Consider the following 50206-nt stretch of genomic DNA (forward strand, 5'->3'; position numbering starts at 1 on the left):
ATCATTATTGCGGTCAACAAAATGGATAAGCCAAGCGCAAACCCTGATCGCGTGATGCAAGAATTGACTGAGCATGGACTTGTACCTGAAGCATGGGGCGGCGAAACGATTTTCGTTCCGATTTCTGCCCTTAAAGGCGAAGGCATCGATGCATTGCTTGAAATGATCCTGCTTGTTTCTGAAGTCGGTGAATTGAAAGCGAATCCTGCCCGCCGTGCAATCGGTACTGTAATCGAAGCAGAGCTTGATAAAGGCCGCGGTTCAGTTGCTACGTTGCTTGTGCAGGACGGAACACTCAATGTTGGAGATCCAATCGTTGTCGGCAACACATACGGACGCGTCCGTGCAATGGTCAATGACCTTGGTCGCCGTGTTAAAGATGCAGGCCCATCGACGCCAGTTGAAATCACAGGCTTGAATGACGTACCGCAAGCGGGCGACCGTTTCGTCGTCTTCGAAGACGAAAAAACTGCACGCCAAGTCGGCGAAACTCGTGCAACTTCAGCGCTTCAAGTTCAGCGTTCTGAGAAAACACGCGTCACGCTCGATAACTTATTCGACCAGTTGAAGCAAGGCGAAATGAAAGAATTGAACTTGATCGTCAAAGCTGACGTACAAGGTTCGGTTGAAGCGATGGCTGCTTCATTGATGAAAATCGATGTTGAAGGCGTCAATGTTAAAATCATCCACACGGGCGCAGGCGCCATTACGGAATCAGACGTTGCTCTTGCAGCAGCATCAAATGCAATTGTCATCGGCTTTAACGTACGCCCTGACATCAACGCAAAACGTGCTGCAGAAGCAGAAGGCGTAGATATCCGCCTGCACCGCATCATTTATAAAGTAATCGAAGAAATCGAATTTGCGATGAAAGGGTTATTGGACCCTGAATTCGAAGAGAAAATCATCGGCCAAGCCGAAGTGCGCAGCACATTCAAAGTCTCTAAAGTCGGGACAATTGCCGGAAGCTATGTAATCGAAGGCAAAATCACCCGCGACAGCGGCGTCCGCGTCATCCGTGAAGGCATCGTCGTATTCGAAGGCGAGATCGACACGTTGAAACGATTCAAAGACGATGCAAAAGAAGTTGCAAAAGGCTACGAATGCGGTATCACGATTAAAAACTTCAATGATGTCAAAGAACTTGATATCATCGAAGCTTACATCATGGAAGAAATCGAACGTAAATGATTCTCTACATGGAATGTGAATTCTTCATTCCAGTAGCCCATTCGTTAAAAGAAAAACGGGCAGTGGTCAAAAGCATGCTGACCCGTTCAAGACAGAAATTCAATGTTTCCGGTGCGGAAATTGATCACCAGAACGTCTGGCAGCGAACGCGCCTTGCATTTGTCACTGTGTCTTCTTCGAAAGATGCAGCGGACAAAGAAATCGAGCGCGTCCTGCACTTTCTGGAAAGCAATCCAGCATGGGAATGCCTTGAAATCCATAAAGAATATTTGTAAGAACGAGGTGAAGTAAAAATGACTATGCGCTCTAATCGTGTAGGCGAGCAAATGAAAAAAGAGCTTAGCGACATTATCAGCCGTAAGCTGAAAGATCCGCGCATCGGTTTCGTAACCGTGACGGATGTGGAAGTTACAGGTGATCTTCAGCAAGCGACTGTTTATATCAGCGTGCTTGGTGATGATAAAGCGAAAGAACAAACTTTGCTCGGCTTGTCTAAGTCAAAAGGTTTTATCCGTTCTGAAATCGGACAGCGGATCCGGCTGCGCAAAACGCCGGAATTGTCGTTTGAAATTGACTCCTCTGTAGCATACGGGAACCGGATCGATTCACTATTGCGTGACATCAAAGAACCGAACGAAGAACAATGATCCCACCCGAAGCCTGCTGTCTAATTTTCTTAGATCAGCAGGCTTTTTTTGTGGAAGATGCATTAACCGCCAAATAGCGGCGTCAGAAAATATGGCTGGGAGCTGAGATAAGATGGAATTGAACGGCGTTCTCCCTTTATGGAAAGAAAAAGGCATGACTTCGCATGATTGTGTATTTAAATTAAGAAAAATCTTGAAAACCAAAAAAGTGGGGCATACCGGCACTTTGGATCCGGATGTGGACGGTGTTCTGCCGATTTGCATCGGACGCGCGACAAAAGTGGCGGAATACATCACAGACCAAGGCAAAGCGTACGAAGCGGAAGTGACAATCGGCTATTCGACTGAAACGGAAGATGCGAGCGGTGCGGTTGTCGAAAGGGACGACAGCGATAAAAAGGTGACACGTGAACAGCTGCAGGCTGTGCTGCAAAGTTTAACGGGTGTAATTACGCAAATCCCTCCGATGTATTCAGCAGTGAAAGTCAATGGCAAAAAGCTTTATGAGTATGCGCGCCAAGGAATTCCTGTAGAACGTCCAGAACGCAAAGTGCGCATCGCCTCGATCGAATTGCTCGATGATGCACAGGAATGGAGCGGCCAGGAATTGAAATTCTCCATTTTCATCCGCTGCGGCAAAGGCACATATATCCGGACCTTGGCGGTTCAAATCGGCGAAGCGCTTGGCTTTCCAGCGCACATGTCGAATTTGAGGCGGACGGAATCGGGGAAATTCAAAGCGGAGGATTGCTTTACACTTGCTCAAGTGGCTGAAATTGCCCAAAATGGAGATATCGGCACGATTCTGAAACCGTTAAGCTACGGCTTAGGGGATTTTCCGGAAACTGAGATTGAAGCAGATTTGCTGTTCGGCATAAAGAACGGACAAGTGCTGGACCGCCACCCGATGATGAGTGAACATGAATTTCTTGTGTTTACGGTCAATGGCCAACCGGTCGCGCTGTATAAGCGCCATCCAGAAAAAGCGGATAAGATGAAGCCTGAAAAAATGTTCGGATTTCCCGAAATCGACGAGGTGTAAGATGAAAATAATCCATTTAAGCTACCCGAACCACGTTAAACCTTCAGAAAACCTTGGCGCTGTTTCACTGGCGCTCGGTTTTTTTGACGGCGTACATAAGGGACATCAAAAAGTCATCAGCGAAGCGATCCAGGTTGCTGGCAAGCTTCATGCCAAATCCGCTGTCATGACGTTCGATCCACATCCTTCGCTCGTGCTCGGCGGCAGAAAAGAAGAAGTCTTCTATATTACGCCGATGCAGGAAAAGATGGAGATCCTGAGTGAAATGGGCGTCGACATCTGTTTTATCGTCCGCTTCACTTCCGACTTTGCACAGCTGACTCCCGCACAATTCGTTCAGCACTTTATCAAAGATCTGGGCGTCGTTCATGTGACAGCCGGATTCGATTATTCATTTGGCTGCAAAGGCCAAGGCAATATGGAATTGATGCAGGAAATGGCGGATGGTGCGTTTGGTGTCACTATTATCAAGAAGCAGGAAGACAGCGAAGAGAAAATCAGTTCGACGCGGATCCGCAGCTTGTTGAAGTCCGGTGAAGTCGGGGAAGTTTGCCGGCTTCTCGGGCGGCCGTTCCGCATTTCCGGGACGGTAGTCAATGGCGATAAGCGCGGACGCACGATCGGTTTCCCGACGGCCAACGTTGAACAGGAAATCGGCACATTCGTGCCCGGCCGCGGCGTCTATGCTGTCCGGATCTGGGTGCAAGGTGCGGTTTACGACGGAGTCTGCAATGTCGGCTTCAAACCGACATTCAACAACCCCGATGAGAAAAGGCTCAGCGTCGAAGTCCACATCTTGGATTTTGATAAGAACATCTACGGAGAAATGGTCCTTGTTGACTGGTATGCACGCATCCGCGACGAGCAGAAGTTTTCGGGCATCGAAGAACTGAAGAGCCAGATCCAGCGCGACAAGGAAACAGCAATTGAATTTTTTAAATCCCAAGGCTGACCGACGGTGTTGATTTTGCACGGGGCATATGCTATGATTTGTTAGTACTGAAACAGTACAAACCATTGCTTGGCAAATCGAATCACCAACGTTTGCTCAGTAATTGGGGATATCAGAAATTAGGAGGTGGACACAGTATGGCAATCACTCAAGAGCGTAAAAATGAATTGATCAGTGAATACAAAGTGCACGATACAGATACTGGATCTGCACATATTCAAATCGCCATTCTTACAGAAGACATCAACAACTTGAACGAACATTTGCGTACCCACAAGAAAGATCACCACTCACGCCGTGGACTTTTCAAAATGGTAGGACGCCGTCGTAACTTGCTTAAATACTTGCGCGAGAACGATGTACAAGGTTACCGTGACTTGATCGCGAAACTTGGCTTACGCCGATAATAACAACCAGAAAAAAGCGGGATTCGTCCCGCTTTTTCTTTATGCGTAAAAAATTCAACATTCAATCGCATGATGAATGCTTTTTTGATACACTACTATATAAGTTGAACTAATAAATTTTTACTTGCAGCTACTCCGTAAAACTGCCTCGCTTGCCGCGGGCGAGCACTGAGCCGCTTCGTCGCTGCGCTCCTGCAGGGTCTCAGCTTTCTCGCTTTCCCGCAGGCGTCTCGGCAGTTTTACTCCGTATCTACAAATAGCAGAAGCACATAAGCTATTTATTTTTCATAGTGCTTATCCAGCGAAGGCGCGGCAAGGGGCTAGGCGAAGCAGAAAGACAGGCGTTCTTTGCCTGGCTTTTTGCGGGAGCCATGCCCAAAGCGACCGAAGCGATATTCAGAAGCTTTCTTCTTTAGTTCAACTTATATAGAAGATACATAAAGAGGAATTTCACTCAGAAAGCACGTTTACCACGGCTTGACTGGGGATGAAACATTGTAAGAGAGAGGAGCTCGATTATGGAGCAAACTAAAAAAGTCTATACATTCGATTGGGCTGGCCGCACATTGCAGGTCGAAGTCGGTCAATTAGCAAAACAAGCAAACGGAGCAGCATTAATCCGCTACGGCGATACAGCAGTGCTTTCCACTGCAACTGCTTCAAAAACGCCGAAGACATTGGATTTCTTCCCGCTCACAGTTAACTATGAAGAGCGTTTATACGCTGTCGGCAAAATCCCTGGCGGTTTCATCAAACGCGAAGGGCGTCCATCTGAAAAAGCGACGCTTATCAGCCGTTTAATCGACCGTCCAATCCGTCCGTTATTCCCAGACGGCTTCCGCAACGAAGTCCAAGTCATTTCTATGGTAATGTCTGTTGACCAGGATTGCCCGTCAGAAATGGCCGCAATGTTCGGTTCTTCATTGGCATTGATGATTTCGGATATTCCTTTTGGCGGACCGATTGCTGGCGTTATCGTTGGAATGGTTGACGGAGAATACATCATCAACCCGACCAATGACCAATTGGCACAAAGCTCGATCAACTTGACTGTTGCCGGAACAAAAGATGCGATCAACATGGTGGAAGCGGGAGCGAAAGAAGTTTCTGAAGAAGTCATTTTGGAAGCAATCATGTTCGGCCACGAAGAAATCAAGAAATTGATCGCATTCCAGGAAGAGATTGCTGCTGAAGTTGCCAAAGAGAAAACAGCGATTCAATTGTATGAATTGGACCCGATCTTGATGGAAGAAATCAAATCGGCTGTTGAAACTGATTTGGTCAATGCTGTCCAAGTAAGTGAAAAACAGGAGCGCAATGACGCGATTGCTGCAGTCAAAGAACGCGTTTTGGAAACTTATGCAGATTCTGATGATGCAGTGAAGAAACAAGCCGGCCAAATTTTAGATAAAATGGTCAAAGATGAAGTTCGCCGCTTAATCACGGATGAAAAAATCCGTCCAGATGGCCGTGCGCCTTCTGAAATCCGTGCATTATCTTCTGAAATCGGGCTATTGAAACGCACACACGGTTCAGGTTTGTTCACACGCGGGCAGACGCAAGCGATGAGCATCTGTACACTTGGTGCACTTGGCGACGTCCAGATCATCGACGGCCTTGGCCTCGATGAATCGAAGCGTTTCATGCATCATTATAATTTCCCGTTGTTCTCAGTCGGTGAGACTGGATTCCTGCGCGGCCCTGGCCGCCGTGAAATCGGACACGGGGCTCTTGGAGAACGTGCACTTGAAGCTGTTCTTCCAAGCGAAAAAGACTTCCCGTACACAATCCGCTTAGTTGCGGAAGTATTGGAATCGAACGGCTCTACTTCACAGGCAAGCATCTGTGCTTCTACATTGGCGATGATGGATGCAGGCGTGCCAATTACTGCACCTGTAGCCGGAATTGCGATGGGACTTGTGAAAAAAGGCGAAAACTATACAGTATTATCCGATATTCAAGGGATGGAAGATTACCTTGGAGATATGGACTTTAAAGTTGCAGGAACTGCTAAAGGCATCACTGCACTTCAAATGGACATTAAAATCGATGGCCTTTCACGCGAAATTCTCGAAGAAGCTTTATCTCAGGCGCAAGTCGGCAGAATCCACATTTTGGAATCTATGCTGGCGACAATTTCTGAGCCGAAAACCCATCTTTCTGAATTTGCACCGAAAATTATCATGGTCAAAATCAATCCGGATAAAATCCGCGATGTAATCGGACCTGGCGGTAAAGTCATCAACAAAATCATCGAAGAAACAGGCGTTAAGATTGATACAGAGCAGGACGGCACAATCTTCGTTTCATCGGTAAATGAAGAAATGAACGCAAAAGCGAAAGCGATGATTGAAAACATCGTCCGCGAAGCGAAAGTCGGGGAATATTACGAAGGCAAAGTGAAGCGAATTGAAAAATTCGGTGCATTTGTTGAATTGTTCCCAGGCAAAGACGGACTACTCCACATTTCTGAAATCCAGGAAGCACGGACGAAAGAAGTGGAAGATGTCTTGAAAATGGATGACGTCATCAAAGTGAAAGTTGTCGAAATCGACCGCCAAGGCCGTGTGAACTTATCTCGCAAGATTGTCTTGAAGGAAGAAAAAGAAGCGGCTGAAAAAGCAGCTGAATAAGAAAAAATAGTGAAATTGCCAGCTCCGGTTGGCAATTTTTTCGCATTAGGAGGAATTTTTCCATGGTTACTATCCATACTTGCGGAAACGGCCTTCGCATTGTTTCCGAATCAATCCCGCATTTCCACTCAGTGGCAGTCGGTGTATTTGTCAAAGCCGGCTCACGCGATGAATCCCCTGAAGAAAACGGCATTACGCATTTTATTGAGCATATGCTCTTTAAAGGGACAGAAACGCGCTCAGCTAAAGACATCGCAAAAGAGTTTGATCGCATAGGCGGAGATATCAACGCTTATACATCAAAAGAATATACATGCTATTACGCGAAAATCCTGGACCACCATGCAGAGCATGCGGTCTCGGTGCTTGCGGATATGTTCTTCAATTCCAAAATGGACGTGGTGGAAATCGAGAAAGAGCGGCAAGTCGTGCTCGAAGAAATCAGCATGACTGAAGACATGCCGGATGACGATGTCCAGGAACAATTATGGCGCGTCATGTACCCGCACCATTCGATGGGTGCGCCGATCCTCGGAACAGGCACAACGCTGAAAAGTTTTACGAAAGACAAAATCCAGCATTTTATGGATCGCCATTATACACCGGATAACACCGTTATCTCGGTCGCAGGAAAAATCACGCCGGAATTGATCCGCTTGATCGAAAAGCTTTTCGGTTCGTTCCGCCGGCTGGAAACTGAAAAAAACTACCGTTTCCCGATTTTCACGCCAGGCCATTCGTTCAAAACGAAAGAAACCGAGCAAGGCCATCTGAGCTTGGGCTATCCCGGCTTGTCGATCACAGATAAAGATATTTTTAATTTTACGGTACTGAATAATATTGTCGGCGGCTCGATGTCGTCGCGCCTGTTTCAGGAAATACGGGAAGAACGCGGCCTTGCCTATTCCGTCTATTCCTACCATTCCGCATACTCTGACCACGGCACGCTTGCAATCTACGGCGGCACGTTAAACGAGCAAATGGATGCGCTGCAGGAAGTCATCATTACAGAGCTCCAGGAAATCCGCAAACACGGCCCGACAGCTGAAGAAGTAACGGATTCCAAAGAGCAGCTGAAAGGCAATGTGATGCTTGGGCTTGAAAGCACCAGCGCACGCATGAACCGCAACGGCAAAAATGAATTGCTGTTGAGAAAACATCCGAGCTATGATGAAATCCTGGCCCGCATCGAAGCCGTTTCACCAGAGCGCGTCACTTCGCTGCTGGAAGTATTCGATGGAGATCCAGCCATCTCAATTATCCGCTCCAAGATGGACGAAGCTTAATCACAAGCTAGTTTTATAGAAGGACCTTCTTTTGAGTCCAATAATAAATGGATGCATTTCGCTAATGGCGAAATGCATTTTTTCAATTAAAGGAGCCGTTCGCAGAAGCGAGCGGCTTTTCATAATGGGTTCTTCAACTTGGGTCGAAGCGAGACGCTTATTGGCTAGTGCCGGATAAAAGCCGAATAAGCCGTGTTAACAGCCGTTGAATGCATGTTGATGATCTGCCAACGCATGTTAACTTCGATTTAATACATGTTAAACCCGATTTAACACGGGTTAACGGAAAAGGCGACTCTATGAAACCGTTGAAGATTATCAAGAAACTGGATATACTTCTTTTTTCTTTTATTGCAAAGAAATATTTTATTATTAATCCCTTTTGAATGGAGCGCAGGGCTTCGAACAAGTTGAAGCGAAATGAAAAGTTTATGAAAAGTGCTTTATGAGCAATAGTGAGTGGAATATTCAATGATCTATTTCTCTAGCGTAGTGAATTGTGGTACAATTACGCCAATAATCTTTGAAGGAGCGAGTTGTTTGAAAACATATAATGTAGCAATTATGGGCGCCACGGGTGCAGTTGGACAACAGATGAAAGAGCAATTGGAAAAACGCGATTTTCCAGTGAATACGATAAAATTCCTGGCATCAAGCCGTTCAGCCGGTCAGCAAATTGAATTTAAAGGCAATACCTATACCATCGAAGAAGCAAAACCGGAATCATTTGAAGGGATCGACATTGCGTTGTTCAGCGCAGGCGGCAGCATCTCCGAGCAATTTGCGCCGGAAGCCGTCAAACGTGGGGCAGTGGTCATCGACAACACCAGCGCTTTCCGCATGGACGCCGAAGTGCCGCTCGTCGTGCCGGAAGTAAACCCGGAAGATATCGCACAGCATAAAGGCATCATAGCGAATCCGAACTGCTCGACCATTCAAATGGTCTGTGCCTTGCAGCCGCTTAAAGAACAATACGGCTTGCGGAAAATCGTCGTCTCCACATACCAAGCCGTATCAGGCGCCGGCATAGGGGCTATCAATGAACTGAAAAGCCAGTCGGCTGATTTTGACAATGCGAAAGATGCCGAAGCGAAAATGCTGCCGGTGAAATCCGCAGAGCACCATTATCCGATTGCGTTCAATGCCATTCCGCAAATCGATAAGTTTACCGACAATGGCTACACATACGAAGAAATGAAAATGATCAACGAAACAAAAAAAATCATGCACGATGACCGTTTAGCCGTTGCCGCGACATGTGTCCGCCTGCCGGTCGTCACAGGCCACTCGGAATCGGTTTATGTGGAACTTGAAGGAGCGCCGACAGTCGATGAAGTAAAACAGGCAATCGCTGACGCACCTGGTGTCGTGCTGATGGACGATCCCGCAAACCAGGTTTACCCGATGCCGTTGATGGCAGCTGGGCTCGACGAAGTGTTTGTCGGTCGCATTCGCCAAGACCTCGACAATCCGCAAGGCTTCCACCTATGGGTCGTATCAGACAATCTGGTCAAAGGCGCGGCACTCAATTCAGTTCAAATCGCCGAGTCGATGATTGAGCAAAACATCATTTAAAGGCTCGCAAGCCATCATAAATGCAAACCAAACAAACCGGGCGAAACGCCGGTTTGTTTTTTCTTTGGACTGTTACCTGAAATTCCCGTATAATAAAGTCTATGGATATGTACGGGTAAAATTTAGGAGGAAATAAATTGAGTAAAATTAAAAATGAAGTAATTAGAGTTATCCCGCTTGGCGGGGTCAGTGAAATCGGTAAGGCCATGTACGTGATTGAAATTGATGAGGACCTGTTCGTAGTGGACAGCGGCCTGATGTTCCCGGAAGATGAAATGCTTGGAATCGATATCGTTATTCCGGACATGACGTTCCTGGAAGAAAACAAAGACCGCGTCAAAGGGATTTTCCTGACTCACGGCCACGAAGATGCAATCGGTTCAATTGCCTATTTAGTGAAAAAGATCCAGGCGCCTGTCTACGGATCGAAATTGACGATTGCGCTTGCCAAAGAGCATATCAAAGAACAAGGTTCTCTGAAGCATGTCAAATTCTTTGAAGTGACAAACAAAAGCCGCATGAATTTCGATAAAACGCACGTGACATTCTTCCATACGACACATAGTATTCCAGACGCTTTGGGCATCGCTTTCCATACATCCGAAGGCGCGATTGTCCATACAGGCGAATTTAAATTCGACCAATCCGTAAGAGGCAGCTACCGTCCGGACATTTCGAAAATGGCGAAATTGGGCGACGACGGCGTATTGTTCCTATTGTCCGATTCAACTGAAGCGGAACGCCCTGGCTATACGACTTCTGAAACAGTTGTTTACGATCATTTATATACAGCGTTTCTTGGAGCGGAAGGCCGGATTTTGGTTTCATTGTATTCATCGAACTTTATCCGCATCCAGCAGGTTTTCGACCTTGCCCAAAAAACAGGCAAAAAAGTGGCAGTTGCCGGCAAAAGCCTGGAAAGCAGCTACGAAGTGGGATTGCGCCTCGGCTATTTGACCGTCGCAGAAGATACAGTCATCTCTTTGAAAGACCTTGAGCAATACCGTGACGAAGAAGTGGTCATCATTGTTACAGGCAACCAAGGAGAGCCGCTTGAAGCATTGGACAAAATGGTTCGCAAGCAGCATAAGGATGTCAAGATCAAAGACACGGATACGGTATTGATCACATTCACTCCGTCGCCTGGCATGGAAGTCCCTATGTTCCAGACAATGAACAAATTGGCGAAAGCCGGCGCGAAAGTGTTGACTTCTGATAAAAAAGTCCACGTTTCCGGACACGGCAGCCAAGAAGATTTGAAACTGATGCTGAACATGATGAAGCCGAAGTATTTCATTCCGATCCAGGGAGAATACAAAATGCTGATTGCCCATTCGAAATTGGCACAGCAAGTCGGCATCCAGAAGTCGGATATCTTTATCGCTGACAAAGGCGATATTGTTGAATACAAAGCAGGCAAAGTACGCATGAGCGGCCGTGTCACTGCAGGCAATGTCCTGATTGACGGCATCGGCATCGGCGACGTCGGGAACATCGTTTTGCGCGACCGCAAACTATTGTCCCAAGACGGAATTTTCATCGTCGTTGTAACCTTGAACCGCAAAGAGAAGAAAATCGCATCAGGCCCGGAAATGATCTCACGCGGATTCGTCTACGTGCGTGAATCCGAGCAGCTGATGGAAGAGTCCACTCAATTGGTCCGTAAAGTAGTAGACAAATATGTCGTAAAAGATGCTTTTGAATGGAATAACATCAAACAGGAAATTCGCGACACATTGAATTCTTATTTATTCCAGCAAACGAAGCGCCGTCCGATGATCATTCCGATTATTATGGAGTACTAAGAGAGAAAGAGGTGAAAGGATTTCCGAACCGATCTTATCGGAGGAAATCCTTTTTCAATTTTGAGGAAATGAGGGATCGTAATGCCACGGGCTCAGGTGAAAAGAAAAACACCCGCAAAGAAAAAGCCGGTTTCTAAAAAGAAACAGCCAATGGCGATGATCTGGTATGAAGTCATCGGGCTATTGCTTATCGGCGTCGCCGTATTGATGGCTTTCCAGCTTGGCATCATCGGCAAAATGCTGTTGAATACAGCCGAATTATTGACAGGGTATTTGGCTATTTTTGTGCCAATCGTGCTGGTGGCAATAGCCATACACGTCATGGTGAAGCGCACTTGGCCGAAACCGCGCCTGAAACTATTAGCAAGCGGCTTGTTCGTATTGACAGGTACCCTACTGATCTGCCATTTGATTTGGGCATCCGGTTCGATTTTGCCAATCACAACGAGCAATGTATTATCCGAAACGATCAAGTCGACGCAGCTTACAGGTTCTGTATGGCAAACCTATACTGCAAGCGGCGGCGGAATAATGGGCGCATTATTGTATGCCATGTTCCATGTGTTATTCGATACAGCAGGAACGTGGATCATAGCATTGATCCTGCTGTCAATCGGCGCAATCATTTTGACTGGCAAAACGGCAGCGCCTTACCTGGCGGAAAAAGTGCCCAGCATGCGGCCAGTACTCGATGGGGTGATGAACCGGTTCAAGCAAGGTAAACCGAAGCGCATATCCTCGCCGCGACGCAAAGCACAGCTGGAACAGCCGTTCGAAGCCGATGAAGTGCTGGCTTATGATGAAATCGATGAAATTCCTGAAGTGAAAAGCTTTGATATGCAAACAGAAGAGCCCATCATTTCAGCGTTTACAGAAAATGTCAAACCGAGAAAACCTGAAACGCCTCCAGCAGTACAAGACGAAATAGAGGCAACGCCAGAACTTGGCGATGTGAACTTGATGACGACTGCAGAAGAATTGGAAAACGAAGAATACCAGCTGCCGCCGATCGATTTATTGAATTTGCCGCCGCAAAGCGACCAAAGCGGCGAATACGCTGGCATCCAAAAAAAACGCGAAAAAGCTCGAGAAGACGTTCCAAAGTTTCGGCGTCCGCGCAAAAGTGACGCAAGTCCATTTGGGACCAGCGGTAACAAAATACGAAGTGCTGCCGGATACGGGCGTGAAAGTCAGCAAGATTGTCAGCCTGCACGATGATTTGGCGCTGGCGCTGGCGGCACGGGATATTCGGATCGAAGCACCGATTCCAGGCAAATCCGCTATCGGCATCGAAGTGCCGAACTCGGAAGTGGCGATTGTGTCGCTTCGCGAGGTATTGGAGTCGGAAGAAAACAACAAGCCTGATGCCAAGTTATTGTTTGGCTTAGGACGCGATGTCACCGGCCAAGCCGTGATGACCGAATTGAACAAAATGCCGCATTTGCTCGTAGCCGGTTCGACGGGAAGCGGGAAATCGGTGTGCATCAACGGCATTATCACGAGCATTATCATGCGCGCGAAGCCGCATGAAGTGAAAATGATGATGATCGATCCAAAAATGGTCGAATTGAATGTCTATAACGGCATTCCACATTTGCTGGCGCCTGTCGTCACCGATCCGCGGAAAGCGGCCCAGGCATTGAAGAAAATCGTTTCCGAGATGGAACGGCGCTATGAGCTGTTTTCCCATACCGGAACGCGCAATATTGAAGGCTATAATGAATACGTCCGCATTTTCAATGAAGAAAATGAAGACAAACATCCGAAATTGCCATTCATCGTCGTCATCGTTGATGAGCTTGCTGATTTGATGATGGTCGCTTCGAACGAAGTGGAAGATGCCATCACGCGTTTGGCACAGATGGCCCGCGCCGCGGGAATCCATTTGATCATCGCGACACAGCGTCCGAGCGTCAACGTCATCACGGGCGTCATCAAAGCGAATATCCCTTCCCGGATCGCATTTGCGGTATCGTCCGCAATCGATTCGCGGACCATTTTGGATATGGGCGGCGCTGAGAAATTGCTGGGCCGCGGCGATATGCTGTTCCTCGGTGCCGGCCAATCCAAACCGGTCCGCGTGCAAGGGGCGTTCCTGTCAGATTCCGAAGTTGAGAAAATCGTCGATTTCGCCATCGAACAGCAAAAAGCGCAGTATCAGGAAGATATGATACCGACCGAAGTCGATGAATCAGCGATTGACGAAGAAACAGATGAAATATACGACGAAGCCGTGCAATTGGTTTCCGAAATGCAGACAGCATCGGTATCGATGCTGCAAAGAAGGTTCCGCGTCGGCTATTCACGAGCGGCCCGCATCATAGACCAAATGGAGCAGCGCGGCGTTGTCGGCCCGTACGAAGGCAGCAAACCAAGGACTGTATTAGTGCCAAAGCAGGAAGATTATTAAATCTTCCTGCTTTTTTTTGTGACAAAATGATTAGAGTTTTTGAAATCTTTGAAATGAAAATCGCAAAATTCGACAAAAGACTATTTATTTCATTTTAAATTAATGTTATAGTAATTTTGATTAGTAGGAATGTTTTACATCAGATGTCTGATCTCTGTCATTGGTGGTGAATCGTATGACAATAAAATCGGATCATCGCGCTTTGTATCTTCAAGTTATTGACCGCATGAAGCAGGATATTGCTGCCGGATTGTACAAAGAGAAAGAGAAGCTGCCATCCGAATTTGAACTGGCCAAGACACTTGGAGTCAGCCGCGCCACTCTTAGAGAAGCGCTGCGGCTGCTGGAAGAAGACAATATCATCGTTAGGCGCCATGGAGTTGGCACTTTCGTCAATGCGAAACCGGTTTTTTCATCGGGCATCGAACAATTGACGAGTGTTTCCGACATGATCCGCCAAGCAGGCATGGAGCCCGGTGCTATTTACTTAAGTACCCACGAGGCTCCTTGTTCTGAAGAGGATATAAAACGCTTTCATTGCGAAGACGATGACTCAATTATTACTATTGAACGCGTCCGAACGGCAAACGGGGAACCCGTCGTGTATTGCATCGACAAAGTTCCTTCACGGTATTTGCCTGGAGATTTTCTCGGACGCACAGAAAGTTCCATCTTCTCAGCAATTGAGGAGTCCGGTGACATCCATATTGCGTATGCCGTCACGTTCATCGATCCAATCGGCTATCATGACCAGGCTTCACCGATATTGGAATGCGACCCGGAAACAGCATTACTCGAGTTAAAACAGTTCCACTATGATGAGGACGATCGTATGGTGCTTTATTCAAAGAACTACTTCAGAGCTGATAAATTCAGTTTCCATGTAGTTCGCAAACGTGTGTAAAACGGCAAATTCCTGCTATTATCAAAAATTACCTTGGGGGTTATCACATTGATTAAACGTAAATTTGCTCTAGGCCTTTCAGTTATGCTTGCAGCGAGCACAATGCTTGCAGCATGCGGCAGCGAAGAAGAAGCGACATCTGGCGGTTCTGGCGGCGGTGAAGGCGCTGAAGAAACAAGCGACTTTTCTGTTGCTATGGTAACTGATGTCGGGGGCGTAGATGATAAATCATTTAACCAATCGGCTTGGGAAGGTTTGCAGAAGTTCGGTGAAGAAAACGGCCTTAAAAAGGGCGATGGCGGCATCGACTACCTTCAGTCAGGGTCTGACGCTGATTACAACACCAACTTGAACAACTTGATCCGCCGCGACTTTGATGTCGTTTTCGGAATTGGTTTCTTGATGGAAGGCGCGGTTAAAGAAATTGCTGCTCAGCAGCTGATGCTCAAATCGGTATCATCGATGCGGTTGTTGATGCTCCAAACGTTGCCAGCGTCTTGTTCAAAGAGCAAGAAGGCGCATACCTTGCAGGTGTTGCTGCTGCTTTGATGACGGAAACGAAAAAAATCGGTTTTGTCGGCGGCATGGACATTCCTGTAATCGAACGCTTTGAAGCTGGATTCAAAGAAGGCGTTAAAGCTGTAGACGAATCAATCGTTGTTGATGCTCAGTACACAGGTGCTTTTGATAAAGCGGAATTGGGTAAATCCACTGCTGCTCTTATGTATGATTCTGGCGCGGATATCGTATTCCACGCAGCTGGCGGAACAGGAAACGGTGTATTCACTGAAGCCAAGGAACGCAAAGAAGCTAACCCGGATGAAAATGTATGGGTTATCGGCGTAGATGCTGACCAATACGATGAAGGACAAGTTGGCGATGCGAACGTAACATTGACTTCAGTTCTTAAACGAGTTGACCAAGCAGTTCTTGATATCTCTAACAAAGCTAAAGAAGGAAACTTCCCAGGCGGCGAAACAACTACTTACGGTTTAGCTGACGATGGCGTTGGCCTTGCGGATTCACGCGGCGCGATTCCTGACGATGTTATGGCTAAAATCGATGAGTACAAAGAGAAAATCGCTAGCGGCGAAGTAACAGTACCAGAAACTTTGTCTGAATAAGTTCTTTTGATACGGTCATCATAAAGACCGGTTTAACCGGTCTTTATGATTTTTTTTGCTCAAAAATGGATTGATAGATGAAAGGTTTTTAAATGAAAACTCGCTGAACGCGCATAAATTCTGCAAAACAGCTGTGAAGGCACTGCCTAAAGAATTGAGGCATTAATATTTGCGCTGTCCAAAGCGATTAACCTATACAACACGCCAATAGAAACCTTTCATGTGTCAATTTCTATACGATGCAACGGTAATTCTAAAAAATAAGTCACCAGTTTTCGGGGGAGTGAGAACAATGGAATATGTTATTGAAATGCTTAATATACGAAAAGAATTCGGAACATTTGTCGCCAATGATGATATTACGCTTCAATTGAAAAAGGGCGAAATTCATGCATTATTAGGTGAAAATGGAGCGGGGAAATCGACATTGATGAACGTGCTTTTCGGCTTGTACCAGCCAGAAGGCGGGGAAATTCGTGTGCGCGGCAAAAAGGTTGATATCTCAAACCCGAACATCGCCAATGATCTCGGTATCGGAATGGTCCATCAGCATTTTATGCTCGTTGAGAACTTCACCGTTACGGAAAACATCATTTTGGGCAACGAACCGACGAAATTCGGCGTCACCAATAAAAAAGATGCAGCGAAGCGCGTGCAGGAAGTTTCTGAACAATATGGCCTGAATGTGGATCCGCATGCATTGATCGAAGATATCTCCGTTGGCATGCAGCAGCGAGTGGAAATCCTGAAAACGCTTTATCGCGGAGCGGAAATCCTCATATTCGATGAACCGACCGCGTCGCTGACACCGCAGGAAATCGTCGAATTGATCCAAATCATGAAACGTTTGATTGCTGAAGGAAAATCAATCATTTTGATCACCCATAAATTGAAAGAAATCATGGATGTATCCGATCGTGTAACAGTCATCCGCAAAGGACAAGGCATCGGCACCGTCATCACAGCGGAAACCAATCCGGCTGACCTGGCATCGTTGATGGTCGGACGCCAAGTGGAATTCAAAACAGTAAAAGGGCAAGCTAATCCAACAGAGGATGCGCTTTCGATAAAAGATTTGGTAGTGGAAGATTACCGCGGCGTTGAGAAAGTGAAACGCTTGAATCTGACAGTCCGCAAAGGTGAAATTGTCGGAATTGCGGGAATCGACGGAAACGGACAAAGTGAATTGATCGAAGCGATCACCGGACTTCGCAAAGTTAAAAGCGGCACCATTTCACTGCACGATAAAGACATTACGGGCTTGAAACCGCGCAAAGTGACGGAAGCCGGTATCGGCCACATTCCGCAGGATCGCCACAAACACGGCTTGGTGCTGGATTTCCCGATTGGCCATAATATTTCACTGCAGACGTATTACAAATCGCCGATTTCCAAAGGCGGCATCATCGACTACAAGAAAATCGATGAAAAAGCATTGCAAATCATCAAGGATTTCGATGTCCGTACGCAAGGGCCGCACACACCAGCGCGCGCTTTATCGGGCGGTAACCAGCAAAAAGCGATTATCGGCCGTGAAGTAGACCGGGATCCTGATTTGCTGATTGCAGCATTGCCGACTCGAGGGCTTGATGTCGGTGCGATTGAATTTATCCACAGCCGCTTGATCGAACAACGTGACAACGGCAAAGCTGTTCTGCTTATTTCATTCGAACTTGATGAGGTCATGAACGTATCGGACCGCATTGCGGTTATCCACGATGGCGAAATCGTGGATGTCGTAGTTCCGGAAGAAACGACGGAACAAGAGCTTGGGCTGCTGATGGCAGGACACTCTGTCAAAGCACAAGGCAATGGCAATAATGATTCAAAGAAAGAAGGTGAGGATCAGCATGTCAATTAGAGCTACGAATCTTCTGGTCCCCGTCATATCTGTTATTTTAGGTTTATTGGTCGGTGCAATCGTTATGCTCGTATCGGGCTATGACCCGATCGTCGGCTACACCGCTTTATGGAACGGTATTTTTGGAGACCTTTATACAATTGGTGAAACGATCCGCCAAATTACACCTTATATTTTGGCAGGTCTTGCAGTCGCATTTGCATTCCGCTCGGGACTGTTCAATATCGGTGTCGAAGGGCAATTGATCGTCGGTTGGTTTGCCGCTGCATATGTAGGGGTAGCTGTTGAATTGCCGAAAATCATCCATTTGCCATTGGCGATTTTGGCTGCAGCTGCAGCTGGAGCTCTATGGGGCTTTGTGCCAGGGCTATTGAAAGCGAAATTCCATGTACACGAAGTAATCGTTACAATTATGATGAACTATATCGCGCTGCACACGACAAATGCGTTGATCAAAACCGTTTCGGACGGCGGCGACAGAACCGAGTCGATTTTCTTGAGTGCATCGCTGCGTTCGGAATTTTTCCAGAACTTGACGGACTTTTCACGCCTCCATTACGGCATTTTGATTGCGCTGGCGATGGTTGCGGTCATGTGGTTCATTCTAGAGAAAACAACTTTGGGCTTCGAATTGAAAGCGGTCGGTTTCAACCACAACGCTTCCGAATACGCAGGCATGAACGTCAATAAAAACGTCATCCTCGCAATGGTCATTTCCGGTGCGTTTGCCGGTCTTGCTGGTTCGATGGAAGCACTTGGAACGTTCGAATATGTTTCTTCCAAAGGCGGCTTCACCGGCATCGGGTTTGACGGCATCGCAGTTGCCTTGCTGGGCATGAACACACCGCTTGGCGTCATCTTCGGCGCGACATTATTCGGTTCATTGAAATACGGAGCTTTGAACATGCCGAATGCTGCCGGAATTCCATTGGAAATCGTGGAAATTGTCATCGCGGTTATTATTTTCTTCGTAGCATCAGGTTATATCATCCGCCTATTCCTGCTGCGCGCGGCTAAAAAGAAGGAGGCGAAGTAATATGAGTTTCTTGGAAGTTTTGTATTTCATCGTTCCTTCAGCCATATTTTACGCTGCACCATTAATTTTGACAGCTATCGGCGGCGTATTCTCCGAACGTTCAGGTGTTGTAAATATCGGTCTTGAAGGTTTGATGGTCATCGGTGCTTTCGTCGGAATTTTGTTCAACTTGCTGTTTGCAGATCAGTTCGGCAACGCAACTCCTTGGCTGGCGCTTATTGCAGCGATGGCCGCTGCCTTATTGCTATCGCTCGTCCACGCAGTGGCGTCGATCTCATTCCGTGCGGACCAAGTAGTTTCCGGGGTGGCGATCAACTTGCTCGCCATTGCGTTATCACTTTATTTAGTTAAGAAAATCTTCGATAAAGGGCAAACGGACTTCATCACGGAACGCTTCCCGCGTTACGATGTACCGTTCCTTTCCGATATTCCGGTTCTCGGACCGATGCTGTTTTCAAAAATGTACAACACGTCGATCCTTGCGCTCGTGGTTGCTATCGTGGCTTGGTTCGTCATTTATAAGACGCCATTCGGCTTGCGCTTACGCTCTGTAGGTGAACATCCAATGGCTGCTGATACAATGGGCATCAACGTTGCCAGAATGCGTTATATCGCTGTAATGATTTCCGGAGCACTTGCAGGCATCGGCGGTGCAATTTATGCACAGACAATTTCCGGCGACTTCGGACATGCAACGATCAATGGGCAGGGCTTTATGGCTTTGGCGGCAATGATTTTCGGGAAATGGCATCCGCTGGGCGCCATGGGAGCGGCATTATTCTTCGGCCTCGCGCAATCGCTGAGTATCGTCGGACCATCCATCCCGTACATCAAAGACATTCCAAGCGTGTTCTTGCTGATCCTTCCATACGTATTGACGATTCTTGCGTTGGCTGGCTTTATCGGCCGCGCGAATGCACCAAAAGCAAACGGTGTGCCTTACATCAAAGGCCAACGCTAAGCTGAATAAAATTTTCTCTATCGAAGGCATGCCCGGTTCACTGGGCATGCCTTTTTCATTTTTATGGAAAAGCGCTACAGTCTCTAGAGCTTTTCTTTAGCTACGAGGTTCGGTATAGTTAACCTATGATGAGAGAGAGGGGAAATACATATGTTTGAAACAGTCAATATCGCTAAAGGCGTCAAGGTCCACGTACACGAAACGACGCAATTCAAAACCATAAATTTCTCGCTGAAGTTCAAAGATAAACTGACAAAGGAAAAAGCTTCTGCGCGGACGATTTTGGCGAATGTGCTCCAGCACAGCAACGAAGTCTATCCATCGCATACAGCATTGCGCATGGTGCTTGATGATTTATACGGCACTTCGCTATACATAGATTCTTCGAAACGGGGCAACGAGCATATCGTCACCTTGAATGTCGAAACCGTCAACGATGAGTATTTGTCGGAAGAAGGCGTACTCGAAAAAGTGATGAACTTAATGTACATCGTCTTGTTCAAACCGAACTTCGAGCACGGCTTGTTCAAGGAATCAATTTTCAAACGTGAGCAGGAAGCGATTAAACATCGCATTGAATCCATTTTCGATGACAAGACCCGTTACGCACAGCAGCGCCTGATGGAATTGGCGCTGCCTGATCACCCGGCGTCAATACAGCCGAACGGCACGATTGAAGAAGTCGCTAACGTGACGAACGAGAAGCTCGTCGAAGAATACGAGGAAATGATCAAGAACAATGAAATTGAAATTTATGCAGTTGGCGACATCAAAGCAGAGTTGATTGCCGAGCATTTCAAGGAATTCTTCCATTTTGGAGACCGCGAGCAAGCGATCAAAGCTCCTTCGACCGAATTGACAAAACCAGAGCAGGAGCGTGTTGTCGAATTCGAAGACATGAAGCAAGGCAAGCTGCATATGGCTTTTTACTCGCCAATCACATTCCGGGATGAGAAATTCCCAGTCATGCAATTGCTGAACGGCGTTTTCGGGGGCTATGCGCATTCAAAACTATTCGTCAATATCCGTGAAAAAGAAAGCATGGCGTATTACGTGTCGAGTTCGTATGCTTCCCAATTCGGCTTGATGTTCGTATTGGCGGGTATAGACGCGAAGCTTGAAGAAAAAGCGGTCAAGCTTGTACTTGAACAATTAGAAGAAGTGAAAAAAGGCAATATCACGGATGTGGAACTCGGCCAGACAAAAGCATTGCTGACCAACCAATTGCGGGAAGCGCTTGATAATGCTCGTGGGCAAATCGACATTTACGATCAATACATGGAACTGACGGAAGCTTTCGAACCTGATTACCTGATCAGCAGATGGAACTCCATTACAAAAGAAGATATCGCAGCGGCTGCTAATGAGCTGTCTCTCGAAATGACGTATTTCCTATCAGGCAAGGAGGATGATTCTGTTGAATAAAGTCGAATTCAAACAATTAGACGAAACCTTATACCATGAAAAATTAGACAATGGGCTTGAAGTCTATATTCTGCCGAAAAAAGGGTTTTCCAAAACCTTCGCAACTTTTACAACAAAATACGGTTCAATCGACAATAATTTTGTGCCATTTGGAGAAAAAGAAGCGATAAAGGTTCCTGATGGCATCGCCCATTTCCTGGAGCATAAAATGTTCGAGAAAGAGGATGGCGATGTCTTCCAGCAGTTCAGCAAGCAAGGCGCATCTGCGAATGCTTTCACTTCATTCACACGGACAGCCTATCTGTTTTCGGCAACGGACAAAATCGATGAAAACGTGGAAACACTGCTTAATTTTGTGCAGAGCCCTTATTTCACGGAAAGCACAGTTGAGAAGGAAAAAGGCATCATTGCACAGGAAATTACGATGTACGACGATCAGCCCGATTGGCGGCTGTATTTCGGCGTCATAGAAAACATGTACAAGAACCACCCGGTGAAAATCGATATCGCCGGTACGGTCGAATCGATCCAGGACATCACAGCGGAGCATCTGTACACATGCTATAACACGTTCTACCACCCATCGAACATGGTGCTGTTCATAGTAGGAGCGGTCGAACCGGAAAGCATGATCAGCTTCATTAAAGAGAATCAAGATGGCAAAACGTTTGAAGAGCCGCAGGACATCGAAAGGGTTTATCCAGAAGAGCCAGCAGAAGTTGCGATCAAGGAACGGACGCTGGAGATGAGTGTGCAAAAACCGAAAGTGTTCATCGGCGTAAAACCAGAGCTTTTGAATCTGTCCGGAGAAGACATGATGAAACATGAATTGTCAGCCCAATTGGCTTATGAATTGCTGTTTGGGCGCACTTCCGATTTTTATCACAATGCTTATGAAAACGGTTGGATCGATGAATCTTATTCGTTCGATTATTCACTTGAAAACGGCTTCGGCTATGCATTGATTGGTTCAGATACGTCTGTTCCCGAGAAATTGATTCAGGAAATCAACGACACACTGGACCGGGCAATCGAGAAATGGCCATTTGGCCAAGCGGATTTGGACCGAGTGCGCCGCAAGAAAATCGGCTTTTTCCTAAGAGCGTTGAATTCACCGGAATACATCGCCAATCAGTTCACCCGCTATGCATTCAACAACATGAACTTGTTTGACGTTGTGCCAGCACTGGAAAAAATCGAAGTTCCTGATTTGCAGGAAACTTTTGCGTCGGTCAGCCAGGAAAGCCAGCGTTCATCGTTTACAATCGTTCCGCCTAAAAAGGGCGAACAGTGAAACGGTTTGCGGTCATTATGGGCGCTTCAGGCGAGATAGGGGAGTCTATTGCAGAAGAGCTGGCGCAGGATGGCTGGTCGCTGTATCTCCACTATAATTCGACACCTGTCAGCCAATTGGCGGAGCGGCTTGAGAAAAAATTCGCGTTCCAGGAGTTTATTCCGGTGCAGGCCGATTTTGCGGATGACAATGGCGGTGAAGTGTTGGCATCGAATATTTTCGATGCATCGTGCATTATCGTAGCCAGCGGCCATGCCTTGATGAAAATGCTGCTGGATACAGATGAGCAGGAAATGGATGAGCTGTGGCGGGTGCATGTGAAAAACCCTGTCACTGCCATCAAATTGATTTCCCCCTATTTTCACCGCCACCCTAAAAATTATGTCGTGTTCGTCTCTTCGGTTTGGGGCCAGACCGGGGCAGCGATGGAGACGATGTATTCGTCAGTAAAAGGCGCACAATTGTCTTTTGTCAAAGCTTACGCGAAAGAAATGGCACCGACTGGCACTCGCGTCAATGCAGTGGCACCAGGATTTATTCAGACGAAAATGAACAAAGAATTCTTGGAAGAGGAATTGGCGGCAATCGAGGAGGACATTCCCCTCGGGCTTGGCAATCCGCAGGATGTCGCTGATGCTGTGGCCTTTTTGGTTAGCGGCAAAGCCGACTATATAACAGGGCAGACGCTGAATGTAAATGGCGGATGGCATATGTAGAAAAAGAAGGAAAGGTTTTCCTTCTTTTTTTATTACCTCTTTTCTTGAGACCGTAAATCCGCTATCATAAGAGGTAGGAACTTTTAAGGGCAAACACTGTATTGAAAGGTCGGATGATGTGTGAAAGAATGGTATTTTGAATACGAAATTCAAGTCAATCGTCCGGGTCTGTTAGGAGATATAGCTTCACTTCTAGGTATGTTGAGGGTAAATATTGTCACCATCAATGGCGTCGACCAAGGCCGCCGCGGAATGCTTCTGCGAGCGGAGCACGATGTCCAATTGGAGCGGTTCGAGCAGATTGTTTCCACTATTGAAACAATTTCGGTCAAAAAATACCGGGAACCGAAGCTCCGTGATATTCTGGCCGTACGCCACGGACGATATATCCAGCGCGATGCGGATGACCGGAAAACCTTCCGTTTTGTCCGCGATGAACTGGGGCTGCTTGTTGACTTCATGGCTGAAATTTTCAAGCAGGAAGGCCATAAGCTGGTCGGCCTACGCGGCATGCCGCGGGTCGGCAAGACGGAATCCATTGTCGCTGCCAGCGTCAGCGCCAACAAAAAATGGATTTTCCTGTCGTCGACAATGATCAAGCAGACAGTACGCAACCAATTGATGGGCGATGAACATAACGCAAACAACATCTTCATATTGGATGGCATCGTCACCCGCCGTTCAGGAGATGAGCGCCATATGCAATTGGTGAGGGAAATGATGCGGATGCCGACGATAAAAGTAGTCGAACACCCCGATATGTTTGTCCAGCAATCTGAATACAACATAGAAGATTTCGATTATATAATCGAATTGCGCCATCATCCAGACGAGAAGATTACGTATGAAGTACTAGAAAAAAACAACTTCATGGACGACCGGAACCAAGCGGATCTGTTCGGCGGTTTCAACTTTTAAGTAGGCAGGTGAGTATATTGAGTGAATTAGGCAATCGTTTAAAAGAAGCGAGAATCGCCAAAGGCTATAGTTTGGAAGATTTGCAGGATGTAACAAAAATCCAGAAACGCTATTTGGCAGGCATTGAAGAAGGCAACCACAGCATGATGCCCGGGCCTTTTTATGCCCGTGCGTTCATCAAGCAATATGCGGAAGCGGTCGGCCTCGATGCCAATGATTTGCTTGAGCAGCATAAAGGGGAAATTCCAGCCCCGGCAAAAGAGGAAGTAAGAACAACAATGGTGCCGCCGACTCCATCGCGCCGCCAGACATTCGCGAAGAACTCTTCGCGCAGCAGCGGCATGGGTGAGATGATGCCGAAAGTGATTGTGGCCTTATTTATAGTAGTTATTATTGGAGTGGCTTGGGTATTCTACCAATCCCTCGGCACCAACGACACTGCAGAAGAGGTTCCTGAAGAAACAGGGGTTCCTTATGAAGAGCCTGCGGATAAAGATGCCGCACCGGCAGAAGAAGAAAAAGCTGCAGAGGAAGAACCCGCTGAAGAAGCTCCAGCGGAACCCGCAGAACCTGAAGCGAGCATAAAAGTTGAGGGAACAGAAGGCGAAACAACAACATACGCATTCAGCGGCCCTGATAAAAGGGAAATGATCGTTAAAGCGAATGGGGCATCATGGGTAGCCGCGACTGATCAAGATCAGAAGGCGATATTTCCTGCCGTAACCATGCAGCCGGATGATTCTGAGACGGTTGATGTTACCAATTTGAAGCAAATCCGCCTTCGTCTTGGAGCTGCACCGAATATGTCGATCTCCATCAACGGCCAACCGGTGAAAATTTCTGAAAAACCAATTACACAAAATATTGTTATTCAATTCTCAGCCGCGGAATAGCCATCTTTTGATGGCTTTTTTTCTTGAAAAACGAAAGGAGAATCATTTATGAACATTCCAAACCGCATCACCATTTCCCGGATACTCCTGATTCCCGTATTCATGGTCCTTATGCTTGTCGATTTCAACTGGGGGGAAATGACCTTGTTCGGCGCTACGATGCCAGTGAGCCACTTTATCGGAGCGCTTGTCTTCATCTTCGCATCATTGACGGATTGGGTGGACGGCTATTATGCCCGGAAGTACAATCTCGTTACGACATTCGGTAAATTTTTGGATCCGTTAGCGGATAAGTTGCTGGTTTCGGCAGCTTTGATCATCTTAGTGGAGCTTGGATTTGCTGCTTCATGGATCGTCATCATCATCATCAGCCGAGAATTCGCAGTTACTGGCTTGCGCCTCGTTCTTGCGGGCGAAGGGGAAGTCGTTGCAGCCGGGGGCTTAGGGAAAATCAAAACCACTGCCCAAATCTTGGCGATTTCTTCGCTTCTGCTTTATAATACGATTTTTACATTAGTGAATATTCCGTTTGGCGACATCATGTTATACATCGCATTGATTTTTACGGTGTGGTCCGGCTGGGATTATTTCTATGCCAACCGCAAAGCACTGATGGTTTCCAAATAAATTCAGCAAGATGGAATGACAGCGAAAGGGAGTGCATTACATGAACGCAGAAATCATTGCGGTAGGCAGCGAATTATTGCTTGGGCAAATTACCAATTCCAATGCCCGTTTTATTTCAAGCAACCTTGCGGAACTCGGGATCAATGTTTATTACCACACAGTGGTCGGCGATAATCCCGACCGGCTGAAAAGCGTCATTGAAATTGCCGAACAACGAGCCGATCTGATTATTTTCACAGGCGGGCTTGGACCGACAAAAGATGATTTGACGAAAAGCACAATTGCGGAACATCTGAATACAAGTTTGGAAATGGATCAAGTCGCGCTGGATTCGATCGTTGCTTATTTCGAACGAGCTGGACGCACGATGACTTATAACAATAATAAACAGGCATTGGTGCTGAAAGACAGCGAAGTGCTGGAAAATCACCACGGCATGGCACCAGGTATGCTTTACAAATCAGGCGAACATGTCTATATTTTGCTTCCTGGCCCGCCGAAAGAAATGGAGCCGATGTTCCAATTCGAAGCGAAGCCGAAACTGGCCCGCATGCTGAACAAAGAAGATGTCATTTTATCGCATGTCCTGCGCTTTTATGGCATCGGAGAAGCGGAACTCGAAGACCGGATCCAGGATTTGCTCGAAAAGCAAACCAATCCGACCATCGCACCGCTTGCATCGGATTCTGAAGTGACTTTGCGCATTACAGCGAAGACCGGAACAGAAGAACAGGCATGGGAATTGATCAACGGGGCTAAGAAAGAAATTCTGGAGATTGTCGGAGATTACCTTTATGGCTACGACGATGACTCGCTAGCTTCGAAGACGGTTGAGCTGTTGAGAGAACAGCATAAGACCATCTCGGCTGCAGAAAGCTTAACGGCCGGCCTGTTCCAAGCAGAGCTCGCGGCCATTCCAGGCGTCAGCAAAGCATTGAAAGGCGGAGTCATCGCTTATAATGAAGAAATGAAAATCAAGCAGCTCGGAATATCCGCTGATTTGCTTGCGCAATACGGCGTAGTCAGCGAAGAAACAGCAATCGCCATGGCGGAGGCCGTACGCTCGAAATTCGGAACAGACATCAGTGTCTCGTTAACGGGTGCTGCAGGTCCGGATGCACATGGTGAGCAGCCGGCAGGGACAGTTTGGATCGGCATATCTGATGAAAACGGAGCAAAAGCTTATCGCCTCCAGCTTTCTGGCATGCGCAATTCAAACAGGCTCAGAGCCGTCAAATTGGCTTTGTACTATGTTATACGAACACTGGCCGCAGGAGACGCACGCAAAATTTAATTTTGCGTGCGTTTTTCCTTTCAAACGCATTTTTTGGCTTCTATAGCCAAATCAAAAATCATATTTAAAACACGAACACGAATAAACGTTCGCATTTCTCTTGTGTATTTCTCAATAACCTAGTATACTAGAAACAGGTAGAAAAATTGGTTTTATTAAGAGGAGGACTTTTTTTGAGCGATCGTAAAGCAGCATTGGATATGGCGTTAAAAGGAATAGAAAAGCAATTTGGTAAAGGTTCGGTCATGAAATTAGGCGAGAAAAGCGACCGCAATGTATCATCGGTTTCAAGTGGATCATTGGCGATTGATACTGCGCTGGGAATAGGCGGATACCCGCGTGGGCGGGTCATCGAAATTTACGGCCCTGAAAGTTCAGGTAAAACGACGGTTTCGCTTCATGCAATCGCGGAAGCGCAAGCGGCAGGCGGCACAGCAGCATTTATCGATGCCGAGCATGCGCTTGATCCGGTTTACGCAAAAAATCTTGGTGTTAATATCGATGAGCTATTGCTGTCACAGCCTGATACAGGTGAGCAAGCGCTTGAAATTACGGAAGCATTAGTGCGAAGCGGTGCAGTTGACATCGTAGTCATTGACTCCGTAGCGGCACTTGTGCCAAAAGCTGAGATCGAAGGCGAAATGGGCGACTCGCATATGGGCTTGCAGGCTCGCTTAATGTCCCAGGCTTTGCGTAAATTATCCGGTATTATCAACAAATCGAATACGATTGTCATTTTCATCAACCAGATCCGTGAGAAAATCGGTGTGATGTTCGGTAACCCGGAAACAACTCCAGGCGGCCGTGCTTTGAAATTCTATTCTTCAGTACGCATGGAAATCAGACGCGCAGAAGCATTGAAATCAGGCAATGACATCATCGGTAACAGAACGAAGATCAAAGTCGTCAAAAACAAAGTTGCTCCACCGTTCCGTACTGCAGAAGTGGATATCATGTACGGCAAAGGGATTTCACGCGAAGGTGAAATCGTCGATATCGGTTCTGATCTGGAAATCATCCAGAAGAGTGGTTCTTGGTATTCGTACAAAGAAGAACGCATCGGGCAAGGCCGTGAAAACGCCAAGCAGTTCTTGATGGCGAATCCAGAAATCCGCAACGAAATCTCGAACAAAGTCCGTGAATCATTAGGCATGGCTGCAGCTACGTATACGATTGCTGCGAATGCTGATGAGCCGGAAGAGTTCAATCTTTTGATTGACGAAGAATAAGAAAAGAAGCGCAGCGAAGGCTATGCTTCTTGAAGATAGCCGCCGAGCATTCGCTTGGCGGCTTTTCTGTGGCTTTTTAAATTGCTTTCCTCTAAAGTGGCGGCAAAAAGCGCCGTCCCTGTCAAGGCCTCCAGCGCTTGTCGGAACTAGATGGGCGCCTGCGCTTTTCGTGGTGTCCAGTCTCCGGCGCCCAGTTCCTCGAGACGCTTCGGCCTTGCCAATGACGGCAAAAAGCGCCGTCCCCGGCAAGGCCTCCAGCGCTTGTCGGAACCAAACGGGCGCCTGCGCTTTTCTGAGAGTTTCCATGGGTTGACACTTCTTAGTACCAACTATACAATTAAGTTGTATCTACGCATCTAACTAGTGCGGTGACGCATTTTTACAACGATTGATGCAAGTAAATGTTTTAATTTAATTCATTTTTTGAAACTGTAGAAAAAGAATAGCAAGAGGAGGTGTTCGAATGGGAATTTCTGAGATCATCTTCGCTTTGCTTGGTATCATCGTCGGTGTAGTTGTTGGCTATTTTGTTCTTAAAAAACAAAACGATTCCGATATAGCAGGCGCTAAAAACTCTGCGGAGCAAATTGTTGAAGATGCGAAGAGAGAAGCAGAAGCGCTGAAAAAAGAAGCTTTATTGGAAGCGAAAGACGAGAATCATAAATTGCGTACTGAAACAGAATCTGAAATCCGGGAACGCCGATTGGAACTTCAAAGACAAGAAAATCGGTTGTTGCAGAGAGAAGAAAATTTGGATCGCAAGGATGATGCATTAAACAAAAGAGAAGCGAGCCTTGAACGCAAGGATGAAACTCTCGCAGAAAAACAACAGCATATTGTACAGATGGAGAGCAAAGCAGAGGATTTAGTCCAGAAGCAGCAGTCCGAGATGGAACGCATTTCTTCATTGACACGCGAAGAAGCGAAATCGATTATCCTGCAGCAAGTTGAAAATGAACTTTCAACAGATATTGCGGTCATGGTGAAAGAAACCGAAGCGCGTGCCAAAGAAGAATCGGACAAGAAAGCGAAGAATATCCTCTCGTTGGCAATGCAGCGCTTTGCTGCTGACCATGTCGCAGAAACGACTGTTTCTGTGGTGAACTTGCCGAATGATGAGATGAAAGGCCGGATCATCGGGCGCGAAGGACGAAACATCCGAACGCTTGAAACGCTGACAGGAATCGATTTGATCATCGATGATACACCAGAAGCGGTTATCCTTTCCGGCTTCGATCCGATCAGACGTGAAACAGCCCGGTTGGCTCTTGAAAAATTGGTATCCGACGGCCGTATCCACCCTGCGCGCATCGAAGAAATGGTTGAGAAATCACGTCGCGAAGTGGACGAGCAGATCCGCGAAATCGGTGAACAAACGACATTTGATGTCGGCGTCCATAATTTGCACCCTGATTTGATCAAGATTCTTGGCCGCTTGCGCTACCGCACAAGTTATGGCCAAAACGTCCTGAAGCATTCGGTTGAAGTTGCTTTCCTTTCCGGCTTGATGGCCGCAGAACTTGGTGAAGACGTCACGCTCGCAAGACGTGCCGGCCTTCTTCATGACATCGGTAAAGCCATTGACCACGAAGTTGAAGGAAGCCACGTCGAAATCGGTGTGGAACTTGGTACGAAGTACAAAGAGCATCCAGTTGTCATCAACTCAATTGCTTCCCACCACGGGGACACGGAAGCGACGTCGATCATCTCGGTTATCGTCGCTGCAGCAGATGCTTTGTCTGCCGCACGTCCGGGTGCACGCAGTGAGACATTGGAGAATTATATCCGCAGACTTGAAAAACTTGAAGAGATTTCCGAATCGTACGAAGGCGTCGAGAAATCATTCGCCATTCAAGCGGGACGCGAAATCCGCATAATGGTCCGCCCGGAACAAATCGACGACATGACAGCCCATAGGCTTGCCCGCGATATCCGTAAACGGATTGAAGAAGAGCTTGACTACCCAGGGCACATTAAAGTGACCGTCATCCGGGAGACACGAGCAGTTGAATACGCAAAATAATAGGATTGGGGCTTCGATGAATGTCTATTCAAAGAAGCCTTTTTCTTATGGGAAAAGGTGATAGTTGTGAAAATTTTATTTATCGGTGATATCGTCGGTTCGATCGGACGGGACGCGTTGGAATCTTATTTGCCTCGTTTGAAACGGAAGTACGCACCGGATGTCGTCATTGCCAACGGTGAAAACGCTGCGGCAGGACGCGGCATTACGAAGTCGATTTACCAAGACCTGATGTTCATGGGCGTCGATATGGTGACGATGGGAAACCATACATGGGACCAGAAAGAGATTTTTGATTTTATTGATGAAGTCGATTACTTGATCCGCCCGGCGAACTTCTCGCCGGAAGCACCGGGCAGAGGCATGGCGACGGTCACGAAAAATGGCCAGACGCTGTCGGTCATTAACCTCCATGGCCGTGTCTTTTTGCCGCCGCATGACGATCCGTTCCAAAAAGCGGATGAGCTGATCGCTGAAGCGAAAGAGATTTCGCCGCTGGTTTTCGTCGATTTCCACGCCGAAGCGACGAGCGAAAAAATCGCCATGGGCTGGCATCTGGATGGCCGTGCGTCCGTTGTTGTCGGAACGCATACCCATGTCCAAACCGCGGATGCGCGGATTTTGCCGAACGGTACCGCTTATATCTCCGATGTCGGCATGACGGGCCCTTATGATGAAGTGCTCGGTATGACGAAGGAATCCGTGCTGTACCGTTTCCGGACGAACATGCCGACACGCTTTGAAGTGCCGAAGCGCGGACGTTCAGTCGTCAGCGGATTTTTCACGGAAGTGGATGACCAAAGCGGCAAAGCGATTTCATATGAACGCATCTACATCAACGACGATTACCCATTCCAGAACTAAGATTTCGTGTCCATTCTCCGACAATTCGCCATTGTACCTTGTAGAGCACTGATGCTTTTCAGTATAATGAATGAAAGAGCGGAGCAGGCAAGAAAGGGTGCTGGAGCGGAGTTTTTCGCAAGTCGGAACTCTTGTCGAAGGGACGCTTTTACCTGTACAATCAATCTAATAAATAAAGGCTGTTGAACGGTGGTTTAATGGACAGCGTTGTCAGCCAAGAAATGGGTGTCTACGAGAATGGCTTATACAAAAGATGAAATTATCGCAAAAGCACGCGAAGTAGCAGATATGATTGCTGATACAGAAGAAGTTGAATTCTTCAAACGTGCAGAAGCGCAAATAAACGAAAACCAGAAAGTCCGCGAGAAAATCGCGAGCATGAAGAGCTTGCAAAAACAAGCAGTCAATTTCCAGCATTACGGAAAAGAACGTGCGCTTGGATTGATCGAAGGCAAGATCCAGAAAATCGAAGAAGAAATCGATGAAGTGCCGATTGTCCAGGAGTTCAAGCAATCGCAAAGCGACGTCAATGCATTGCTGCAAATGGTTTCGACGGCAATCGCCAACCGCGTGACGAACAACATCATCACTGCGACAGGCGGAGATTTGCTGCGCGGCGAAACCGGATCGAAAGTACGCAACGATTCACCGGGCAGCTGCTCGTAACAATTACACTCAATATCGAGCTGCGCTTTATGAGCCGAACGATTTTGCAATAAGGGAAACTGAAAGAGCTGCGGCTCTTTCAGTTTTTTCTTTTCTGCTGTTGTTTTTGCTATAATGGTGAGACTACGAAAAGTTCTGAAAGAGGTATTAAAAATGGCTCCTACACCAATGATGCAACAATATTTGCAAGTGAAATCCGATTACCAGGACGCGTTCCTGTTTTTTCGCTTAGGCGACTTTTACGAAATGTTTTATGACGATGCATTAAGAGCGTCGCAAATTCTGGAGATTACATTGACGAGCCGCGGCGGCACGGGCGAAGACCGCATTCCGATGTGCGGCGTGCCCCATCACGCGGCGCAGAACTATATTGATCAGCTTATTTCCAAAGGCCATAAAGTGGCGATGTGCGAACAAGTGGAAGATCCGAAAACGACGAAAGGCATGGTCAAGCGCGAAGTTGTGCGCCTGATCACGCCGGGGACCTATACAGAAGGCAAAAGCGTCGATTCAAAATCGAATCTATTTCTCGCAGCAGCTGAACAGACCGGAGAAGGCTTCGCTTTGTCTTACGTCGACGTCAGCACAGGCGAAGCGGCGGCTGTCTACATAGCAGGAACGGAAAAAGCGCTGCTGCAGGAATTGCAGTCGCTGAACATCCGTGAGCTGGTCGTCTCCGAACAATTGTTTTTATTGCTGAACGAAGAGACCCAGCAGCTCATTTTGTCGATTGAACCGATGGACCATATTTACGAAGCGGATGAACGCCTGACCGCCCAGTGTCCGGATGATTTAAAGCAAAGCATTTTGCGTTTGCTGACGTATATTTCGCGCACCCAGAAACAATCGCTGGACCATATCCAGCCTTTTGTCTTCAATGAAAACAGCCAGCTCTTATCAATCGATTTCCATTCCAAGCGTAATTTGGAATTGCTGCAATCGATCCGCGGCGGGGAAACGAAAGGCACCTTGCTGTGGCTTTTGGATGAAACGGTGACAGCGATGGGCAGCCGCAAGCTGAAACAATGGCTGCATCAGCCGTTGGCCAACCGCAGTGCGATTGAAAAACGCCAGACAATGGTCGAAGCATTAATCGGCAATTATTTTGCGCGTGTGGAATTGCAGGGGCTTTTGAAAGAAGTGTACGATTTGGAACGGTTGAGCGGGCGGATTGCTTTTGGCAGTGCCAGCGGCCGTGATTTAGCCCAGCTGCGGAGCTCGCTTGAGAAAGTCCCGTCCATTATCGCAGAGCTTGCCAATTCAGGCTACGGCGCACTTGAAGAGTTCAGCGGAAAACTGGACCGCTGCGAAGAAGTAGGCGAATTGCTTGAAGCTATCAGCGCCAATCCACCTTTGTCCGTGAAAGAAGGGGGCGTTATTCGGGACGGTTTCCACGAAAAACTGGATGAATACCGCTACGCCTCACGAAATGGCAAAGACTGGATCGCGCAGCTCGAACAAGAAGAGCGACGATTAACGGGTATTAAATCATTGAAAATCGGCTATAATCGCATTTTTGGCTATTACATTGAAATATCGAAAGCGAATATGCATTTGGCGGACTTGGAGCGCTATGACCGCAAACAGACGCTGGCGAATGCCGAACGCTATATTACCCCCGAATTAAAAGAAAAAGAGACCTTGATATTGACGGCTGAAGAAGAAAGCTTGAACCTGGAGTATGAATTATTCGTCAAGATCCGGGAAGAAGTCAAAGTGTTTATTACCCGCATCCAGGATTTAGCTTCGACACTCAGCGAACTGGACGTCTTTATGAGCTTCGCCAACGTCGCGGAAAATTACCGCTTTGTGAAGCCTGAATTCAATGACACGCGGGAAATTTCGATTATCGAAGGCCGACATCCGGTCGTTGAAAAAATGCTCAACAAGCAGCATTATGTGCCGAATGATTGTGTGTTGACCAATAGCCAGAATATGCTGTTGATCACAGGGCCGAATATGTCCGGTAAAAGTACCTATATGCGCCAAGTTGCCTTGACGATCGTGTTGGCGCAGATCGGCAGCTATGTACCCGCCGAATCGGCGAACTTGCCGATTGTCGACCAGATTTTCACACGCATCGGAGCGGCAGACGATTTGGTTTCCGGCCAAAGTACATTCATGGTCGAGATGCTTGAATCGCAGTACGCAATCACCCATGCGACAAGCCGCAGCCTGTTATTATTCGATGAAATCGGCCGCGGGACCTCCACATATGACGGTATGGCGCTCGCACAGTCAATGATCGAATATATCCACGAGCATATCGGCGCCAATACCCTGTTTTCAACGCATTACCACGAATTGACGGCATTGGACCAGTCGCTCGACAAACTAAGCAATGTCCATGTCGCTGCAATGGAGCAGTCAGGCAAAGTGGTGTTTTTGCATAAAGTGAAAAAAGGGCCGGCAGACAAAAGCTACGGCATCCATGTAGCGGAATTGGCGGAGTTGCCGCAGCCGATCCTGGCCCGTGCCCGCGAACTGCTGGCGAGTTTCGAAGCGGAAAACAAAAAGCACGTCAGCCAAGTGGAGCAATTATCGTTCTTCGATGACCGTGACACTGCGGGGGAAGAAGTGCTGCAGGCGATTTCGGACATTAATATTTCCGCAATGACGCCTTTGCAATCGCTGCAATTGCTCAATGACCTGCAGGCAAAGCTAAGCGAAAAGGAGTGACTTTATGGGAATAATCCAATTAATGGATGAACCATTATCCAATAAAATAGCTGCTGGGGAAGTGGTCGAACGGCCGGCTTCTGTCGTCAAGGAATTGGTGGAGAATGCCATTGATGCAGGCGGTACAGCGATTGAAGTGTTATTGATCGAAGCTGGATTGACTTCCATTCAGATCATCGACAACGGGGCAGGCATGGACGCGGAAGATGCTCTATTGTCTTTCTCGCGGCACGCTACGAGCAAAATCACGAACGAGCATGACCTGTTCCGCATCCGGACGCTCGGTTTCCGTGGCGAGGCGCTTGCCAGTATCGCGTCGGTGTCAAAAGTCACTCTTCATACATCCGACGGCATCTCCGGCACATTCGTCCAATTGGAAGGCGGACGCTTGGTCGAGCACCGTCCAGGCTCTTTGAGAAAAGGCACCGACATCCGGATCGATCAATTGTTCTTCAATACTCCGGCCCGCTTGAAATACCTGAAAACGCTGCAAACCGAACTGGGCCATTCCATCGATTTGATGAACCGCTTTGCGCTCAGCTACCCGGGCGTCGCCTTCAAATTGGTGCACGAGGGCAAAACAGTGCTCCAGACTTCCGGCAGCGGGGAAATCAAGCGTGTCATTTCCGATATATATGGCGTTTCAATTGCTAAAAAAATGATTCCTTTTGAAGGGGAAACCCAGGATTACAAGGTTTCCGGGTATGCGTCATTACCGGAAATCACTCGGGCCAATAAAAACTATATTTCGTTGTTCGTCAACGGAAGGTGGGTCAAGCATTACGCCATTGCCAATACTGTGCATAAGGCATACCATACGTTCTTGCCATTGGAACGTCAGCCGATCGTCATATTGAATATCCAGGGAGATCCTTATTTGACGGATGTCAATGTCCATCCGGCCAAACAGCAAATTCGGCTGAGCAAGGAAAAAGAATTGATGGATTTGGTGCATGCAACAATACGCCAAGCCATCAGCTCAGCAGTCAGAGCGCCGGTTATCGAGCAGCCGAAAGCGGTGAAACAGGCGCCGACAAAGCAGCTGGATTTATGGAAAACATCATATACAGTAAAAGAACCGATCGAGCAGCCAGCCCATGATTTTCCGTGCACAATGGAAAAGCCGAAAGAACAGCCGGCAATGCAGCAAGGCGAGCCTGCAAGGAACGAATCGGCGCAACAAGCGTCAACAGCTTATAGACCAGAACCATATCCAGAACCGATAGCCGAACCCGCCGATTTCGAAGAACCGGAAACGGGCCCACAGTTTCCTGAGCTGGAAGTCGTCGGCCAAATTCACGGCACCTATATCGTGGCGCAAAGTTCCGATGGGTTTTACCTCGTCGATCAGCACGCTGCGCAGGAACGCATCAAATACGAATTTTTCCGCGAAAAAGTAGGTGACATCGATTCTTCCGAGCGCCAGGCTTTATTGCTGCCATTAACGTTCCACTACAGCCGCGATGAGGCGCTGCGCCTGAAAGATGCTTTGGCAGTGATGGCGGAAAGCGGCGTCTTCATGGAAGAATTCGGCGACACGTCATTTATCGTCCGCGAGCATCCGACATGGTTTCCGAAAGGCTTTGAGCAAGAAATCATCGAAGAAATCATTGAGCAAGTGCTCGATGACCGTAAAGTGGATGTTAAGAAAATACGCGAAGAAGCGGCAATCATGATGAGCTGCAAAAGATCGATCAAAGCAAACCATTATTTGCAGAAGCATGAGATGGAACGCTTACTGGCAGACTTGAAAAACGCCGAACAGCCGTTTACCTGCCCGCATGGCAGACCGGTAATTGTTCATTTTAAAACATATGATGTTGAAAAAATGTTTAAACGGGTAATGTGAACAAAGGCATAGCTGCGGCCAGTGTCATTGAATGAGGGGGAATAGAGATGTTTTCAGCGAAACAGAGGCCGGAACAAATCGGCAAGCTTTCCAAATACCAGTTTGATGTGTTGGTGATCGGGGGCGGCATTACCGGAGCGGGCATTGCACTGGATGCGGTGTCCCGCGGCATGTCGGTCGCATTGGTTGAAATGCAGGATTTTGCAGCGGGCACTTCCAGCCGTTCCACAAAATTGGTTCATGGCGGACTGCGGTATTTAAAGCAGTTCGAGGTGAAGCTTGTTGCGGAAGTCGGCAAAGAACGGGAAATCGTTTATGAAAATGCAGTCCATGTGACAGAACCGCAGCGCATGCTGCTGCCGTTCCACAAGGGTGGAACGTTTGGGCCCATTTCGACATCACTTGGCCTTCGGGTCTATGATTTTCTGGCGGGCGTCAAAAAAAGCGAACGCCGCAAGATGCTGAAGCCGGAAGAAGCGCTGGAAAAAGAGCCTTTGCTGAAAAAGGAAGGCTTGCTCGGAGGCGGCTATTACGTCGAATACCGGACGGATGACGCGCGCCTGACGCTGGAAACGCTGAAGAAAGCGGCGGAGGGCGGAGCGGTCTGCCTGAACTACGCAAAAGCCGAAAGCTTCCTTTATAAAAACGGCAAAGTGGCTGGCGCACGCATTCAAGATGTTGTGAACGGGCAAAGGTTCGAAGTGGATGCACAGGTAACAATCAATGCATCGGGTCCTTGGGTGGATGAAGTCAGAAGCCTCGATGCAAAGGCGACAGGCAAACAGCTGCGCTTGACGAAAGGCACGCATATCGTCGTCGATCAGAAAAAATTCCCGCTCCGCCATGCCGTCTATTTTGACACGCCGGATAAACGCATGGTTTTCGCGATTCCTCGGGATACGAAAGTCTATGTCGGCACAACCGATACCTTTTTTGAGCAAAATCCGATCGATCCGAGTGCTACGAAAGAAGATGTCGCCTACTTGATCGAAGCGGTGAGCGGTATGTTTCCGGAAATCCGCTTGGCACCAAGCGACATCGAATCGACATGGGCAGGCGTTAGGCCGCTTATCCTAGAAGAAGGCTTGGACCCGTCCGAAATTTCCCGGAAAGATGAAATCTGGGAATCGGACAACGGTCTGATCTCTATTGCTGGCGGCAAATTGACAGGCTACCGGAAAATGGCGGAAACGATTGTAGACAAAACAGCGAAAAAGCTGGAAAAGAAAACCGGCAAAAAATACGGCAGTTCCATTACAAAGCATTTGCCGTTATCGGGCGGCGATTTTGGCGGCTCGGAAAACTTTGGCGGATTCGTCAGCCAAACGGCATTGTCTGCAGGCCAATTCGGCTTGTCAGCAGAAGAAGGCCGCATGCTGGCGCAATTTTTCGGAACGAACGCCGGCAAAGTGTTCGGCTATTATCAGCTAATGCCTGACAACAATCCCCAGGGGCTGCCAAAGTCGTTGGCAGCCATCCTGAAATACATGATTGAAGATGAAATGGCTTTCACCCCTGCAGACTTTTTTGTCAGACGAACGGGTGACCTTTATTTCCATATCGCGGATGTCGTACGCTATAAGGAAAGTGTGCTGGCGTTCATGGCCAGCGAATTGAATTACAGCGAAGAACAGAAAACGCAATACCGCAATGAATTGAACGAAGAAATCCAGCGGGCGACCCGATATGTGAGAGGGGCATTGCAATGAAAATCAACAAAAGTTATGTAGAAATGTCAGATGGCCATGAAGTTTATTGTGAAATGGTATGCCCGCCTTCACCCATCGGCCATGTCCATGTGATTCACGGCATGGCCGAGCATGTCGGCCGCTACGAGGAATTCATATTGTTTCTGGCAGCGAAAGGATTTGCGGTATCAGCACACGATCAGCGCGGTCATGGCAAAACAGCTCAACGCAGCGGGACCATCGGATTTTTCGCTGAAGCTGACGGTTTCCAGCGGGTAGTCGATGATGCCAAGGAAATGATCGATCATGCAAAAGATGAATTTGGAGATCTTCCGCTCATCGTGTTCGGCCACAGCATGGGGTCGTTTGTAGTTCGCCGTTTCATCCAATTGCACAGCGCGGGCATCAGCAGCGTTGTGTTGTCAGGAAGCGGTGGAAACCCCGGCTTTTCGGGCAAAGCGGGGCTGGCATTCGCTTTAGCTGCGGCGAAAGCGCAAGGACAGACAGCAGTGAGCGAAGCGCTTGGGAAAATGACGTTTGGCAGTTTCAATAAACCGTTTAAGAACGAAGGATCCGCATATGCTTGGCTCAGCCGGGACAATTCCGAGGTAGCCAAATACGAAGCGGATCCGATGTGCGGTGCGCCATCCACAAACCAATTCTACGTAGATTTATTCACCGGCTTGGATTTGATCCATCGCAAAGCGGAAGTGGGTAAAATCCGCAAAGATTTGCCTTTATTGCTGATCAGCGGTTCCGCTGACCCGGTCGGAGGCAATGGCAAAGGCATTTTCCAGGCGGCTGAACAATACCAGAATGCCGGCATGACGAATGTCCGCGTGCATTTGGCAGAAGGCGGCCGGCACGAATTGCTGAATGAAATTGATAAAGAAGTCCATTACGAAATTATTGCAGATTGGATGTTGGAAAATGATTGATGTAATTGCCATAGTGGGCCCTACGGCTTCCGGCAAAACTGCGCTGAGCCTGGAGCTTGCTAAACGCTTCAATGGTGAAATCATCAATGGCGATTCGATGCAAGTATACCGCGGCATGTCGATCGGCACAGCGAAAATCAGTATTGAAGAAATGCAAGGTGTGCCCCACCACTTGCTCGACATCAAGGAACCGGAAGAATCTTTTTCGGTGGCAGAATACCAAGGTCTAGTGCGCAGCAAAATTGAAGAAATCCAATCGCGGGGCAAACTGCCCATCCTTGTAGGGGGATCAGGCCTGTATGTTCAGGCGGTTTTATTCGATTACCGCTTTACGGACGGCCAAGTTGATGAAAAAGTAAGGGCTGCTTTATATGAAGAGCTCGAACAGTTTGGTCCGCAGCATATGCACGATAAATTGATGGCAATGGACCCGGCAACGGATATTCATCGGAACAACACAAGGCGCGTCATCCGCGCACTTGAAATTTTGGAAAGCGGCGATCAGCAAGCAGACCGCAGCCTGGCGTTGTCCCCGATATACAACGAGGTTATCATTGGACTCGATATCGACCGCGATGTCCTGTATCAGCGCATCAATGAGCGCGTCGATGTGATGCTGGAGCAAGGTCTTCTGGATGAGGTTGCAGCGCTGCGCGACCGCGGCGTCCGCGATACCCAGTCGATCCAAGCAATCGGCTACAGGGAATTATATGGATTTCTTGAAGGAACTGTGGATTTTGGGGAAGCGGTCAGCCAGTTAAAACAAAATTCACGGAAATACGCGAAGAGGCAATTCACTTATTTCAAAAACAAGCTGCCGATTTTCTGGATTGATGCAATAGCCGATCTGGAAAAAAACATTCAGGAAATTGAAGCATTCATGCAGGAAAAAGACCGTGCCCGTCGAATAGAAATAATTGCGGTAAAAAATAAAGACTAGGGGTTATGAGGGGGATATTCATGAAGCCAGTAAACATTCAAGATGTTTATTTGAACCAGCTGCGCAAAAACAATATTTACGTAACTGTCTTTTTATTGAATGGTTTTCAATTGAAAGGTACGATTAAATCCTATGATAATTTCACAGTGCTGGTTGAGTCCGAAGGCAAGCAGCAGCTGATTTACAAGCATGCCATTTCGACTTTTTCACCGTCGAAACCGGTTGCGATCGAACATCAGGATTGATCTTTCAGCAAATATGCAAAGGGCTTATAAGCCAATTAACAAGATTAACGGGAGGCAATAACAATGAAATCAATTTCTACTGATGAATTGCAGGGAAAATTGGAAGCTGGCGAAAAGGTTCAGCTGATTGACGTGCGCGAAGATGACGAAGTGGCGGCTGGCATGGTGCCGGGCGCTAAGCACATTGCACTTGGCACATTGCCGGACCGCTTGTCGGAAGTTGACAGCTCCCAAGCAGTGCATGTCATTTGCCGCTCAGGAAAACGCAGCGCGAAAGCGTGCGAAATTCTTGAATCTGGCGGTATCGAAGCCGTCAACGTTGATGGCGGGATGCTTGATTGGAAAGGCGAAACACACGCCTGATTGTAAAACGCAAAAGACCGCCTGGCTTTTAGAAGCCGGGCGGTCTTTTTATTGTGAATGGGTTGTCAGGATTTTACGTGTCGGCAGGCGCCATCTGTATGTGAAAGAGAGAATGCGCAATGCGGTGATGCAGATAAACAGGATATACAGCATCGAGTCAGTGCGCACCATATCAAAGCTGATGAGTATGCCCGCCATCGCAGCCCACACCGCATAAATTTCCGCTTTTAGGACAAGCGGCTTGCGGCCGGCTAGGACGTCCCGGACCATGCCGCCGCCGGAACCCGTCAAAACGGCTGCGACGACAACCGCGTATACCGGCATTTCCAAATTCACTGCGTAAAGTGCACCTTGTATAGCAAATGCGGATAACCCGATGGCATCAAAGAAATTGCCCCAGCGGTTCCAATGGCTTAATAGCTTATTCGGAAAAAGGAAAACGAGGGTGACGGACAATAAGGCAAGCTGAAACATCATTTCCTGCTCCCATAATGCTGATACTGGCACGCCGATCAATAAATTCCGGATGGCTCCGCCGCCGAATGCCGTCACAATCCCCAGCAGATAGACCCCGAAAATATCGTATTCCTCTTCCATTGCAATAATAGCCCCGGACACCGCAAAAGCGATCGTCCCGATGGCACTTAATACTTCCCAAGCCATATGATGCATCCTCCCGAAATGTTCAACTCTATGAATTGTAGCAGAATTTGACGCAATTTCAAGTTTAATTGCATAATAGGGAGTGAGCAAAAAAGAATGGAGAATTAGATGCAAACTACCATACGTGCAATAGAAGATACAATTCAAAACGAGCTGCAAAAAGCGGATGACATCGCCTTTTTGAACCAGAAAAAAGTGTTGGAGGCTTTCCATTCGCAAAAAGTCAGCGACCACCATTTCAATCCTTCCACGGGGTATGGCTATGACGATGAAGGGCGCGATACACTTGAACGCGTTTATGCGGCTGTTTTCAAAGCGGAAGCGGCATTGGTGCGGCCTCAGATCATCTCAGGGACGCATGCCATCACGATTTCGTTATTCGGCGTTTTACGGCCGGGCGACGAACTGCTTTACCTGACTGGAAAACCCTACGACACCTTGGACGCCATTGTGTCAGGCGGAGAACAGGATACCGGTTCACTGCGGGATTTCGGCATCAGCTACCAGCATGTGCCGTTGGCTGAAGACAATAGCATTGACTGGGAAACTGCAAAAAAAGCCATTCACGAACGGACGAAAGTGATCGCCATCCAGCGTTCAAGAGGCTATGATACCCGTCCATCGTTTACCATAGCTGAGATAGCCGAGATGATTGCTGAAATCCGCGCCATAAAACCCGACGCCATTGTTTTCGTCGATAATTGCTACGGTGAATTCGTCGAAGAACAAGAACCGATTGAAGCGGGTGCTGATTTGATTGCCGGATCGCTTATCAAAAATCCAGGCGGCGGACTGGCTAAAATTGGCGGCTATATTGCCGGCAGAAAAGATTTAGTGGAAAAATGCGGTTATCGTATGACTTCGCCGGGTATAGGAGGAGAAGCAGGGGCATCGCTGAATGCATTGCCGGATATGTACCAAGGGTTTTTTATGGCTCCCCATATCGTGTCGCAGGCATTGAAAGGCGCGATTTTTACATCCGCGCTTCTGGAATCCGTCGGAATGGCAACATCTCCACATTATTCAGCGAAACGGACAGATTTGATCCAGTCCGTTTCATTCAACACCGCTGAGCAAATGGTGGCATTCTGCCAAACGATCCAAGCGAGTTCACCGGTCAATGCGCAATTTAAACCAGAACCTGCCTATATGCCAGGCTATGAAGACGATGTCATCATGGCAGCCGGTACGTTCGTACAAGGGTCAAGCATTGAATTGACCGCTGACGGCCCGATCAGGCCGCCTTACACCGCTTTTGTACAAGGCGGGCTCACTTACGAGCATGTGAAAATAGCTGTCTTAAACTCAATTGAAACCTTAAAAAAATCAAATCTGATTTAACATAAATTTCCGCACATAACCGTGCGGAAATTTTTTATGTTAGAAAACCTAACATTCGTTTGACAAGTTATCTGACATCCTTTACACTAAAGGAGCAGTAATTAGTGAAATGGGTGAAAAACATGACACACCGCGTTCGCAGGACGATGCCGCTTCTTCCTATCAGTATAGTAATGCAGCTGACGGAATTGACAGCGCGCCAAATCCGTTACTACGAAGAGCACGAGTTGATCAGCCCAGCGCGATCGGAAGGGAACAAGCGGATGTTTTCATTAAACGACGTGGACACTCTTCTGGAAATCAAGGATTTTCTGGACCAAGGCATTAATATCGCGGGCATCAAAAAGATTTATGCCCTGCGTTCACAGCCAACAATTGAAAAGACAGCGCCACAGACAATCACGGACGCCGAGCTGCGGAGAATTTTGAGGGACGAAATGCTGAACTCAAAATCATTCGACAGAGGCGGCATCAGGCAAGGGGATTTATCCCGTTTCTTTAAATGAACCGGGTTACATAAACAATCATAGGAGAGTGAAGCGAACATGAGCAAGTATACTAAAGATGACATTAAACGTTTGGTGCAAGAACAAGAAGTGAACTTTATCCGTCTGCAATTCACAGACATCTTGGGTATCATTAAGAACGTTGAAATCCCTACATCCCAATTGGATAAGGCTTTAGACAACAAAATGATGTTCGACGGTTCTTCTATTGATGGATTTGTACGAATCGAAGAATCAGATATGTACCTATTCCCTGATCTTGACACATGGGTCGTTTTCCCTTGGATCACAGGCAAAGGTAAAGTGGCACGTTTAATCTGCGATATCTACCGTGCAGACGGAACACCGTTTGATGGAGATCCACGCAATAACTTGAAGCGCGTACTGAAAGAAATGGAAGAGCTTGGCTTTACACATTTCAATCTTGGGCCTGAGCCGGAATTCTTCTTGTTCAAATTGGACGAGCGCGGCGAACCTTCTTTGGAATTGAACGATAATGGCGGTTATTTTGACTTGGCGCCGATGGACCTTGGCGAAAACTGCCGCCGCGACATCGTGCTAGAGTTAGAGGAAATGGGCTTTGAAATCGAAGCATCCCACCACGAAGTAGCTCCAGGACAGCACGAAATCGACTTTAAATACGCGGATGCTGTCAAAGCATGCGACGATATCCAAACATTTAAATTAGTGGTTAAAACCATTGCACGCAAACACGGCCTGCACGCAACATTCATGCCGAAGCCATTGTTCGGCGTCAACGGATCAGGGATGCACATGAACGTTTCCCTATTCAACGGCAAAGAAAATGCTTTCTTGGATGAAGATGGCGAATTGAAGTTGAGCGAAACTGCTTATCAATTCCTTGCAGGAATCCTTGAGCACGCTGAAGGATTCACAGCTATTACAAATCCTACAGTCAATTCTTACAAACGCCTCGTACCGGGCTACGAAGCACCTTGCTACGTTGCTTGGTCTGGACAAAACCGCAGCCCGTTGATCCGTATCCCGGCATCACGCGGATTGTCGACACGCGTGGAAGTGCGTTCTGTTGACCCTGCTGCAAATCCTTACTTGGCAATGGCTGTATTATTGGCTGCTGGCCTTGACGGCATCAAGAAGAAAATGACGCCGCCTAAAGCTGTAGACCGCAATATCTACGCAATGAACAGAAAAGAGCGCGAAGCTGTCGGCATCCAAGATCTTCCGCCAACATTGTACGCAGCTCTGCAAGAATTCCAAAGCAACGAAGTGATGACAAAAGCACTTGGATCACACATCACAAACAACTTTGTGGAAGCGAAAGAAATCGAGTGGGATATGTTCCGCATTGCGGTTCACCCATGGGAGCGCGAGCAATACCTGAAAATGTATTAAGCAAAATGAAACCGCCAGCGCAAATTGCGCTGGCGGTTTTTTAACGGTTAATAATGAGATAACATACTATATCTAAAGTGGAAGAATGAGTAATTCAACACTGCATGAAATAAACGCGAGAAAAATTATTTTTATTGGAAGTTTAGCGTAATGGGCACCGGGGTATTATTTAAAAGAATTCATAAATAGGATTAATAACCCGTACTGAATTTTCTTAGTGCTTAAGAAGATTTTGTGGGGGGTGATTAATTTGACAAAGATTCAAGGGGTAAAAGATCTGCTGAAGTACTTAGAATCAGCAGGCTGCCCGATGACTGAAGAACAGATTAATGAAGGCATTGCAAAAAGGCAGATTCCACATAGCCAGTCCTACGCCAATACAATCTTTTTTGACTTGAGGCATATCGATTGGTGGATTTCGGAACAGCAAAAGCAAGAAAGCAAAAATTGAATACTATCTTCGGAAAACCGGTACCCCGGATTCGGCTCCCAGAGAGTCCGTATCCGGGGTTTTCCCTATTCTTTTATGCAAATGAATTCAAAAAAAGAATGCACAACACATCCCTTTCTTGGTGTATGATAGACAGAAGCGAAAATAATCTGATTTTAAGGAGGCCCTATGCATGAAAACTTTTCAAGTGGAATTTTATTTTGACCAAGGCAATACCATTGTCCTGACATCATATGCAGAAGATAAGGAATCAGCATTGCGGAATATTCCTACCCATGGCACGTTTGAAATTACGGACCAGGACAACGATCGCCTATACCGCATCACCATCACTCAAGTAAAATACATCATGGTCTATGAATTATAAGGTCTGAAGCATCGCGTTTTAACGGATGCTTTTTTTATGCAGAAAATTAATGGCAGGGAGCTGGCTATGGATGGAATACAGAGGTTCAAGTGTTTACGATGAAAAAGATTTTTTGGATCGTTATTTAAAGCGGCGCAACCGCAAAGAAAGTCCGAACAACGCGATTGAAGAACCGGTAATTTGGAAGCTGGCTGGCGACGTCATAGGCAAAGAAATTTTGGATCTGGGCTGCGGAGACGGCTCATTCGGCCAAAAGCTGCTTGCGGCAGGGGCGGCATCGTATACAGGGATTGAAGGCTCTACAGAGATGGCGCAATTGGCTGCCAAAGCCACAGCGTCTCTGGGAGGGGAAATCGAAACAGCAGACCTTGAGTTGTTTAAAGCAAACGGTGCGCAATACGATTTGATCGTCTCCCGTTTTGTCATCCATTACCTGTCAGATATCGAGCGCTTGTTTGAAGAAGTCCACCGTTCGCTGCTGCCTGGCGGGAAATTCGTTTTCACTGTACAGCACCCGGTAACCACAGCTGCATTTACCAGCAAAGCCCAAGGGGAGCTTAGGGGTGATTGGCTGGTGGATGATTATTTCAAGGAAGGCAAACGCCAAGAACCTTGGATAGGAAAGACGGTTGTCAAGCATCACCGGACAATTGAGACCTATTTCACAGCGCTTGCAAATGCAGCGCTTACTGTAACGGCTCTCAAAGAGGGCCATCCTGTGCGGGCCAATTTTGATTCCGATGCTGAGTTTGAACGGCGGGAACGCATTCCGTTGATGCTCATTTTGGCTGCACAAAAAAAATAATGGCAATTAAAAAAGCGCTGAGAGAAATTTCTCTCGGCGCTTTTGTGCTTGTATATGTGATTAATGTAATTGGCGGTACACGCCGACCACTTTTCCAAGGATGGAGACCTGGTCTACGATGATTGGATCCATCGATGAGTTTTCAGGCTGCAAGCGGAAATAATTGTCTTCTTTAAAAAATCGTTTGACTGTCGCTTCGTCATCAGCGGTCATCGCCACAACGATGTCGCCGTTGTTAGCGGTTTGCTGTTGTTTAACTACGACATAGTCACCATTCAGTATGCCAGCTTCAATCATACTTTCACCCATGATTTCAAGCATGAAAATATGGTCGTCTTCTGTTCCGTATGTTTGTGGCAGCGGAAAATATTCTTCCACGTTTTCAATCGCAGTGATCGGAACGCCAGCAGTTACTTTACCGACGAGCGGTACATGAAGGACAGGGCTTTTCTCGATCAGTGCATCGTCCGTGCTGATGATTTCGATTGCTCTCGGTTTTGTCGGGTCGCGGCGGATCAAGCCTTTGCTTTCAAGGCGGGCAAGATGGCCATGGACAGTCGAGCTTGATGCCAAGCCAACTGCTTCTCCGATTTCACGTACGGATGGCGGGTAGCCCTTAGCCCGGACTTCATCTTTTATGAATGTCAAAATATCTTCTTGGCGTTTCGATACTTTTTTCAACAGTTTCACCTCTTTTTAGTAGTTCAGCATGTTTTCTACCAATAGTATACCAACTTGGGATATGAAATGCAAACATAGGTTCGAATTTATTTGTTGACAAAAACACTTGTTCGCATTAAAGTAAGAACATACATTCCGAACACATATTCTTAGGAGGCGGTTCTTATGACATTCATTCAAAAAAATTCTTACCTGACAGTACTATTTCTTCTGATCCTATCTTTTTCATTTTATTCGGTGTTCACCCATAATGCGCAGGAAGGCCAAATGAGCCTAGTGCAAGTTGAACAAGGGGATACTTTATGGACACTTGCGGAATCTTTCAGCGGCAATACCCCCCATCAGGAGTGGATTGAAGAAATCATGAAGGAGAACGGCTTAAGCACTCCGAAGATCATTGCCGGACAATCGATCAAAATCCCCAGCGAACAACTGAAATTCGCCCCAGACGAAACCACCAAACTGGCGGGTGATGCAGAATGAAGAAATCTGCGTTAATTTATTGCCGCGTCAGCACCACGAAAGACACCCAGGAAAGTTCACTTGCACGGCAGGAAGAAGAATTATTGAAATTTGCATTTGCACAAGGATACATGGTTTCAGACATTTTTACAGATCAGCACAGCGGCTACGAAATGGACCGGGAAGGGCTTCTGGAGATGCTCAATGTCATTAAAACCGATAAAGTTTCAGCGGTATTCATCCAGGATGAAACCCGCCTTGGCCGCGGCCATGCACGAATCGCGCTGCTTCATGTCATGAAGAAATATGGCGTGGAGGTTTTTACATTGACCGATCAAGGACCCATCGCATTGAACGATATGGATGACATGGTATTGGAGATTTTAGCGGTTGTTGAAGAGTACCAGCGCAAAATACATAATGCCAAGATCAAACGCGGCATGAAGCGCGCTGTTGAAAATGGATACAAACCTGAACGCAACCTGAAAGGCAGGGGCAACCCGGATGGCCGGGAGCGCTTAGACCTGCCGATCGACCAGATTGTCAGCCTTAAACAGAATGGGCTGACGTTCCATGAAATTGCGGTAACGCTGCAAGGCTTCGGGTATCAGGCGAGCAAAGCAACTGTCCACAGGCGCTACAGGGAATTCCTTGAGATGAAAGAAGGCTAATATATTGCAGAAATCCCGCTTCTTTTGTACGATATGGTAGAAGAAAGGCGGGATTCTATTGTTATCACCAGATAAAATAAAACGCATAAACGAATTATCACGAAAATCAAAGACCGCGGGTTTGTCCATTGAAGAGGCAAAAGAACAATCTGCATTGCGCCAGGAATACTTGTCGACTTTCCGCCAAACGATGCGCGGTACAATTGAAAACGTAAAAGTGATTGATCCGGAAGGCAACGATGTTACGCCGGAGAAGGTCAAAAATATCCGGGAGAACAAGTATTTAAATTAATACTTGTTCTCTTTTTTGTTTGCCCCGATGCCAGAACTCAGCTGTCGGCGCATTTCTAGTTGTATTCTGGCCTATTGTTGACTACACTAGAATAGGATTAAAATAGTTTTTGAGAGGATGTTTTTATGTCAAACCATGCAGATCAACTTGCGGTAACTACTATACGTACACTTTCCATCGATGCAATTGAGAAAGCGAACTCAGGGCATCCGGGATTGCCAATGGGAGCAGCTCCTATGGCTTATACATTATGGACTAAACACATGAACCACAACCCGAAAAATCCGAACTGGTTCAACCGTGACCGTTTCGTGCTATCAGCTGGACATGGTTCAATGCTTTTATACAGCCTGTTGCATTTGAGCGGCTACGGGCTTGAGTTGGATGAGATCAAAAACTTCCGCCAATGGGATTCGAAAACACCGGGCCATCCGGAATATCACCACACAGTTGGCGTAGAAGCGACAACTGGACCACTTGGCCAAGGAATCGGCATGGCAGTGGGCATGGCTATGGCGGAGCGCCATTTGTCAGCTACATATAATAAAGACAATATGGATGTCATCGATCACCATACTTTCTCTCTTTGCGGAGACGGAGATTTGATGGAAGGTGTTGCAGGCGAAGCGATTTCACTTGCTGGGCATTTGAAGTTGAACAAATTGGTCGTTTTATACGATAGCAATGATATTTCACTTGACGGCGATCTTGACATGAGTTTCTCTGAAAACATTCAAAAGCGCTTTGAATCATATGGCTGGAACTACCTGCGCGTAGACGACGGCAACAAGTTGGACGATTTGTCTGAAAAAATTGCGCAAGCGAAACAATCAACGGACAAACCGACATTGATCGAAGTAAAAACAGTCATCGGCTACGGCGCGCCAAACAAATCCGGTAAAGCGGATGCTCACGGAGCACCACTTGGTGAAGCTGAAATGAAACTTGTTAAAGAATATTACAAGTGGACTTTTGATGAAGATTTTTATGTTCCAGAAGAAGTTTATGAAACATTCAACAAAGCGACTGAAGAGCTAGGCGGCAACGCTGAAAAAGCTTGGAACGAATTGTTCGCTAAATACGAAGCGGCACATCCGGAATTGGCTCAGCAGCTGCAAAAAGCGATCAAAGGCGAATTGCCAGAGAACTTCGATGCAGATTTCCCTGTCTACGAAGCTGGTAAAAAACAAGCGACTCGTGCTTCTTCAGGCGATATGGTCAATGCCATTGCAAAAGCCGTACCATCGTTCTTCGGCGGAAGTGCCGATTTGGCTGGTTCGAACAAAACGACCATCAAAGGCGGCGGCGACTTTGATGCGGAAAATCCGACTGGACGCAACATCTGGTTCGGTGTACGTGAATTCGCAATGGGAACTGCCCTTAATGGTATGGCTCTCCACGGCGGACTTAATGTCTTCGGCGGAACATTCTTCGTGTTCAGCGATTACGTGCGCCCAGCAATCCGCCTTGCAGCATTAATGGGATTACCGGTCACATACGTCTTTACACACGATAGTGTCGCAGTTGGCGAAGATGGCCCGACTCACGAGCCAGTCGAACATTTGGCTTCACTTCGCGCTATGCCAAACTTGAGCGTTATGCGCCCGGCTGATGCCAACGAAACCAAAGCAGCATGGAAACTTGCTGTCACAGCGAAAGGCCACCCGACGCTATTGGTGCTTTCACGCCAAGACTTGCCGGTTCTTGAACACAGCGGCGAATTGGCTGACAGCGGTGTGGAAAAAGGGGCATACGTCGTATCTCCTGCTGAAAACCCGCAAGCTCTACTGCTTGCAACCGGTTCTGAAGTAAGCCTCGCAGTTGAAGCCCAAAAGCAGTTGGCTGAAGAAGGTATTGCTGTATCCGTTGTTTCCATGCCATCATGGGACCGCTTCGAGAAACAGGACAAAGCATACAAACAGTCTGTCATCCCGACAACTGTCAAAAAGCGCCTGGCAATCGAAATGGGAACTTCATTCGGCTGGGAACGCTACACAGGCGACGAAGGCGACATTCTATCAATCGACCGTTTTGGTGCAAGCGCACCTGGCGACCGCATCATGAAAGAATTCGGCTTCACTCCTGAAAACGTAGTAGCAAAAGTCAAA

General features: G+C 47.4%; 44 protein-coding genes and 2 pseudogenes. 44 read left to right on the forward strand and 2 right to left on the reverse strand.

Annotated elements, in window-relative coordinates:
- The 34 genes and pseudogenes from infB to EGV91_RS15560 form a co-directional block, all read left to right on the forward strand.
- A partial coding sequence (infB, locus tag EGV91_RS15395; RefSeq protein ID WP_135505234.1) for a translation initiation factor IF-2 occupies positions 1 to 1191 on the forward strand: 1191 nt, incomplete at its 5' end.
- On the forward strand, positions 1188 to 1466 hold the full coding sequence (locus EGV91_RS15400) for a DUF503 domain-containing protein (protein WP_135505236.1): 279 nt from the start codon (positions 1188 to 1190) through the stop codon (positions 1464 to 1466). The genes infB and EGV91_RS15400, both read left to right, overlap by 4 nt.
- Before the next feature lie 18 nt (positions 1467 to 1484).
- Positions 1485 to 1838, forward strand: coding sequence for a 30S ribosome-binding factor RbfA (gene rbfA, locus EGV91_RS15405; protein WP_135505238.1), 354 nt, complete (start codon positions 1485 to 1487; stop codon positions 1836 to 1838).
- 112 nt (positions 1839 to 1950) lie between these two features.
- Positions 1951 to 2880: a tRNA pseudouridine(55) synthase TruB gene (gene truB / locus EGV91_RS15410; RefSeq protein ID WP_135505240.1), complete on the forward strand. Its 930-nt coding sequence runs from the start codon at positions 1951 to 1953 to the stop codon at positions 2878 to 2880.
- A 1-nt stretch (position 2881) separates the two neighbouring features.
- Positions 2882 to 3832: a bifunctional riboflavin kinase/FAD synthetase gene (locus EGV91_RS15415; protein WP_135505243.1), complete on the forward strand. Its 951-nt coding sequence runs from the start codon at positions 2882 to 2884 to the stop codon at positions 3830 to 3832.
- 137 nt (positions 3833 to 3969) lie between these two features.
- Positions 3970 to 4239 (forward strand): 30S ribosomal protein S15, encoded by a 270-nt coding sequence (gene rpsO, locus EGV91_RS15420; protein WP_135505245.1) that lies wholly within the window; start codon positions 3970 to 3972, stop codon positions 4237 to 4239.
- 518 nt (positions 4240 to 4757) lie between these two features.
- The gene (gene pnp / locus EGV91_RS15425) at positions 4758 to 6872 is read left to right on the forward strand and encodes a polyribonucleotide nucleotidyltransferase (RefSeq protein ID WP_135505247.1); all 2115 of its coding nucleotides are present in this window, start codon (positions 4758 to 4760) and stop codon (positions 6870 to 6872) included.
- Between the two features lie 62 nt (positions 6873 to 6934).
- Positions 6935 to 8158, forward strand: a complete 1224-nt coding sequence (locus EGV91_RS15430; protein WP_135505250.1) for a M16 family metallopeptidase — start codon at positions 6935 to 6937, stop codon at positions 8156 to 8158.
- Between the two features lie 564 nt (positions 8159 to 8722).
- Positions 8723 to 9733, forward strand: coding sequence for an aspartate-semialdehyde dehydrogenase (locus EGV91_RS15435; RefSeq protein WP_241666206.1), 1011 nt, complete (start codon positions 8723 to 8725; stop codon positions 9731 to 9733).
- Positions 9734 to 9870: 137 nt separating this feature from the next.
- Positions 9871 to 11538 (forward strand): ribonuclease J, encoded by a 1668-nt coding sequence (locus tag EGV91_RS15440; protein ID WP_135505252.1) that lies wholly within the window; start codon positions 9871 to 9873, stop codon positions 11536 to 11538.
- A gap of 81 nt (positions 11539 to 11619) precedes the next feature.
- A pseudogene (locus EGV91_RS15445) lies at positions 11620 to 13948 on the forward strand (FtsK/SpoIIIE family DNA translocase).
- A 175-nt stretch (positions 13949 to 14123) separates the two neighbouring features.
- Entirely contained in the window at positions 14124 to 14852 is a 729-nt protein-coding gene (locus tag EGV91_RS15450; RefSeq protein WP_135505254.1) for a GntR family transcriptional regulator, read from the forward strand.
- Positions 14853 to 14900: 48 nt separating this feature from the next.
- Positions 14901 to 15976 (forward strand): annotated as a pseudogene (locus tag EGV91_RS15455) (BMP family lipoprotein).
- Between the two features lie 292 nt (positions 15977 to 16268).
- The gene (locus EGV91_RS15460) at positions 16269 to 17837 is read left to right on the forward strand and encodes an ABC transporter ATP-binding protein (RefSeq protein WP_135505256.1); all 1569 of its coding nucleotides are present in this window, start codon (positions 16269 to 16271) and stop codon (positions 17835 to 17837) included.
- Entirely contained in the window at positions 17827 to 18873 is a 1047-nt protein-coding gene (locus EGV91_RS15465) for an ABC transporter permease (protein WP_135505258.1), read from the forward strand. The genes EGV91_RS15460 and EGV91_RS15465 overlap by 11 nt, the downstream gene beginning before the upstream one ends.
- Before the next feature lies 1 nt (position 18874).
- Positions 18875 to 19834 carry an ABC transporter permease gene (locus EGV91_RS15470; RefSeq protein ID WP_135505260.1) on the forward strand — a complete coding sequence of 320 codons (960 nt, stop codon included), beginning with the start codon at positions 18875 to 18877 and terminating at the stop codon, positions 19832 to 19834.
- A 150-nt stretch (positions 19835 to 19984) separates the two neighbouring features.
- Positions 19985 to 21259 carry an EF-P 5-aminopentanol modification-associated protein YfmF gene (yfmF, locus tag EGV91_RS15475; RefSeq protein WP_135505262.1) on the forward strand — a complete coding sequence of 425 codons (1275 nt, stop codon included), beginning with the start codon at positions 19985 to 19987 and terminating at the stop codon, positions 21257 to 21259.
- Entirely contained in the window at positions 21252 to 22553 is a 1302-nt protein-coding gene (gene yfmH / locus EGV91_RS15480; protein ID WP_135505264.1) for an EF-P 5-aminopentanol modification-associated protein YfmH, read from the forward strand. The genes yfmF and yfmH overlap by 8 nt, the downstream gene beginning before the upstream one ends.
- The gene (gene ymfI, locus EGV91_RS15485) at positions 22550 to 23269 is read left to right on the forward strand and encodes an elongation factor P 5-aminopentanone reductase (protein ID WP_135505266.1); all 720 of its coding nucleotides are present in this window, start codon (positions 22550 to 22552) and stop codon (positions 23267 to 23269) included. The genes yfmH and ymfI overlap by 4 nt, the downstream gene beginning before the upstream one ends.
- Before the next feature lie 120 nt (positions 23270 to 23389).
- Positions 23390 to 24187, forward strand: coding sequence for a YmfK family protein (locus tag EGV91_RS15490; RefSeq protein ID WP_135505268.1), 798 nt, complete (start codon positions 23390 to 23392; stop codon positions 24185 to 24187).
- Positions 24188 to 24195: 8 nt separating this feature from the next.
- Positions 24196 to 25080, forward strand: coding sequence for a helix-turn-helix domain-containing protein (locus EGV91_RS15495; protein ID WP_241666204.1), 885 nt, complete (start codon positions 24196 to 24198; stop codon positions 25078 to 25080).
- A 48-nt stretch (positions 25081 to 25128) separates the two neighbouring features.
- Positions 25129 to 25707, forward strand: a complete 579-nt coding sequence (gene pgsA, locus EGV91_RS15500) for a CDP-diacylglycerol--glycerol-3-phosphate 3-phosphatidyltransferase (RefSeq protein ID WP_135505272.1) — start codon at positions 25129 to 25131, stop codon at positions 25705 to 25707.
- Between the two features lie 40 nt (positions 25708 to 25747).
- Complete coding sequence (locus EGV91_RS15505; protein ID WP_135505274.1) at positions 25748 to 27001, forward strand: competence/damage-inducible protein A; 1254 nt, start codon at positions 25748 to 25750, stop codon at positions 26999 to 27001.
- 173 nt (positions 27002 to 27174) lie between these two features.
- The gene (recA, locus tag EGV91_RS15510) at positions 27175 to 28230 is read left to right on the forward strand and encodes a recombinase RecA (RefSeq protein WP_135505276.1); all 1056 of its coding nucleotides are present in this window, start codon (positions 27175 to 27177) and stop codon (positions 28228 to 28230) included.
- 463 nt (positions 28231 to 28693) lie between these two features.
- Positions 28694 to 30253, forward strand: coding sequence for a ribonuclease Y (rny, locus tag EGV91_RS15515; RefSeq protein ID WP_135505278.1), 1560 nt, complete (start codon positions 28694 to 28696; stop codon positions 30251 to 30253).
- Between the two features lie 66 nt (positions 30254 to 30319).
- On the forward strand, positions 30320 to 31117 hold the full coding sequence (locus EGV91_RS15520; protein ID WP_135505279.1) for a TIGR00282 family metallophosphoesterase: 798 nt from the start codon (positions 30320 to 30322) through the stop codon (positions 31115 to 31117).
- Between the two features lie 237 nt (positions 31118 to 31354).
- Positions 31355 to 31783 (forward strand): YlbF/YmcA family competence regulator, encoded by a 429-nt coding sequence (locus tag EGV91_RS15525; RefSeq protein ID WP_135505280.1) that lies wholly within the window; start codon positions 31355 to 31357, stop codon positions 31781 to 31783.
- Between the two features lie 153 nt (positions 31784 to 31936).
- Positions 31937 to 34462 (forward strand): DNA mismatch repair protein MutS, encoded by a 2526-nt coding sequence (gene mutS / locus EGV91_RS15530; protein WP_135505282.1) that lies wholly within the window; start codon positions 31937 to 31939, stop codon positions 34460 to 34462.
- Positions 34463 to 34466: 4 nt separating this feature from the next.
- Positions 34467 to 36311 carry a DNA mismatch repair endonuclease MutL gene (mutL, locus tag EGV91_RS15535; RefSeq protein WP_135505284.1) on the forward strand — a complete coding sequence of 615 codons (1845 nt, stop codon included), beginning with the start codon at positions 34467 to 34469 and terminating at the stop codon, positions 36309 to 36311.
- Positions 36312 to 36358: 47 nt separating this feature from the next.
- On the forward strand, positions 36359 to 38020 hold the full coding sequence (locus EGV91_RS15540; protein WP_135505286.1) for a glycerol-3-phosphate dehydrogenase/oxidase: 1662 nt from the start codon (positions 36359 to 36361) through the stop codon (positions 38018 to 38020).
- Positions 38017 to 38937, forward strand: a complete 921-nt coding sequence (locus tag EGV91_RS15545) for an alpha/beta hydrolase (RefSeq protein WP_135505288.1) — start codon at positions 38017 to 38019, stop codon at positions 38935 to 38937. Before EGV91_RS15540 ends, EGV91_RS15545 begins: the two co-directional genes overlap by 4 nt.
- Positions 38930 to 39877, forward strand: a complete 948-nt coding sequence (gene miaA / locus EGV91_RS15550; RefSeq protein ID WP_135505290.1) for a tRNA (adenosine(37)-N6)-dimethylallyltransferase MiaA — start codon at positions 38930 to 38932, stop codon at positions 39875 to 39877. The genes EGV91_RS15545 and miaA overlap by 8 nt, the downstream gene beginning before the upstream one ends.
- 20 nt (positions 39878 to 39897) lie before the next feature.
- Positions 39898 to 40122 carry an RNA chaperone Hfq gene (gene hfq, locus EGV91_RS15555; RefSeq protein ID WP_135505292.1) on the forward strand — a complete coding sequence of 75 codons (225 nt, stop codon included), beginning with the start codon at positions 39898 to 39900 and terminating at the stop codon, positions 40120 to 40122.
- Between the two features lie 63 nt (positions 40123 to 40185).
- Positions 40186 to 40485: a rhodanese-like domain-containing protein gene (locus EGV91_RS15560; protein WP_135505294.1), complete on the forward strand. Its 300-nt coding sequence runs from the start codon at positions 40186 to 40188 to the stop codon at positions 40483 to 40485.
- Between the two features lie 48 nt (positions 40486 to 40533).
- Here EGV91_RS15560 and EGV91_RS15565 read toward each other — a convergent pair whose 3' ends face one another.
- Entirely contained in the window at positions 40534 to 41148 is a 615-nt protein-coding gene (locus tag EGV91_RS15565; RefSeq protein ID WP_135505296.1) for a trimeric intracellular cation channel family protein, read from the reverse strand.
- A gap of 108 nt (positions 41149 to 41256) precedes the next feature.
- Between EGV91_RS15565 and EGV91_RS15570 the strand changes: the two genes are divergently transcribed.
- The 6 genes from EGV91_RS15570 (at position 41257) to EGV91_RS15595 (ending at position 45992) form a co-directional block, all read left to right on the forward strand.
- Entirely contained in the window at positions 41257 to 42489 is a 1233-nt protein-coding gene (locus EGV91_RS15570) for a methionine gamma-lyase family protein (protein WP_135505298.1), read from the forward strand.
- Positions 42490 to 42611: 122 nt separating this feature from the next.
- Positions 42612 to 42995, forward strand: a complete 384-nt coding sequence (locus EGV91_RS15575; protein ID WP_135505321.1) for a MerR family transcriptional regulator — start codon at positions 42612 to 42614, stop codon at positions 42993 to 42995.
- Between the two features lie 39 nt (positions 42996 to 43034).
- Positions 43035 to 44369, forward strand: a complete 1335-nt coding sequence (glnA, locus tag EGV91_RS15580; RefSeq protein WP_135505300.1) for a type I glutamate--ammonia ligase — start codon at positions 43035 to 43037, stop codon at positions 44367 to 44369.
- Between the two features lie 250 nt (positions 44370 to 44619).
- Positions 44620 to 44820: a hypothetical protein gene (locus EGV91_RS15585; RefSeq protein WP_135505303.1), complete on the forward strand. Its 201-nt coding sequence runs from the start codon at positions 44620 to 44622 to the stop codon at positions 44818 to 44820.
- A gap of 172 nt (positions 44821 to 44992) precedes the next feature.
- Positions 44993 to 45187 carry a hypothetical protein gene (locus EGV91_RS15590; RefSeq protein ID WP_135505305.1) on the forward strand — a complete coding sequence of 65 codons (195 nt, stop codon included), beginning with the start codon at positions 44993 to 44995 and terminating at the stop codon, positions 45185 to 45187.
- Positions 45188 to 45257: 70 nt separating this feature from the next.
- Positions 45258 to 45992 (forward strand): class I SAM-dependent methyltransferase, encoded by a 735-nt coding sequence (locus EGV91_RS15595; protein WP_135505307.1) that lies wholly within the window; start codon positions 45258 to 45260, stop codon positions 45990 to 45992.
- A 60-nt stretch (positions 45993 to 46052) separates the two neighbouring features.
- Here EGV91_RS15595 and lexA read toward each other — a convergent pair whose 3' ends face one another.
- On the reverse strand, positions 46053 to 46673 hold the full coding sequence (gene lexA, locus EGV91_RS15600; RefSeq protein ID WP_135505309.1) for a transcriptional repressor LexA: 621 nt from the start codon (positions 46671 to 46673) through the stop codon (positions 46053 to 46055).
- Between the two features lie 165 nt (positions 46674 to 46838).
- Here lexA and yneA point away from each other — a divergent pair, with 165 nt between their 5' ends.
- From yneA to tkt, 4 genes are all read left to right on the forward strand, one after another.
- On the forward strand, positions 46839 to 47156 hold the full coding sequence (yneA, locus tag EGV91_RS15605; protein WP_135505311.1) for a cell division suppressor protein YneA: 318 nt from the start codon (positions 46839 to 46841) through the stop codon (positions 47154 to 47156).
- Positions 47153 to 47806, forward strand: coding sequence for a YneB family resolvase-like protein (locus EGV91_RS15610; RefSeq protein ID WP_135505313.1), 654 nt, complete (start codon positions 47153 to 47155; stop codon positions 47804 to 47806). The genes yneA and EGV91_RS15610 overlap by 4 nt, the downstream gene beginning before the upstream one ends.
- A gap of 58 nt (positions 47807 to 47864) precedes the next feature.
- Complete coding sequence (locus EGV91_RS15615; RefSeq protein WP_135505315.1) at positions 47865 to 48098, forward strand: DUF896 domain-containing protein; 234 nt, start codon at positions 47865 to 47867, stop codon at positions 48096 to 48098.
- 125 nt (positions 48099 to 48223) lie between these two features.
- Positions 48224 to 50206: transketolase (gene tkt / locus EGV91_RS15620; protein WP_135505317.1), on the forward strand; the 1983-nt coding region annotated here is incomplete at its 3' end.

Origin of the sequence: Planococcus koreensis, assembly GCF_004761975.1 — a bacterium.
Lineage (GTDB): Bacteria > Bacillota > Bacilli > Bacillales_A > Planococcaceae > Planococcus > Planococcus koreensis.

Coding starts and splice junctions, on each gene's coding strand:
- EGV91_RS15435 (WP_241666206.1), top strand. CDS start 8,723: ATGGGCGCCACGGGTGCAGTTGGACAACAGATGAAAGAGCAATTGGAA.
- EGV91_RS15590 (WP_135505305.1), top strand. CDS start 44,993: ATGAAAACTTTTCAAGTGGAATTTTATTTTGACCAAGGCAATACCATT.
- truB (WP_135505240.1), top strand. CDS start 1,951: ATGGAATTGAACGGCGTTCTCCCTTTATGGAAAGAAAAAGGCATGACT.
- yfmF (WP_135505262.1), top strand. CDS start 19,985: ATGTTTGAAACAGTCAATATCGCTAAAGGCGTCAAGGTCCACGTACAC.
- EGV91_RS15570 (WP_135505298.1), top strand. CDS start 41,257: ATGCAAACTACCATACGTGCAATAGAAGATACAATTCAAAACGAGCTG.
- EGV91_RS15545 (WP_135505288.1), top strand. CDS start 38,017: ATGAAAATCAACAAAAGTTATGTAGAAATGTCAGATGGCCATGAAGTT.
- EGV91_RS15565 (WP_135505296.1), bottom strand. CDS start 41,148: ATGGCTTGGGAAGTATTAAGTGCCATCGGGACGATCGCTTTTGCGGTG.
- EGV91_RS15400 (WP_135505236.1), top strand. CDS start 1,188: ATGATTCTCTACATGGAATGTGAATTCTTCATTCCAGTAGCCCATTCG.
- miaA (WP_135505290.1), top strand. CDS start 38,930: ATGATTGATGTAATTGCCATAGTGGGCCCTACGGCTTCCGGCAAAACT.
- EGV91_RS15460 (WP_135505256.1), top strand. CDS start 16,269: ATGGAATATGTTATTGAAATGCTTAATATACGAAAAGAATTCGGAACA.
- EGV91_RS15540 (WP_135505286.1), top strand. CDS start 36,359: ATGTTTTCAGCGAAACAGAGGCCGGAACAAATCGGCAAGCTTTCCAAA.
- EGV91_RS15575 (WP_135505321.1), top strand. CDS start 42,612: ATGACACACCGCGTTCGCAGGACGATGCCGCTTCTTCCTATCAGTATA.
- mutS (WP_135505282.1), top strand. CDS start 31,937: ATGGCTCCTACACCAATGATGCAACAATATTTGCAAGTGAAATCCGAT.
- yneA (WP_135505311.1), top strand. CDS start 46,839: ATGACATTCATTCAAAAAAATTCTTACCTGACAGTACTATTTCTTCTG.
- glnA (WP_135505300.1), top strand. CDS start 43,035: ATGAGCAAGTATACTAAAGATGACATTAAACGTTTGGTGCAAGAACAA.
- EGV91_RS15450 (WP_135505254.1), top strand. CDS start 14,124: ATGACAATAAAATCGGATCATCGCGCTTTGTATCTTCAAGTTATTGAC.
- rpsO (WP_135505245.1), top strand. CDS start 3,970: ATGGCAATCACTCAAGAGCGTAAAAATGAATTGATCAGTGAATACAAA.
- rny (WP_135505278.1), top strand. CDS start 28,694: ATGGGAATTTCTGAGATCATCTTCGCTTTGCTTGGTATCATCGTCGGT.
- EGV91_RS15415 (WP_135505243.1), top strand. CDS start 2,882: ATGAAAATAATCCATTTAAGCTACCCGAACCACGTTAAACCTTCAGAA.
- pgsA (WP_135505272.1), top strand. CDS start 25,129: ATGAACATTCCAAACCGCATCACCATTTCCCGGATACTCCTGATTCCC.
- EGV91_RS15470 (WP_135505260.1), top strand. CDS start 18,875: ATGAGTTTCTTGGAAGTTTTGTATTTCATCGTTCCTTCAGCCATATTT.
- EGV91_RS15505 (WP_135505274.1), top strand. CDS start 25,748: ATGAACGCAGAAATCATTGCGGTAGGCAGCGAATTATTGCTTGGGCAA.
- rbfA (WP_135505238.1), top strand. CDS start 1,485: ATGACTATGCGCTCTAATCGTGTAGGCGAGCAAATGAAAAAAGAGCTT.
- EGV91_RS15525 (WP_135505280.1), top strand. CDS start 31,355: ATGGCTTATACAAAAGATGAAATTATCGCAAAAGCACGCGAAGTAGCA.
- EGV91_RS15560 (WP_135505294.1), top strand. CDS start 40,186: ATGAAATCAATTTCTACTGATGAATTGCAGGGAAAATTGGAAGCTGGC.
- pnp (WP_135505247.1), top strand. CDS start 4,758: ATGGAGCAAACTAAAAAAGTCTATACATTCGATTGGGCTGGCCGCACA.
- mutL (WP_135505284.1), top strand. CDS start 34,467: ATGGGAATAATCCAATTAATGGATGAACCATTATCCAATAAAATAGCT.
- EGV91_RS15465 (WP_135505258.1), top strand. CDS start 17,827: ATGTCAATTAGAGCTACGAATCTTCTGGTCCCCGTCATATCTGTTATT.
- EGV91_RS15430 (WP_135505250.1), top strand. CDS start 6,935: ATGGTTACTATCCATACTTGCGGAAACGGCCTTCGCATTGTTTCCGAA.
- hfq (WP_135505292.1), top strand. CDS start 39,898: ATGAAGCCAGTAAACATTCAAGATGTTTATTTGAACCAGCTGCGCAAA.
- EGV91_RS15595 (WP_135505307.1), top strand. CDS start 45,258: ATGGAATACAGAGGTTCAAGTGTTTACGATGAAAAAGATTTTTTGGAT.
- EGV91_RS15610 (WP_135505313.1), top strand. CDS start 47,153: ATGAAGAAATCTGCGTTAATTTATTGCCGCGTCAGCACCACGAAAGAC.